Annotated in this window: 57 protein-coding genes, 3 pseudogenes and 1 riboswitch; of the genes and pseudogenes, 26 read left to right on the forward strand and 34 right to left on the reverse strand. The window is 45.1% G+C overall.

Annotated elements, in window-relative coordinates; all coding sequences use genetic code 11:
- Positions 1 to 504: 504 nt before the first annotated feature.
- The gene (locus tag KNP85_RS13900; RefSeq protein WP_029336155.1) at positions 505 to 783 is read right to left on the reverse strand and encodes a DUF1905 domain-containing protein; all 279 of its coding nucleotides are present in this window, start codon (positions 781 to 783) and stop codon (positions 505 to 507) included.
- Positions 784 to 1163: 380 nt separating this feature from the next.
- On the opposite strand from KNP85_RS13900, the gene KNP85_RS15935 reads away from it, so the two are divergent.
- Genes KNP85_RS15935 through KNP85_RS13915 form a run of 3 tightly spaced genes read left to right on the forward strand, consistent with a single transcriptional unit; the run spans position 1164 to position 1764 of the window.
- On the forward strand, positions 1164 to 1280 hold the full coding sequence (locus KNP85_RS15935; RefSeq protein WP_081828354.1) for a CAT RNA binding domain-containing protein: 117 nt from the start codon (positions 1164 to 1166) through the stop codon (positions 1278 to 1280).
- A complete protein-coding gene (locus tag KNP85_RS13910) occupies positions 1277 to 1582 on the forward strand; it encodes a PRD domain-containing protein (protein ID WP_214756954.1) in 306 nt (101 codons plus the stop codon). The genes KNP85_RS15935 and KNP85_RS13910 overlap by 4 nt, the downstream gene beginning before the upstream one ends.
- Positions 1579 to 1764 (forward strand): diguanylate cyclase, encoded by a 186-nt coding sequence (locus tag KNP85_RS13915; protein ID WP_029336154.1) that lies wholly within the window; start codon positions 1579 to 1581, stop codon positions 1762 to 1764. Before KNP85_RS13910 ends, KNP85_RS13915 begins: the two co-directional genes overlap by 4 nt.
- A 397-nt stretch (positions 1765 to 2161) precedes the next feature.
- Here KNP85_RS13915 and KNP85_RS13920 read toward each other — a convergent pair whose 3' ends face one another.
- From KNP85_RS13920 to zwf, 4 genes are all read right to left on the reverse strand, one after another.
- Positions 2162 to 2593 carry a hypothetical protein gene (locus KNP85_RS13920; RefSeq protein WP_131472559.1) on the reverse strand — a complete coding sequence of 144 codons (432 nt, stop codon included), beginning with the start codon at positions 2591 to 2593 and terminating at the stop codon, positions 2162 to 2164.
- Positions 2594 to 3149: 556 nt separating this feature from the next.
- Entirely contained in the window at positions 3150 to 4562 is a 1413-nt protein-coding gene (gene gndA / locus KNP85_RS13925) for an NADP-dependent phosphogluconate dehydrogenase (protein ID WP_214754979.1), read from the reverse strand.
- Positions 4559 to 5932 (reverse strand): glucose-6-phosphate isomerase, encoded by a 1374-nt coding sequence (locus KNP85_RS13930; protein WP_131472563.1) that lies wholly within the window; start codon positions 5930 to 5932, stop codon positions 4559 to 4561. The genes gndA and KNP85_RS13930 overlap by 4 nt, the downstream gene beginning before the upstream one ends.
- Before the next feature lie 31 nt (positions 5933 to 5963).
- Positions 5964 to 7481 carry a glucose-6-phosphate dehydrogenase gene (gene zwf / locus KNP85_RS13935; protein ID WP_207391698.1) on the reverse strand — a complete coding sequence of 506 codons (1518 nt, stop codon included), beginning with the start codon at positions 7479 to 7481 and terminating at the stop codon, positions 5964 to 5966.
- 611 nt (positions 7482 to 8092) lie between these two features.
- On the opposite strand from zwf, the gene hxlA reads away from it, so the two are divergent.
- The 4 genes from hxlA (at position 8093) to KNP85_RS13955 (ending at position 10990) form a co-directional block, all read left to right on the forward strand.
- Entirely contained in the window at positions 8093 to 8734 is a 642-nt protein-coding gene (hxlA, locus tag KNP85_RS13940) for a 3-hexulose-6-phosphate synthase (protein ID WP_101190293.1), read from the forward strand.
- Position 8735: 1 nt separating this feature from the next.
- Complete coding sequence (hxlB, locus tag KNP85_RS13945; protein ID WP_101190294.1) at positions 8736 to 9290, forward strand: 6-phospho-3-hexuloisomerase; 555 nt, start codon at positions 8736 to 8738, stop codon at positions 9288 to 9290.
- Between the two features lie 170 nt (positions 9291 to 9460).
- Positions 9461 to 10078: a cyclase family protein gene (locus tag KNP85_RS13950; protein ID WP_101801553.1), complete on the forward strand. Its 618-nt coding sequence runs from the start codon at positions 9461 to 9463 to the stop codon at positions 10076 to 10078.
- A 60-nt stretch (positions 10079 to 10138) separates the two neighbouring features.
- Complete coding sequence (locus KNP85_RS13955; protein WP_101190296.1) at positions 10139 to 10990, forward strand: Cof-type HAD-IIB family hydrolase; 852 nt, start codon at positions 10139 to 10141, stop codon at positions 10988 to 10990.
- A gap of 15 nt (positions 10991 to 11005) precedes the next feature.
- Here the strand turns inward: KNP85_RS13955 and KNP85_RS13960 are convergent.
- Positions 11006 to 11992, reverse strand: a pseudogene (locus KNP85_RS13960) (Gfo/Idh/MocA family protein).
- Between the two features lie 194 nt (positions 11993 to 12186).
- Between KNP85_RS13960 and KNP85_RS13965 the strand changes: the two are divergent.
- Positions 12187 to 12540 (forward strand): winged helix-turn-helix transcriptional regulator, encoded by a 354-nt coding sequence (locus tag KNP85_RS13965; RefSeq protein ID WP_101190298.1) that lies wholly within the window; start codon positions 12187 to 12189, stop codon positions 12538 to 12540.
- Between the two features lie 150 nt (positions 12541 to 12690).
- On the opposite strand, the gene KNP85_RS13970 is transcribed toward KNP85_RS13965, so the two are convergent.
- Both KNP85_RS13970 and KNP85_RS13975 read right to left on the reverse strand, forming a co-directional pair.
- Entirely contained in the window at positions 12691 to 14052 is a 1362-nt protein-coding gene (locus tag KNP85_RS13970; protein ID WP_131472566.1) for an IS1182 family transposase, read from the reverse strand.
- Positions 14053 to 14380: 328 nt separating this feature from the next.
- Positions 14381 to 14722: a YolD-like family protein gene (locus tag KNP85_RS13975; protein WP_029336188.1), complete on the reverse strand. Its 342-nt coding sequence runs from the start codon at positions 14720 to 14722 to the stop codon at positions 14381 to 14383.
- A gap of 371 nt (positions 14723 to 15093) precedes the next feature.
- Here KNP85_RS13975 and radC point away from each other — a divergent pair, with 371 nt between their 5' ends.
- The 6 genes from radC (at position 15094) to KNP85_RS14005 (ending at position 21111) form a co-directional block, all read left to right on the forward strand.
- Positions 15094 to 15549, forward strand: a complete 456-nt coding sequence (gene radC / locus KNP85_RS13980) for a RadC family protein (RefSeq protein ID WP_214803672.1) — start codon at positions 15094 to 15096, stop codon at positions 15547 to 15549.
- Between the two features lie 752 nt (positions 15550 to 16301).
- Positions 16302 to 16688: a hypothetical protein gene (locus KNP85_RS13985; RefSeq protein ID WP_214758538.1), complete on the forward strand. Its 387-nt coding sequence runs from the start codon at positions 16302 to 16304 to the stop codon at positions 16686 to 16688.
- A gap of 411 nt (positions 16689 to 17099) precedes the next feature.
- A complete protein-coding gene (locus KNP85_RS13990; RefSeq protein WP_114167311.1) occupies positions 17100 to 18539 on the forward strand; it encodes a caspase family protein in 1440 nt (479 codons plus the stop codon).
- 60 nt (positions 18540 to 18599) lie between these two features.
- Entirely contained in the window at positions 18600 to 19208 is a 609-nt protein-coding gene (locus KNP85_RS13995; protein ID WP_114167312.1) for a hypothetical protein, read from the forward strand.
- A 519-nt stretch (positions 19209 to 19727) separates the two neighbouring features.
- Positions 19728 to 20300 (forward strand): lecithin retinol acyltransferase family protein, encoded by a 573-nt coding sequence (locus tag KNP85_RS14000; protein WP_131472574.1) that lies wholly within the window; start codon positions 19728 to 19730, stop codon positions 20298 to 20300.
- Positions 20301 to 20472: 172 nt separating this feature from the next.
- On the forward strand, positions 20473 to 21111 hold the full coding sequence (locus KNP85_RS14005; RefSeq protein ID WP_131472576.1) for a helix-turn-helix domain-containing protein: 639 nt from the start codon (positions 20473 to 20475) through the stop codon (positions 21109 to 21111).
- Positions 21112 to 21446: 335 nt separating this feature from the next.
- On the opposite strand, the gene KNP85_RS14010 is transcribed toward KNP85_RS14005, so the two are convergent.
- The 3 genes from KNP85_RS14010 to KNP85_RS14020 all read right to left on the reverse strand — a co-directional run bounded on the left by KNP85_RS14010 (position 21447) and on the right by KNP85_RS14020 (position 25615).
- Entirely contained in the window at positions 21447 to 21749 is a 303-nt protein-coding gene (locus KNP85_RS14010; protein ID WP_012655943.1) for a putative quinol monooxygenase, read from the reverse strand.
- A gap of 136 nt (positions 21750 to 21885) precedes the next feature.
- On the reverse strand, positions 21886 to 23037 hold the full coding sequence (locus tag KNP85_RS14015; protein WP_131472577.1) for an alcohol dehydrogenase catalytic domain-containing protein: 1152 nt from the start codon (positions 23035 to 23037) through the stop codon (positions 21886 to 21888).
- A 322-nt stretch (positions 23038 to 23359) separates the two neighbouring features.
- Positions 23360 to 25615 carry an ATP-binding cassette domain-containing protein gene (locus tag KNP85_RS14020; protein WP_131472579.1) on the reverse strand — a complete coding sequence of 752 codons (2256 nt, stop codon included), beginning with the start codon at positions 25613 to 25615 and terminating at the stop codon, positions 23360 to 23362.
- Between the two features lie 286 nt (positions 25616 to 25901).
- Between KNP85_RS14020 and KNP85_RS15970 the strand changes: the two are divergent.
- Positions 25902 to 26381 (forward strand): annotated as a pseudogene (locus tag KNP85_RS15970) (IS30 family transposase); the annotation flags it as partial.
- Positions 26382 to 26566: 185 nt separating this feature from the next.
- Here KNP85_RS15970 and KNP85_RS14025 read toward each other — a convergent pair.
- Positions 26567 to 27686, reverse strand: a pseudogene (locus KNP85_RS14025) (IS3 family transposase).
- 105 nt (positions 27687 to 27791) lie between these two features.
- Between KNP85_RS14025 and KNP85_RS14030 the strand changes: the two are divergent.
- Positions 27792 to 28121, forward strand: a complete 330-nt coding sequence (locus KNP85_RS14030; protein ID WP_242686692.1) for a peptidase M42 family protein — start codon at positions 27792 to 27794, stop codon at positions 28119 to 28121.
- 77 nt (positions 28122 to 28198) lie between these two features.
- Here the strand turns inward: KNP85_RS14030 and KNP85_RS14035 are convergent, their stop codons facing one another.
- From KNP85_RS14035 to KNP85_RS14045, 3 genes are all read right to left on the reverse strand, one after another.
- Positions 28199 to 29140, reverse strand: coding sequence for a DNA/RNA non-specific endonuclease (locus KNP85_RS14035; RefSeq protein ID WP_114167509.1), 942 nt, complete (start codon positions 29138 to 29140; stop codon positions 28199 to 28201).
- A gap of 56 nt (positions 29141 to 29196) precedes the next feature.
- Complete coding sequence (locus KNP85_RS14040) at positions 29197 to 29577, reverse strand: hypothetical protein (protein WP_029596478.1); 381 nt, start codon at positions 29575 to 29577, stop codon at positions 29197 to 29199.
- Between the two features lie 124 nt (positions 29578 to 29701).
- A complete protein-coding gene (locus tag KNP85_RS14045) occupies positions 29702 to 29983 on the reverse strand; it encodes a hypothetical protein (protein ID WP_029596479.1) in 282 nt (93 codons plus the stop codon).
- 143 nt (positions 29984 to 30126) lie between these two features.
- Here KNP85_RS14045 and KNP85_RS14050 point away from each other — a divergent pair, with 143 nt between their 5' ends.
- From KNP85_RS14050 to mphN, 3 genes are all read left to right on the forward strand, one after another.
- Entirely contained in the window at positions 30127 to 30969 is an 843-nt protein-coding gene (locus tag KNP85_RS14050) for a ComEC/Rec2 family competence protein (protein WP_131472583.1), read from the forward strand.
- Positions 30966 to 31190, forward strand: coding sequence for a DUF3006 domain-containing protein (locus KNP85_RS14055; protein ID WP_024127775.1), 225 nt, complete (start codon positions 30966 to 30968; stop codon positions 31188 to 31190). Before KNP85_RS14050 ends, KNP85_RS14055 begins: the two co-directional genes overlap by 4 nt.
- A gap of 538 nt (positions 31191 to 31728) precedes the next feature.
- Entirely contained in the window at positions 31729 to 32619 is an 891-nt protein-coding gene (gene mphN / locus KNP85_RS14060; protein WP_131472585.1) for a macrolide 2'-phosphotransferase MphN, read from the forward strand.
- Positions 32620 to 32688: 69 nt separating this feature from the next.
- On the opposite strand, the gene KNP85_RS14065 is transcribed toward mphN, so the two are convergent.
- The 19 genes from KNP85_RS14065 to KNP85_RS14155 all read right to left on the reverse strand — a co-directional run bounded on the left by KNP85_RS14065 (position 32689) and on the right by KNP85_RS14155 (position 49349).
- Complete coding sequence (locus KNP85_RS14065; protein ID WP_138858530.1) at positions 32689 to 34125, reverse strand: ImmA/IrrE family metallo-endopeptidase; 1437 nt, start codon at positions 34123 to 34125, stop codon at positions 32689 to 32691.
- Between the two features lie 4 nt (positions 34126 to 34129).
- Complete coding sequence (locus KNP85_RS14070) at positions 34130 to 34417, reverse strand: hypothetical protein (RefSeq protein WP_214803675.1); 288 nt, start codon at positions 34415 to 34417, stop codon at positions 34130 to 34132.
- A gap of 14 nt (positions 34418 to 34431) precedes the next feature.
- On the reverse strand, positions 34432 to 34872 hold the full coding sequence (locus KNP85_RS14075) for a hypothetical protein (protein WP_214803678.1): 441 nt from the start codon (positions 34870 to 34872) through the stop codon (positions 34432 to 34434).
- Positions 34873 to 34881: 9 nt separating this feature from the next.
- Entirely contained in the window at positions 34882 to 36036 is a 1155-nt protein-coding gene (gene mobP2 / locus KNP85_RS14080) for a MobP2 family relaxase (RefSeq protein WP_214803680.1), read from the reverse strand.
- Complete coding sequence (locus KNP85_RS14085; RefSeq protein ID WP_214803683.1) at positions 36029 to 36280, reverse strand: hypothetical protein; 252 nt, start codon at positions 36278 to 36280, stop codon at positions 36029 to 36031. Before KNP85_RS14085 ends, mobP2 begins: the two co-directional genes overlap by 8 nt.
- Before the next feature lie 192 nt (positions 36281 to 36472).
- Positions 36473 to 37312 carry a hypothetical protein gene (locus tag KNP85_RS14090; RefSeq protein WP_214803686.1) on the reverse strand — a complete coding sequence of 280 codons (840 nt, stop codon included), beginning with the start codon at positions 37310 to 37312 and terminating at the stop codon, positions 36473 to 36475.
- On the reverse strand, positions 37313 to 37891 hold the full coding sequence (locus KNP85_RS14095) for a hypothetical protein (protein WP_214803690.1): 579 nt from the start codon (positions 37889 to 37891) through the stop codon (positions 37313 to 37315). It abuts the gene before it with no gap.
- A gap of 30 nt (positions 37892 to 37921) precedes the next feature.
- Entirely contained in the window at positions 37922 to 39028 is a 1107-nt protein-coding gene (locus KNP85_RS14100; RefSeq protein ID WP_214803693.1) for a lysozyme family protein, read from the reverse strand.
- Entirely contained in the window at positions 39028 to 40980 is a 1953-nt protein-coding gene (locus KNP85_RS14105) for a VirB4 family type IV secretion system protein (RefSeq protein ID WP_214803695.1), read from the reverse strand. Before KNP85_RS14105 ends, KNP85_RS14100 begins: the two co-directional genes overlap by 1 nt.
- Before the next feature lie 17 nt (positions 40981 to 40997).
- A complete protein-coding gene (locus KNP85_RS14110) occupies positions 40998 to 41618 on the reverse strand; it encodes a hypothetical protein (protein WP_214803698.1) in 621 nt (206 codons plus the stop codon).
- 1 nt (position 41619) lies between these two features.
- Entirely contained in the window at positions 41620 to 41919 is a 300-nt protein-coding gene (locus KNP85_RS14115) for a DUF5592 family protein (RefSeq protein ID WP_214803701.1), read from the reverse strand.
- A 6-nt stretch (positions 41920 to 41925) separates the two neighbouring features.
- Positions 41926 to 43890 carry a pLS20_p028 family conjugation system transmembrane protein gene (locus tag KNP85_RS14120; RefSeq protein ID WP_353048944.1) on the reverse strand — a complete coding sequence of 655 codons (1965 nt, stop codon included), beginning with the start codon at positions 43888 to 43890 and terminating at the stop codon, positions 41926 to 41928.
- 15 nt (positions 43891 to 43905) lie between these two features.
- Complete coding sequence (locus KNP85_RS14125; RefSeq protein WP_214803707.1) at positions 43906 to 44322, reverse strand: hypothetical protein; 417 nt, start codon at positions 44320 to 44322, stop codon at positions 43906 to 43908.
- Between the two features lie 16 nt (positions 44323 to 44338).
- Positions 44339 to 44581: a hypothetical protein gene (locus tag KNP85_RS14130; RefSeq protein WP_012390470.1), complete on the reverse strand. Its 243-nt coding sequence runs from the start codon at positions 44579 to 44581 to the stop codon at positions 44339 to 44341.
- A 16-nt stretch (positions 44582 to 44597) separates the two neighbouring features.
- Positions 44598 to 46961 carry a VirD4-like conjugal transfer protein, CD1115 family gene (locus KNP85_RS14135; protein ID WP_214803709.1) on the reverse strand — a complete coding sequence of 788 codons (2364 nt, stop codon included), beginning with the start codon at positions 46959 to 46961 and terminating at the stop codon, positions 44598 to 44600.
- A gap of 14 nt (positions 46962 to 46975) precedes the next feature.
- Complete coding sequence (locus KNP85_RS14140; RefSeq protein WP_214803711.1) at positions 46976 to 48076, reverse strand: hypothetical protein; 1101 nt, start codon at positions 48074 to 48076, stop codon at positions 46976 to 46978.
- 66 nt (positions 48077 to 48142) lie between these two features.
- Entirely contained in the window at positions 48143 to 48367 is a 225-nt protein-coding gene (locus KNP85_RS14145) for a hypothetical protein (protein WP_012390467.1), read from the reverse strand.
- A 12-nt stretch (positions 48368 to 48379) separates the two neighbouring features.
- Entirely contained in the window at positions 48380 to 48562 is a 183-nt protein-coding gene (locus KNP85_RS14150) for a hypothetical protein (protein ID WP_214803713.1), read from the reverse strand.
- A 298-nt stretch (positions 48563 to 48860) separates the two neighbouring features.
- Positions 48861 to 49349 (reverse strand): helix-turn-helix domain-containing protein, encoded by a 489-nt coding sequence (locus tag KNP85_RS14155; RefSeq protein WP_214803715.1) that lies wholly within the window; start codon positions 49347 to 49349, stop codon positions 48861 to 48863.
- 367 nt (positions 49350 to 49716) lie between these two features.
- Between KNP85_RS14155 and KNP85_RS15940 the strand changes: the two genes are divergently transcribed.
- The 7 genes from KNP85_RS15940 to KNP85_RS14190 all read left to right on the forward strand — a co-directional run bounded on the left by KNP85_RS15940 (position 49717) and on the right by KNP85_RS14190 (position 57499).
- The gene (locus tag KNP85_RS15940; protein WP_353048945.1) at positions 49717 to 49908 is read left to right on the forward strand and encodes a helix-turn-helix domain-containing protein; all 192 of its coding nucleotides are present in this window, start codon (positions 49717 to 49719) and stop codon (positions 49906 to 49908) included.
- Positions 49909 to 50210: 302 nt separating this feature from the next.
- Positions 50211 to 50705, forward strand: coding sequence for a hypothetical protein (locus KNP85_RS14165; protein ID WP_214803721.1), 495 nt, complete (start codon positions 50211 to 50213; stop codon positions 50703 to 50705).
- Positions 50678 to 51316 carry a hypothetical protein gene (locus tag KNP85_RS14170; protein WP_214803724.1) on the forward strand — a complete coding sequence of 213 codons (639 nt, stop codon included), beginning with the start codon at positions 50678 to 50680 and terminating at the stop codon, positions 51314 to 51316. Before KNP85_RS14165 ends, KNP85_RS14170 begins: the two co-directional genes overlap by 28 nt.
- A 10-nt stretch (positions 51317 to 51326) precedes the next feature.
- Positions 51327 to 52244 carry a hypothetical protein gene (locus KNP85_RS14175; protein WP_214803727.1) on the forward strand — a complete coding sequence of 306 codons (918 nt, stop codon included), beginning with the start codon at positions 51327 to 51329 and terminating at the stop codon, positions 52242 to 52244.
- Between the two features lie 267 nt (positions 52245 to 52511).
- Positions 52512 to 53537: a tyrosine-type recombinase/integrase gene (locus KNP85_RS14180; RefSeq protein WP_214803730.1), complete on the forward strand. Its 1026-nt coding sequence runs from the start codon at positions 52512 to 52514 to the stop codon at positions 53535 to 53537.
- 394 nt (positions 53538 to 53931) lie between these two features.
- On the forward strand, positions 53932 to 55086 hold the full coding sequence (locus KNP85_RS14185) for an ISL3 family transposase (RefSeq protein WP_214803732.1): 1155 nt from the start codon (positions 53932 to 53934) through the stop codon (positions 55084 to 55086).
- Positions 55087 to 55400: 314 nt separating this feature from the next.
- Positions 55401 to 55509: riboswitch (NiCo riboswitch) on the forward strand.
- Positions 55510 to 55639: 130 nt separating this feature from the next.
- Positions 55640 to 57499, forward strand: coding sequence for a heavy metal translocating P-type ATPase (locus KNP85_RS14190; protein ID WP_029336210.1), 1860 nt, complete (start codon positions 55640 to 55642; stop codon positions 57497 to 57499).
- Positions 57500 to 57671 lie beyond the last annotated feature (172 nt).

The raw sequence follows: 57671 nt of genomic DNA on the forward strand, positions 1-57671 counted from the left end.
GAAAAGTGCTGCCTCCCAAAAGTTGAATTTTCTTTAACCTTGGGGGCACAGTTTTGTATTAGGTTAAAGTCAAACGGAGGTTTGAAGACTTTGGATAATTAAATATATTTTTATAGTTAACATATGATAATTTATCAGAAGGTAATTGAATAAAAGAGGGAGAGAAGATGCTGAAAAAACAGCTCTTCTCTCCCTTTGGTTCGTAAAAGCGTACTTTTACGAACGGCTTTTATGAAGCTAGTGAAGAGCAGTTAAGGGTTTTAACGGCAGTGTTATAAACAAAAAGCACAACCAGCTGCAGATGTTCAATGAAAATCTTTAACGAGGTGCTGGAGAAATAAGCGTCCTCCAGGTTCTTTCCCCTAAATAAATGATGTCACGAAAGATTATATCGGTTCAGTAAACCCTATAAATAGGATAAAAACATAAGATTAACCGTCAGAGGAGAGATTTTCGGATTTTTTGTCTAACCTAGGAATTCAATCTACTTATCTGTTTAGTCAGCTAATCATGCAGATATAAAGTGACCATCACCATATCCCCACCGCTTTTACCAATCGCATCTCTGATTTCATGATTGATGGAGATAATCTTGTCTTCATTTTTTCTTGGAGCTAAATTAATGTTTTTTATTTCAAAATCATCAATGGTCCCAGATACTTTTAGGTATCCCCATTTCCCTTTAATACCGGCTGTTCCAGGAAGTCTAATGTGATATGTCCATGCTCCAAATCCCTTTTTGTATTGTAATTCGAGTTTCTGATTGTCAATTATTTTAATCATTATAAGTCATCTCATTTCTCATTAAGTTTATCAAGAATCAAGAGCTAGCGGTATCTGTCGCTGCTGAAAATCGCATTGTATCCTGAAAGATGGACATGGAAAGCAGAAGTTTCATTAGGTAGCCACATTCAAACGAGTGCTTAACATGCATGCTTAAACTGTGCATAAAACAGGGCTCAATTCAGATAAATTGATCAAAACGTCGAACTATGAAAAAAGTCGTTGATAGCGCTTTCGGTCACATGCTATCTTGTAGTCGATGGGACGTAACTGTTTATTCAGGCATAACCTAAGAGCTTGCACACGTTTTTCTGAGTGTACCGCTTTTTTTAGGTTATGCCTTTTTGTGTGGACAAGCACCTAAAAGAGAGGGACCTAATATGAAAGTTGTGAAAGTTTTTAACAATAATGTCGTTTTGATTGAAAATGATAATAATGTTGAAGAAATAGTGACTGGAAGTGGCATTGGCTCGGTATTCGAGAGGGAGACACCTTGAGAGATGTCAAAATCACACAAAAGTTTGTACTAGAACAACAGGCATCTGTGCATGAGCTGGAAGCACTTCTACAACGAATCGATGTGAAGGACATCGAATTGGCCGGCGATATTCTCCAACTTTATGAAACTGAAGTAGGGAATACGGTCAACAACATGGCTCTCCTTGGACTAGGTGATCACATTAATTTTGCGGTCGAACGTGCGCGAAAAGGGATGAACTTCCGTTGTGCGTTAGAGTGGGAAATTAAGCAGTTGTATGCGAAAGAGTACTCGGTCGCATCGGCGGAGATGAGTTCGTGATCCTTTCGCCTTATCCTTTGGACTTCAAGAAAGCGACATTTAAATACGAGCTCTCAATCGGAGATGTGCCGGTGACGCTCGATGCTTCAATTGGAGAAGCTGCTTATCCGACAGACGGGGACTCACTAGAGACACTGATTTTGGTCGCAGATGATGCGATGTACATACAAAAATATACATGATTGAGTCACGACATGCCATGACTCGACAACAAAAGAGAGTGTACACGTTTCGACGTCGAAATGTATACACTCTTTTATATATCCGTCAAAGTGGAGTCGAATCGATTGTCTGGAAAGCACTCTGTCCCTTTAGAAATATACACATCTCAAAGTATTGTCGTCGCTTTTGATTATATATGACCATATATCATTTTTTGTATACAAAAATCTAGATTGATCAGGAGAGGTAATTATCGAGATTAGGCGGTACGAGCGTAAGGTTAAGAAGGGCTCGATGAACGCCTCAAAGATTCTTCCAACAACCGGGACTCTTCTAACAGTTCTTTTAACGTATTGCTATATGGGTTCAATGAGATTTGAGTATGTCCGATACCTCCAAAACTGAACGAACATTGCATCAACACACCCAGGAATGTGTACTCGTGTAAAACAATACGAATTCCGGGTCGTCGCTTAGCCTCGCCAGGAGAGCAGCCTCCCGTTCTTGAGGGGGAAGTTGTTGAAAGACTGGATTACCGATTGATTGATAATAGGCGTCACAAGCGTAAAGTGGAGTAAATTTATGCTCGAGAGCAGCCGCGTGGTCATAGATGAGTTCAAAATGGCGAAGGTCGTTGTCATTCACTTGTGACAGAAGATGCAAGAAGAAAGCGGACTCACTACTTGCGGCGAGTTCTGGCCGGGCGAACACTTTCGCAGAGTAGATGGCCAATAGAGTGGTCGCCTGATAAGAGTGATTGGTCTCCGAAATCTCTTTGGCACGGGCGATGAACAGTTTGACGACATCATCGCGTGTCTTGAACTCTCCCATGAGCCAGGCGAATTTCAAATAGTCCGGTATTGCATAGAGCCCTCGGAAACTCCTACTGGAGTTCCCAAGGGCTCAAAAGTTTGATAGCACGTTATGAAACTTTGCGTCATATATCTTAATTGAACCGCCGTAGACCGAACGGTACGTACGGTGGTGTGAGAGGTCGGGAGTTAATCGCTCCCTCCTACTCGATCCGAATTTACCGGTTCGCTTGCTCTTGTAAGAATGCATCGAGCGAGTGCTATCATTTTAGATCTGCGGTAGTTTATCAACTTAAAAATAGTCAAAATAGCATACCCTTTAGCAGATTGGTTCTTTTAGGGATTCCGCCCCTTTTAACGGTAGAATTTTTTCATAGAGTTAAAGTTTCAAACATAAAAAGATGATTTTCCTGAAGGATCCAGATTCCAGATAATTGTTTATCGACAATTAAAATCTATTGAAGAAGGCGTCAATGAGCATGGAGGCTGCAATGTATTCAAAAAAGCCCGCTGGAAAACTTTCTTTTTCCAACAGGCCTTTCAGTCTGATTATGTGATGTTCTAACAAGCTTCTACATACTTATTGTTTCTGGTTATTTTACTTGCCACTCGGTGTGGAAGAAACCTTCTTTGTCTACACGCTGGTACGTATGGGCACCAAAGTAATCCCGCTGTGCCTGGATTAAATTGGCTGGCAATGTCTCAGAGCGATAGCTGTCATAGTAAGCCAATGCGCTTGAAAAAGCGGGCGCCGGAATTCCTTGCTGAATGGCCAGCGTCAGCACTTTTCGTAGAGAATGCTGATACTCCCCTATAATCTCCTGGAAATATGGATCAATTAATAAGTTAGGCAGTTCGGGATTGCCGTCAAATGCTTCTTTGATCTTTTGCAGGAATTGCGCCCGGATGATGCATCCTCCACGGAAGATCATGGCAACGTCCCCGTAAGGAATATTCCAGCCATACTCTTCAGATGCCGCACGCATTTGGGCAAAACCTTGGGCATACGAGCAAATCTTACTCATGTATAAGGCTTTGCGGATGGCTTCAATCATTTCTTGGGAGTCGCCTGCCTGTTTTTTCGGTTCAGGGCCTTGCAGAATTTTGCTTGCCGCGACCCGTTCTTCCTTGACCGAGGAAATAAACCTTGCGAAAACGGACTCTGTGACGATTGGAAGGGAAACACCTAAATCCAACGCGTTTTGGCTTGTCCATTTCCCAGTCCCTTTCTGTCCGGCCACATCCAAAATCTGATCAACAAGCGGCTTCCCGGTATCTTCATCCCGCTTGTTCAAAATATCGGCGGTAATTTCGACAAGGTAACTGTCAAGCTCCCCTTTGTTCCAATCCGAGAATATAGTGGACATTTCTAGGACAGAAAGGCCAAGCGCGTGTTTCATGATGAAATAGGCTTCGGATATCAATTGCATATCGCCGTATTCAATGCCATTATGAACCATTTTTACATAATGGCCAGCTCCATCAGGACCCATATAGGCACTGCAAGGAGTGTCATCTACTTTTGCCGAAATTGCTTCCAGAATAGGTTTGACTTGTTCATATGCTTCTTTCGGTCCACCGGGCATGATGGAAGGACCGTTGCGGGCACCTTCTTCTCCGCCGGAAATTCCGGCGCCTAGAAAGTGCAAGCCTGCTTCTTGTAATTTTGCTGTTCGCCTATTCGTGTCTTCAAAAAACGAATTTCCTCCGTCTAATAGAATGTCCCCTGATTGAAGGTGGGGAAGGAGGGATTCAATGACCGAATCCGTCGTGTCTCCAGATTTCACCATCAACAAGATTTTGCGGGGGGTTTCCAATGAAAGGACAAACTCTTCAACACTGTATGCTCCCAAAATCTTTTTTCCTTGTGCTTCTTTTTCAGCTAATTCGTCGATTCGGTCTGTCCAATAATCATAGACAGATACAGAATAACCTTTACTCTCCATGTTCAGGGCTAAGTTTTTTCCCATTACCCCTAAACCGATGACTCCAATTTGCTGCTTCATTGTATTTTCACCTCATCGTTTTGTGAGTTGCCAGACGGCAACAGCCGATTTTCCAGCTTTTCTCTTTCTTTTTCAAATCCTTCTTTGCCAAGCAATGCAAACATATTGGTTTTATATGCCTCTACTCCTGGTTGGTCAAATGGATTGACACCGAGTAAAGTGCCGCTGATCGCGCAGGCTTTTTCGAAGAAATAAATCATTTCGCCAAAGGTGAATTCATTGAGTTCGTCTAGCTCAATGACCAGATTCGGCACACCTCCATCGACATGAGCAAGGGAAGTTCCAAGTGCCGCTTTTTTGTTCACTTCATCCATTGTTTTTCCTGCTAAGAAGTTCAACCCATCTATATTGGCTGGATCTTCTTGTATGACAAGATCGAGGGAAGGTTTCTTCACTTGCAAAACTGTTTCAAAGAATAGACGGTGCCCTTCCTGCACATACTGCCCCATTGAATGTAAATCAGTGGAGAAATTGACAGAAGCGGGGAAGAGTCCTTTTTCATCTTTCCCTTCACTTTCCCCGAAAAGTTGTTTCCACCATTCTGCTGTAGAAAGCAGGCCAGGCTCGTAGCTTACAAACAGTTCAATCGATTTTCCTTTATTATAAAAAATATTCCTTACTGCAGCATATTGGTAGCTTTCGTTTGTAGCGAGTACGGGATTGTTGTATTTGTGGTAAGCAGCTTTTGCCCCCTGCATCACTTGGTCGATATTAAGCCCGGCTACAGCCATCGGAAGTAAACCGACTGGAGTCAAAACGGAGTATCGTCCTCCGATATTATCAGGAATGACAAATGTTTCGTATCCTTCTTCAACTGCAAGATTCCGAAGCGCACCTTTGCTCCGGTCGGTTGTGACATAAATTCGATTTCTAGCTTCTTCTTTTCCATACTTTTTTTCCAAAAGGGTACGGAAGATCCGGAAGGCTAAAGCGGGTTCAGTGGTTGTGCCGGACTTGGAGATCACATTGATGGAAATGTCTTTCCCTTCCAGTAGCTGAAGCAAATGTGTGATATAAGTTGGGCTAATGTTATGTCCAGCAAAATAAACTTCCGTATTCCCTTTAACTTGGTTATGGAATGTATGTGATAAGGCTTCTATTGCTGCCTTGGAGCCTAGATAAGAGCCGCCGATGCCAATCACAATCAGCGCATCTGACTGTTGCTGAATTCTTTCGGCAGCCAGTTTCACCTGGAGAAACTCTTCTTTATCATAGTTAATCGGCCAGTCGATCCACCCCAAGTAGTCAGAACCCGGTCCTGTCTGCTGGTGAAGTTGGTTATGCGCTTGTTTGACAAATTCGCTAATATTTTCAAACTCGCTATTCGTTATAAACGATAATACATTGGTGAAATCAAACGAAACGGGCATGCAATCTCTCTCCTTTTGAATGAACTATTTTTTACCACCACTTCGATTGATCCGTCAGCAATAACTCATTTGCCATTTCTGGACCTGTTGAACCGGCTGGATAAGAATATAAAGGCAATAACTCCTCTTGGTAAGCTTCTAATAGTGGTTGAATCCACTTCCATGATAGTTCCACTTCTCTCCAATCGGCAAAGAACGTTGAATCGCCGCGCAGTGCATCATAGAGCAGAAGTTCATATGCTTCCGGCTGATTTTCTGAGCTGGTTGAGAAATCAATCCAAACAGGTTTGTATCCAGTGCTGGATGGATCTTTTAAATTTACGCGCAACGAAATGCTTTCATTTGGACTAATTTCAAGAATCATTAAATTTGGAGAGCTTCCTAACTGTGTATTTAAATCCATCACCTTGTTCTCGAATTCAATGACAATTTGTGTCGACTTCTGATTCATCCGTTTCCCTGTTCGTATATAAAAGGGGATTCCATTCCATGAGGGGTGTTCGATAGAAAGGCGAGCTGCAAAAAAAGTATCATTCGTTGAGGAATCATTAACCCCCGGCTCCTCTTTGTAGCCAATGACGGGGTTGCCCTGAACCTCTCCCGGACCATACTGGCCGCGGACAACGCTTTGGTATGCTTTTTCTTTCCGGATGGGTTGGAGAGAGGCAATAATGTCTGTCTTTTTCACCCGGCCCTTATTTTTCATGAAGTTATCCGAAAGATAGACAGCTGTCATTGTGACCAACTGAAGAAGGTGGTTTTGAACCATATCCCGGATGGCTCCTGCCTTATCATAATAATCAGCCCGGTTTTCTACACCTACAGTCTCACTTGCTGTAATTTGGACATTTGAAATTTGTTTATGATTCAACAAAGATTCCAAGATCGGATTCGCCAAGATCAAGGTTCTTAGTTTTTGTACCATAGGTTTCCCTAGGTAGTGATCAATTCGGTAGATCTCCTCTTCACGGAACACGTTGCTCAAATTCTCATTTAATTTTCTGGCTGTTTTTAGGCTGTTTCCAAACGGTTTTTCAACAATGAGGCGTTTCCACCCGTTGTTTTGACTGATTCCGCTTTTACTAAGGTGGGACGTGATAATATCAATTAAGCTGGGGGCCACAGACAAGTAAAACAGCCGATTTTGAGGAATACCCAACTCGTTTTCCCTGTTTTCAATAAGTTCGCGCAGTTTGTAGTAAGACTCTTTTTCTGTCGCATCAAAGCTGCAATACCGAAATTTCTCTAAAAAAGCTGGCAAAGATGAAGCGTGAATGGACCTTCTGGAATATGCGTAAAGTGCTTTTTCCACTTTAGACTGAAATATTTCATCTGAACAATAGTTTCTCCCCAAACCAACGATCGAGATGGTTTCGGGTAACTTCCCGTCCAGGTATAGATTGTACAGAGCAGGAAATAACTTGCGTTGTGCTAAATCTCCTGTTGCTCCGAACAAGACAAATGTCATGTTTTGCAGGGGCCGTTCTTGTTTAAATTCAAATAAATCATTTTGAAAATTAAATTCTTCAAGCAGATTCTCGGTGTGCATATGTTAAAACCTCCTACTCTTAAAATCATGTGTCTCTGGCATGACTGATAATCGCAACAGGTTTTAGTATAATGACTCAAAGTTTTTTATGTAAGTACGCACTTTATAAACATATACTTACAAAAAGTATACTGTAGCAAGGGAAAGAGGAGGAAATTCACCAGGGATCCGGTTCTTAAAAACTTATCTGATATACAAAATATCTCTATCATGAAATATTTTTTAGAAGTTAAGGAATTTAGGATTTTTTGAGGGAGAAATAACAAAGGTTAAATCCCATTATCGAAAGTAATCTATTGCAAAAAAGTTACAATAGCTCATTCGGATAAGAAACAAGTAATTGATTTTCAAACTGGATAAGTCGTGTTGAGTGTTTAGTGAAAAGGAAAAAGTAATTGGATTATCTTAAAGCGGTCTTAATAAAACATAAAGTTAATCAGATACATTAAGAAATAAATGCATATATATGAAATTAAACAGATTACCATTGTGATAGCCGCCGACAGTATACTTTTTGTCAGTATGTGAAATTAAAGTGCGTACTTCACAACAATGCTTGTAGGTTTTACACTAAGTCAGAATCAAAAATACGACAACAAGGAGAATGACACATGAAATTACAATTAGCTTTAGACTTAGTAAACATTCCACAAGCAATCGAAGTGGTTAAAGAAGTAGAGGCGTTTATCGACATCGTTGAAATCGGAACGCCAGTCATCAATAAAGAAGGTCTTAAAGCTGTCGCAGAAATAAAAGCAGCTTTCCCTAACCTGGAAGTTCTTGCAGATGTGAAAATTATGGACGCTGCAGCTTATGAAGTATCAAATGCTGCTGCTGCAGGAGCAGATATTGTTACGATTCTTGCTCAGGCAGAAGACTCATCCATCAAGGGCGCAGTTGAAGAAGCGAAAAAACAAGGTAAGAAAATCCTGGTGGATATGATCGCCGTAAAAGATATCAAAACACGGGCCGCAGAGCTTGATGAACTTGGCGCGGATTATATCTGTGTCCACACAGGCTACGATCTGCAAGCGGAAGGGAAAGATTCGTTCGAAGATCTTCGTACAATCAAAAGCGTCGTAAAAAATGCCAAAACTGCTATTGCAGGCGGCATCAAACTGGAGACATTGCCGGAAGTCATTAAAGCACAACCGGATTTAATCATTGTCGGCGGTGGAATTACAAGCAAAGAGAACAAGGGCGCGGAAGCGGAAAAAATTCAAAAGATGATGAAAGAAAGTGTCACGGCGTAATATGAACACGGCGGGCTATACAGACGAAATACTGGCTGAATTGAAGCGGACCACTGCTCTCATTGATGATGAGGAAGCCGAAAAGGCAGTGGACGGCATCCTGCGTGCAAAGAAAATATTTGTGGCAGGCGGGGGCCGATCCGGCTTTATGGCTAAGGCATTTGTGATGCGTATGATGCACGTAGGCCTGGATGCGTATGTGGTTGGAGAAACGGTGACACCGAACCTGGAAGTCGATGATATTTTCATTGTCGGTTCTGGTTCCGGGGAGACCCAAAGCCTCGCAGCCATGACGAAGAAAGCCAAAAGCATCGGTGCAACCATAGTGGCTGTTACTACAAACCCTGAGTCTACAATAGGCAAACTGGCGGATATTCGAATTGAAATACCGGCACAAGCAAAAGGGGAGGGCACTAGTGGCAAATCGATTCAACCGATGGGATCATTGTTTGAACAGTCGCTTCTTGTGTTTTATGACGCGGTGATTTTGAGATTCATGGATAAAAAGGGACTCAAATCCGATGTCATGTATGGCAGACATGCGAATTTAGAATAGAACAACGAATAAGCTTGAGTTTAAGATTTTTTAAGCTCAAGCTTATTTCTAATTGTTTATCAAGCTTGAACTTTTTTGCACCAAAGTATTTTCATTGGACAACTGTATAAATGGCATGCGAAGGTGAAGGTATCATTGAAGACAATATTACTAATGGAGGGTTGGATTACATGAAAATGTATGATGTAACAGGGGCGATCTATGAAGGCATGACCGTTTACAAGGACAAACCGGAAAAACAGCCGAAAATCAATCAGCAGACAAACGGCTATGTTACGGAAACGCGGCTGGATCTGGATGTGCACACCGGAACGCATATCGATGCGCCGCTTCATATGAATGTGGATGGAGAGACATTCGAATCGCTTTCGCTGGACAGTCTTGTAGGGCCTTGTCAAGTTCTCGATTTGACGGCAGTAAAGAACGGAATTTCAAAAACGGACTTAGAAGGATTCAAGCTTCAAAAAGGAGATTTTATTTTATTAAAAACGAAAAACTCGTTTGAGGAAAAGTTTAATTTTGATTTTGTCTATCTGGCAAAAGATGGAGCAAGCTATCTTGCTGAGTTAGGGATTCGCGGGGTTGGAATAGATGCGCTTGGAATTGAAAGAAGCCAAGAAGGGCATCCGACGCATAAAACCTTATTTGCAAATGACATCATCATCATAGAGGGCCTGAGATTGAAGGAAGTGGAGCAAGGACAATACTTTATGGTTGCCGCGCCTTTGAAATTAGTAGGTACGGAGGCTTCACCTGCGCGAGTATTGTTGTTTGAAGGATTAAGTTGAATTTTTCTGTTTCAATCATTTTTCCATGAAAGATAAAACGTAATTGTAAGGAGAGGGCCTATGTATAAATTGGTCGCGATCGATCTCGATGGGACATTGCTCACAGACGATTTAATGATTTCACCAAATACAGTAACCGCTATTAAAAAAGCGGTGGAAGCGGGGACAATTGTTACGATTGCTACGGGCCGCATGTTTTCCTCTGCGAAACTCATTGCCCTGCAGTTGGGTATAAATGTACCGCTCATCACTTATCAAGGTGCATTGATCAAGGATGTTAATGAAAAAGAAGTAATATATGAGCGCACTGTTCCTCCCGATATTGCACAAAAGTTAATCGAAATTTCTCGTGAGAAAAAATTACATCTACAAATATACCAAGATGATATTCTCTACAGTGCCGTAGAAAATGACAAGCTGATTGCTTATTCTGAAGCAGTTAAAGTGCCCTATCGGATAGAGCCCAATCTCATCAAGCTTGCCCAAAAAGGCGTAACAAAACTACTTTTTATCGAAGAACCAATCGTCCTCGATTACTTACAAAATGAATTGCAAACCTTATTCGGCAAGTATGCTCACATCGCAAAATCAAAAAAACACTACCTTGAAATCACCCATCCCGAGGCAAACAAAGGTAGTGCCCTATTATGCTTAGCGAAAAAACTTGGTATAGACCGTTCAGAAATAATCGGTATTGGTGACAACTATAATGACATCGAACTTATTGAGACAGCCGGTCTCGGTATAGCAATGGGAAATGCCGTAAAGGAAGTGAAAGCTATGGCTGATTATACGACCTTTACGAACAATGAAGAAGGGGTGCTTCACGTATTAGAAAAGTTTATTTTAGAGCCAGTGAATACTTCCAATTATATAGAAGAAAAAAATTCTGATTCGCTTCCGACGGCCTGATCAATTGAAGACCGTTTACTTGGAATCACTTGGATAGGACAGGCCGATTTCTTGGCGGACTTTATCCATTACGCACATGGTGGTATAGGAGTTTTCAAACGAATTAACAAGTGACTCCGTTTTCTTTTGGCTGATTAAATCGATAAACTCTTTCACTTCATAATACATAGCGGGCTGAGGTTGTCCTACTGTCACTGATTCAACAGTGCCATCGTTGTAATGAATGTCCACTTTTTCGGCTGAATGTATTTTATCAATCACCATAATTCCTTTTTCCCCTTGGATTTCGCTTGGTAAAGTGGAATTTGTGATTTTTGAATAAATGATAACCGCATCTTTGTCATCATATTTCAATAGGACACTTCCTTCGCCATCTATACCGCAATCCAGGATAAGACCTGTGGCCTTTATTTCTTTTGGCTCGCCGAACAGTAAAATGAGCGGGTATAAACAGTAGGTGCCCAGATCCATCAATGAACCGTTCGCAAAATTTGGATTAAATACATTTAATACTGTTCCTTTTTTGTATGCATCATAACGCGATGAGTACTGGCAATAGCTAGCAAAGTATCTGCGGATAGGGCCGATTTTGTGCAGATTATTTTGAATGGCCTTAAAGTTTGGAAGTAACGTAGATTTCATCGCTTCCATAAGCAGCACATTATGATCTTTCGCTTCTTGAATCATTTTCGCTGCTTCTGCTGCATTGGCAGCCATCGGTTTTTCACATAATACATGTTTGGAGTTTTTTAAAAACAAGACGACTTGGTCAGCATGGAATGAGTTGGGTGTGGCAATATAAACCGCATCGATTTCATCGCTGACTGCCATTTCTTCCAAGTCAGTAAAAATTTTAGTTATTCCTTATTGACTGGCAAATTCCTCTGCTCTTTCCAACGTTCGGGAATAAACGGCTGCTAATTTAAAATTCTCAATCTCTTTTGCCGCTTCAAGCAATCTTTCTGTAATCCAATTAGTACCCACTATGCCGATTCGTATCATTTTTTATCCTCTTTTCTGTTTTTATTGCATTATCGCCCACAATTGCAAAGACATTATTCCAATGCTAAAAAAATTTACTAACCATTCTATATCTAGTACAATTAGTAAGTTACATTAATTATAGTACTGACTTTTTTATCACATAGTATCGAAAAGTATACGATAGAAATATAACAAGGAAGGAAAGAAAATAGATGCCTAATTTAGGAGAGAAAGTTTTTAATTGTGAAAAAGAGCTGACACTTTCCATCATCGGAGGAAAGTGGAAAATGCTAGTGCTATGGCATTTAGGAAAAGAAGGAACTAAACGTTTTGGGGAATTAAAAAGTCTTATGCCAGGCATCACGCAACGGATGCTCGTGAATCAATTGCGTGAACTTGAAGATCATTTGATTGTCCACCGGGAAGTATACCCTGTGGTTCCGCCGAAAGTGGAGTACTCACTTACCGAACAAGGAAGAAGCCTTATTCCAATTCTTGATTCCATGTACGAATGGGGCAAAGAATACATCGAGCAAAACTTGGATCAGCAAATAGAAAACAACTAAGTTAGTAGGTATTTAAAAATAGCTGAATAAAATAAAGCGGATTTCAGTAAAATGAAATCCGCTCAGATTGTAGACAAAGTCACGTTTCAGGCGAACTGAAACGTGACTTTGTCGTTTTCGGGCCTTTAGGCGCTCTGCCCGCGCCCCTTTTCAGGCGGGCTGGGCGTTCTTCCATGCCCAGCCCGCCATCTTCTTGAGATTGAGGGCAGCAAAAGTAAGCATCGCCTGCATTGAAACTTTTTCAAGTCCCCGATAACGGGTCCAACGCATGCCATGCTTCTCTTTTGCGTCCGCGAACACGCGCTCGACCGTCTGTTTACGACGGTCATAGATGTTGCGGTTCAATTCCGTGTGGCGGAGGTCTTCGACCTCGTCCATATAGGGTTGCCAGAGGTGTCGCTCGATTATCCGCTGGTGCTTCTGGCTCTTCGTGCACTGCTCGAGCAGCGGGCAGTTCACACAAACCGCGGGATTCGAGACGTACTTGCGTTTCCCCTCGCGCATCGTCGTACTGTACGTTAATAACTCGTTGTTTGGGCAGATGTAGACGTCACGGTGCTCGTCGTAGATGAAATCCTTGGTCTTGAAGGCGCCCTTCTTACCCTTCGGGCGAGTGTATGGGAAGACCGGCAGGATCCCACGGTCAATCAGCAGCTTGGCAATGGCCGGATTTTTATAGGCGGAGTCGGCGGCGAACGGTTGAATCAGGCGGTCGGAGACCTTGTCGAGCAGATCGGGGAACGCTACACTATCGTGCACGTTACCCGGTGTGACGATAGCACCGAGCACGAACCCATGGGCGTCGCTCGCCGCATGGACAGAGTAAGCGAACTGCTTCTCACGCTCACCTTTTACGTAATATCCACTCTCAGGGTCTGTCGTGCTGACCTTGATTTCCTTCGTCTCCTCCGCCTGATTCTTTTTTGGCCCTAAGGGCTTCTTTCCACTTTCTTCGCGGTCTCGCTCGACCTCGGCATCGAGTTGTTCCTGATAGTGTTTCACCTCTTGCCGGACGGTCTTCTTGACGAGCTTCCGCTTGTTTGCGTTCGCTTTGACGTGTGTCGAGTCTACGAATAGGACGGCGCGATCGATGAACCCTGCGTCCGCAGCCTGTTCAAGGATATGATAGAAGATGTCATCGAATAAGCTCGTGTACTGGAACCGACGCACATAGTTCTTCCCGAACGTCGAGAAATGTGGCACCTTGTCCGTGAATCCGAACCCGAGAAACCAACGGTATGCGACGTTCGTCTCGATCTCACGAATTGTCTGTCGCATGGATCGGATACCGAACAGGTACTGAAGGAAGGCCATCTTGATCAGAACGACAGGGTCGACGCTTGGCCGGCCACGGTCCTCAGAATATAAGTTCTCCACGAGCGGATAGATGAACTCAAAGTCGATCACCGCCTCGATTTTTCGGACCAGATGGTCTGCTGGCACAAGCTCGTCGAGCGTGACCATCTCCAGTTGTGTCCGATTGGTTTCCGATTCTGTTGATTTCCTGATCATCCGATTCGCCTCCATAATTGTTTCTATATCTCTCATTATAAAAAAGCGACGACGGTACGAAAAGAGGGATTGATGCGTGGGCCGACTGCGGGCACGGCGAGACTTCCAGGGGATTAGCAAGCAAAGGGAGACCCAGCAGCGACAAAGTCGCGATGCGGCTCCCTGCTTGCCCCCAGAAAAGCGAGCTGTGCCCGGTCGGGCAAATAAAAAAGACTGCAGACAATGTTTTGTCTACAGTCTGGGAAGAGTATAATTACTCTTCCTTTTTTGAAAAGTCGAGGAGCGAAACTTCGTTTCGTGACGCAGACTTCGAACAACCGCTAGGGCGTTAGTCCATTGATTGTTCCACGTGAATGATTGCCTCGAACGGCACATGGATGATCCCGTCCCGCTGATTGGCCAGCTCGACGGTCCGCTCCATATAGTTCGTCCGGTGCACAAAACCCTTGAATCGTTTCATCTCCCGCTTCTCCACATATTTTACCTCTACCAAATCTCCGCTGAAGATCGCGTCGTTCAGCACATTCTCATAGACCGATAGGACCTGTTCATCGATATCTGGCATCTCAATTTTTTGAATCTCTTTATAGTATTTCGTCAGTAGCGCCTTGTGCTCGGGCATGAGGAATGGGATCCATTTCAATTCGCCCCGATCGCGATACATCGTCATAATAATTACCCCTCTCCATAAAACGAACGTTTGTTCTTATTTTATACCCGATTTACCTCGCTTGAACAGCCTTTTTCGTGATTGGTAATCCGTTCGTCCTGTTTCCGTACTCTAGCTCGCTGGTCGTCGGTGCAAGGGACGTCAAAAAAATGACGCGCCCTCCGGCCCGTCTTCCTTCGCTTTAGGCTCAAAGCGAGGCTTTTCGCTCGTTGGCTACGGAAGCCTGGACCTATGTGCGCTCTACGCATTTTTTTGAGGCTCTCCCTGCGGTCGCCCTTGCACCGTCTCCCGACGCTCGCTGCGTTTCCGTCAACAGGACGCACAACGGTGTTCGTTCTGAGGACAGCTTATCCGAAAGGGGACAAACCATCATGGAACTATCCGCCATCATCGAGGTCATCCGTATCAAACAAGAGGTTCGCGAGGAAATGGTCGCCCTCGAGCACGCCATCATCCATTCGCCGGACAGCGCCCGACAAATCGGGTCATCATTCATCGGGGACGACGACCGTGAAGTTTTCCTTGTCATTATGCTCAACACGAAGAACCGGGTCATCGGTGTCCACCGGGCGCACGTCGGGAGCGTCAACTCGAGCATCGTCCACCCAAGAGAGGTCTTCAAATGCGCCATCTTGAACAACGCCTCGTGCCTCATCGTCTGTCATCAGCATCCGAGCGGGGACCCGACCCCGAGCCGGGAGGACATCCTCGTCTCCGAACGGTTACATGAAGCGGGGGACCTCATCGGCATCCCGGTGCTCGACCATCTCATCCTCGGGTCGGACGAGTCGTACGTCAGCATGAAACAGCGAGGTTACATGGGTTGAACGGAATGGAGTGGGGCCGGGGGACCGGTCCCGGTCCGTCCGGTAAGGGCACGGACGAAAAACGTACGTTTTTCTTTGACGGGATGGGCGACTCGCGTTGCTCTCGCCTGGATCCGTGGGGCGGGATCCGGGAAAAGGTCCGTTTTCGTATAACGAAAACGAGATGGTTCGTGTGTGAAAATTGGACGTTGTTTTGGTCTGTCTCATAAGAAGATTGTTTGATGAAATGGTAGAAGTGAAAACACGGTTTGTTTATTGAAAATGATTATGTTTTCTAAACAAGCCCTAGGGCTTGTTTGAAACAACACCAGGGCTTATGTGAAACTAGGTGAGATGTTGCTTGCGTAAATGCGAGATATCATGAGGCTATCAAATGGAGAGGACGATTCAGATGGATAAATTCCAACTAGACCAACAGACGATGGACGAAATGACGGAGGTATTGCTACGCCGCCTCCCGGATCGGTTAAACGTTAAGAACGGGGAATTTAAACTTGTGAGTATGGATATCCTATGTGATGTGAAAGAAGGGGAGTTATTGACAAGAAGCACAGTTTTTTTCACCACCAATACGCTTCGAACATATGGTCGACCGTAAGAATTTTCTAGATGTATACATGTAGATTTGTATACGTGTATACATGTATACGCGTATACATTTTTGAATGGGAATCGTTTCTACTAGTGTATGGATGAGGACTGAACTGTCTTTTTACGGGGAATCGTTTTAGAGAGAACCGGAAGGGGGAGGCGTGACGGACGAGGGGCTGCTTGATGACTATGCGTTCGAAGGATTGGATCCGTTCGTCCGGACCGTGTTCTCGGAACTGATGGAACATCCCGAGTGGATGCGTGTCGTCGACAGGCAACATGGCGTCGAGAAGGTCGTCCGGTTCGATGAAGGACGGAACTCGCCTTACTTCCGCATGGTGATCTATCTGGATGTAGAAGAACGTCCGATCAAGATCGTGTATCTATATGGGACATGGGTGGTGGCGGATGGGGACGTCCGCTTCGTCGTCTCAGAGCTATCCAAGGGTATATTCGAGTATGAACTCATGCATGTCCATTGGCTCATCAAGTATCGCTTCGAGGATTGGGGCGTGTCTGAAGACGGGGCATGGGAGAAGGAATGGTGATCCGGGCTCATGCGTGAGCGTCTAACGCCTTGTGGCGAAGTCGCTCATCGCACCGCTGCCTCCCTGACGGCCCGATAACAAGAGCTGCTGGTTCACCGCCGCATCTCTATGTTCCTGGCCCTTTCTGACGGGAGGCACGGAGCGTAAGAACAACACTAAAAGCAAGAACGTGGGCTTGTCTATCGACAAGCGAGGGAAACCATTCAGTCGAATGGTTTTTTGTTTTTACCTAGAGGCACTTTACTTTTCAAATCAGCTGTTTATCAATGGCTCTTAGAATAAGGATTGAGAATGAAAGAGTCTGCGTCGACATGTCTTCTGAATCGAGTGATTGATTTTCTATTCAAGTTTGGAGCATGTGTACATTGTATAATACAATATATGTAAATGATGAGAAGGTAGGGATTTACATTGTACAAAGCTCTATTAATTGCAGTCAATGAGCAACGTGACCATGAGATATCTGCTCTTCCGAATACGTTAAACGACGTAAGAGAAATCAATCGATTATTGACAGAAGAGCCCGCCGTATTCGGTAAATCTGACGTCCAGATTTTATATGGGAATTTGACCACCAAGTCAATGTTAGACCATGCATTACATAGTTTTTTTGGAGATGCGTCTCCAAATGATGTCTTATTTCTCTACTGGGCAGGCCACGGGGGGTTCAGTCAAACCAATGCGTATTTCATTCCATATGATGCAGGTATTCATGCTATAGGTGACACCAGCATCAACATGTCCGATGTCAGAGACCATATCGATCAAACAAAGGCCCGCACAGTCTTGAGCTTTTTTGATACGTGTCATAGCGGTGCGCTCATGCGATCAATCGACAATCTGATGGAGAGAGGGCTTGAAATTAAAGGGTCCGGTAAGTTCGTCATCGCAGCGTGCACGGAAAATCAGTTGGCTTGGGATCGAAACGGGCATGGAGCCTTCACAGATCATTTGATCCGTGGCCTAGAAGGTGGGGCGACGAACCTGAGCGGGGAGATTGATATCTACACGCTCTATGCTTACGTCAGCCGGGCTCTCTCGAAAGAATTCGAGAATCAACATCCTGTCTTAAACAGCACGCTCTCCGGTCCACCTGTCATCATCAAGAATGTAAAGACGAGACAGGCCGAGTCGAATTTGTCACCACTCTTTGACGGTGGACAACGGGTGATCGACAATTCTGGAGACTGGTTTCTATTGGGAAGTTCGAGCGCACGTTACTTCTCCTATCGCTACAACAGTTCTGACAAGGCATACAGCTTGATCTTGAAGGCCGAAGACAACTCGAGAGGGGTCGAGGAGGTGCTCAAGCAGATGTGGAAAACTGAGCAACCTTTCGCGATTGAAGATACGGCTGAATATGTCCGCGTGGCCGAGGTGAATGTGGAAGTGGTCGGGGGTGAAAAAACAATCAACCTCAAGCTGGTCTCGAGTGAAGACAGACATGGCAGTCATATGTTTAGTGAAATGACAGTCAATGGTATTAAACCCGATGAAATCGCTAAGCTGAGAATCGATCACTATCTATTCAACAAAGAAGTTCCAAGACATGTCAGAATGGATCATTCGGAAACACTCATTTACGGGAATCCATCCGACTATGAGGTGTCCAATCGGTTAATCCCGGATTTGCTTGATCAGCATGTCACCCTGGAATGTATCAGACTACACCTCATAGCGGTCCTTGTATTCAAATCAATTGTGTCTGAAGTGAGCTCATTGCATTTATTTGTCGAACGCGGTGCCATCACGAGGATTACCATCGAAGGTAGGCGGCCCCGCGTCTACTCGAACGTCAATCCGTCAATAGTGTCAGTGGACGAACCGGTACATTTTTCATTGGACTATTGATACGATCCGCGTACATGAGTAAGCGAAAGACCATCAAATCAGAGAAGGCGGAGAGGCCAGATGAAACATGCCTTACCGGACACACGTTGGCTATATGAACAACTTTTGAACCATGGGCAACAGACCGCTGTCGATGACTTTGCGGCTAAATGCCCTATGCACGGGCAAGCGGAATTCGTAGCACAGTTATGGGAGACGGACGCGGAAATCGGAGGGATCGGCGGATACCAGCTTCCTAAAAACCCGATACAAAATCCGTTTCCCGGCGGAATGGAACGAACTTTATATAGGCCGTTGCAGTATGCGGCGAGCGAACTAGAGCGGGACGTAGCGCATGGGGCGCGATACATCGTTCAATATGCAGGCATGCACCTGGAGGCCGTGACACGTCAATATTTGATGCGATCGCAAAAGCTCGGGTCGCTTCGACACTCCCAGTCCACCTTAGGAAAAGCGGTCCATCAAATCGCCAAGCTACGAACGATAGATGAAAAGACGATTCAGAGCCTACTTGTATTCGTACGTTTGTACAACATGTCGAAACATGAGGTGAACCAAGACGAATCGAGAGACCGTCTATTCAGTGCGGAGGACGCACTGATCGCTTATCTGTCTGCTCGTATCCTAGGCTTCCGGTTGTTGACCGAGATCGGTTTGGTTCCATCATAAGCATGGTCATGAAACAACTGATGTCCTGACACCTCTTGATCAATGGTCAAGATGTCTAGATTTTTAAACGTGAAAGATATCAATCTTTTTAATCGAACAGGCCATGAAAGAATGAATCAGACCATCTTAAACGAGCATGTATATATTTCGATGTCGAAACGTATACATACTCGTTTTACCCACTATTCCAAAAGTGTTTAAGCAGGACACTCCTGTCTCTCGACATGAAAGAGGCAAAACGAATATCTATTACGAACAACTTCACAAAACGTGAAATGGTGGCGAATCATCTGTTGGCTATACCAGTATCGGAGAATAAAGTCATTCATCTACCAAATTAACAAATGATAATAATCCCCTTACAATTTTATTCATAGGTAATACGATAAAAATATAGTATAATTTTTCCTGTTAATTAATCTTAGTTTTTTATCTTTATACTTTTATTTTGTAAAGAATTCGACATCTTAATTTTTGAATGATATTTGATACAAAGAAAAAAAGATTGGAGATATACAGTTGAAAAATAGATTTTTAGACAAAATTAAAGTCACGCCATCTAACAAAAAAGTACTAAAAAATATCGTTACTCCCATGTTATGGGCACGAGAAAAAACTTCAATTCATAGGCATTCCTCACTTTTGAATAAATCATACAATTTTATGCAAGAGCCTGCTATTGGTGCATTGATTTATTGCCAATTAGGTACAGCAGAACATTCGGGTGTATACATAGGAAATAAAAATGTTATCGACTTAAATCGAAAAGGAGAAATTAAAAAAGTTAGTCTGAAAGAATTCACTGGTAACATCCTTAGTACAGATAAAGACATTTTTATTCCAGTAATGAAGCATGCAATGTGGCCATTAGGAGATGAAAACATAGCAAAAGAAGCGTTTAAAAATCTGTCAGAAAGAAGAAAATACAATCTTCTTGATGATAACTGTCATCAATTTGTAGCAGGCTGTATCATAGGGAACCTTGAAAATGATTGTAATTTTTTGTTTATGGTCAAAGAAGAGTTTTCAAAATTCTTGAGTGTAGAGGAATCTAACATTGTTTGGGTTCGCTGGAAGTGGTATTTAAATTAGGATGGCCAAATCTTCAATCGACTACATCGATAGATAGATAACATAGGGTTATGGAGTGATCATCTACCTATGAATCGAGTGTATTCGTTTTATGAAGGATTTCTCTCGCTTTTAATACAATGAACATGGTATTATTTAATGAGAACATCATTGTGTTAAAAGGAGGTCCGTCATGTATACAATTGATGAAGCATTTGAGATTCTATCGAAGACCAAGCTCACGACCCACAAGGAAACCGTCCGGAACTGGGTACGAAAAGGCGTGATACAGGCGGAACCGCTCGAGTCCCGTAAAAAAGGCTATCGAATCAGCGAGGAGGCTCTCGAGCAGTTCATCAAAAAACGGATGCCTGAAGGATGGGAGATGTATCCAAAGTCGGTGACAGGAGATGCTCGGGAGGTCGTCAAGAGTGAGGACGTGGCCCCATATCACGTCGAAATCGACGTGGAAGCAATCAAAGAGCAGGGGCGGATTGAAATGTGGCATCAAGTGGCCGGCCGCTGGCTGTGGGAAGGCGATTTTGAGATCAGTCGTAGGATGGTGCGGAACGCGGTCGCGCATAGACGTTATTCAAAAGAATTTGAACAGCTGGTTTGGGAAAGGTGTCTTAAGAACAGTGCCCCACGAAAAAAACCACGTGTCCTTTATTTGGTTGATGCGTTCTTATTTGAAGAAGAGCGGGTGCCATTTCACAAGGGTTTTGATATCAAAGAAGATCAAATCATGCAGGCATTGATTGAACACGTTCGTATGAATGCAAAGTCCGGAAAATATACAAATGAATCTAGTGTAAATAAATTCAAGATTTAGACGCTTCTAATGAAAAGGTGTACTCTCTTTAACATTGAGAATACACCTTTTGCAATTGTTGTTGTATTAAATGAAAGATTGCACCTATATTTCTAAAGATTAGACTTCACTCTTAAGAAAATCGTCAGCACGACACAGAGTGGTGACTAAAGTGGACCCCATTGTCAAGACACTAATTTTATAATAATAAGGTGAAAACAGTCATTCTTCTTGTCCTTGTCCCATCTTGCAGACCCAGCCTTTCCTATGCCAGGTTCTGTCAAGGGCGTATTTTCCCTTGACAGGGCCTGGGATGGGAAAGATAATTGCTCCGAGATGGCAACGATAATATGACTTTATTTAGGAAGCTTGGAAGCAAGGACATCAATATTTTCAATCACTGGTGGCTCTACGAAAAGTTCAGGAGCTTTCTCCATCAATGCCGCAGCCACTTGACCAGAAAGGTGTGCTTGACGACCTGTGTCGTCCGGGAATGCGTCAAAGATTCCGAATGTCGTAGGTCCAAGTCGGATTGCAAACCATGCAATCGTTTCTGACTCCTCCTGAACCACAGGTAGGGCCCCACGTAGGAAGCTTTCAACTTCCGCTTCTTTTCCAGGTTTTGCTTCAAGTCGAACCAATAGCGCTACATTAACCATTTTTCTATCTCCTCCTCAAATTAGAAATTTCATCCATATGTGAGAACTATAATTCTATTTTACCTTTAATATATACACATTAAAAATATATTGTTCAGTTATATCAAACTACTTAAACGTTTAATTTTATGAATAATTACTCCGGTTTAAATACGACTTTAATATTATTATCTCGTTTTTCATCAAATACTTTATAAGCCTCATCGGCTTTTTCTAAAGGAAAAGTATGTGTGATAATTTCAGTAGGATCAAATACTTCATCTTTAATCATTTCATATAATTTAGGCATTAAATGAATAACTGGTGCCTGACCAGTTGTTAAACGAACATTTCTATTAAATATTAAATCAAGTGGAAAGTTATCAGCTGGTGTACCATAAATTCCAGTCAGTTGAATTGTACCAAATTTACGGACTGATTCAGCGGCTGTAATAATCGGACTAATTGTTCCTCTTTGTTGAGATGTTTTTGAAAGTTTTGGTTCTGGACTTGATTGTGCGCCATCAAAACCAACACAGTCAATAACTACATCAGCACCACCACTAGTTTTTTCTTTCAATAACTTACCAATTTCTTTTTCTTTATCGAAATTATAAACTTCAACACCATTGTATTTTTTAGCATGCTCTAGTCTATGTTCGACATTATCTATTGCTATAACACGTTCGGCACCTTTTAGTTTCGCAAATTTTTGTGCCATTAAACCTATAGGACCACATCCTAATACAATAACAGTATCCCCAGCCTTCACACCTGCATGTTCGACACTCCAATAAGCTGTAGGTACTACATCAGATAAAAATAATACTTGTTCATCTTTTAAATCACTATCTGGCACAACAAAAGAAGAAAAATCAGCATATGGAACTCTTAAATATTCAGCTTGACCACCCCAAAAATTCCCATGCATTTTTCCAAATCCAAATAACGCACCGTTATCCATCTTCCAGTTTGCAGGTTCTTCATTAGATTGATCACATTGTGATTCCATTTGGTTATTACAGTAAAAACAATCGCCACAACCAATATTAAAAGGAATAACGACACGATCACCTTTTTTTAGATTCTTAACTTCTTTACCAACTTCTTCAACAATCCCCATTGGTTCATGTCCGATAACAAAATCTTTATCCATAAACATATCGCCTTGATGATATAAATGTAAATCTGATCCACAAATACCTGAAGCAGTAATCTTAATAATTGCGTCAGTTGGTTCAATAATCTTTGGATCTGCAACTTTTTTTACTTTCATTTTCTTTTTACCTTGAAATGTTACAGCCTTCATACACATTACTCCTTTATTATATAATATCTGTATAACACATTATTAATACCCCTAATTTTAAATGATAAAACCTTTATACATATATTATTACCTTTACACAAGATTAAATATTCAACAAACTATTTATTTAATTTTACTTCTTAATTATCGAAAGATTTATCAGCTATGTGAATACCTATTAATTCACTATCTTTATTAAGGATAGGGGCTCATATTGCCCAAATGAAGTATCAGCTTAGTATATCTTCTTATTACATATACTTGCTTTTACTTTACCATCACTAAAAATATCTTACTTTTTTCACCACTAAATACACTCCTCTTATTTTTGAATGTAATTAGATAAATGTTTCCCAGTTACGCTATCTTGTATGCTAAGGACACCTTCTGGGTAACCACTGTATAATAATCTTCCTCCTTGTTGACCAGCAGCTGGTCCCATATCAATTAACCAGTCTGATTCTGTCATCATTGACAAGTTATGCTCGATTAGAACGACGGTATTACCTTCATCCACTAATTGATTAAATAATTCGATCAGCACATGGATATCCCTTTCATGTAACCCTGTTGTTGGTTCATCAAAAATAAAGATGTGGTCAGTCACTTGATTGATTAAATACTCACTGAGCTTTACACGTTGAATTTCTCCACCTGAAAGTGTGTCCAATGATTGTCCAAGTGTCATATAGCCTAGACCAGTGGCAGCGAGGGATTTTAATATCTCCAGAATTTTATGATGTGTATTGAAGTAATTTATTCCTTCTTCCACCGTTAATTGTAAGACATCTGCAATAGAGTAACCATCTACTTTAGCATCTAGAACTTCCTGTCTATAACGTGTTCCATGACATACTTCACAAACTTGTGAAAAATCAGGCATAAACGCAAGTTCTGTTTTAAGAATTCCTTTTCCTTTACAGTTTGGACAAGCACCTTCAGAATTATAGCTGAACATACTTTTCTTTAGCCCTGTCTCCTTACTGAAAAATGCTCGTAATTCATCAAATGTATTGGTATAAGTTAATATATTTGAACGATTTGAAACATTAATAGCTTTTTGATCGATGAATATAACATTTTTAATCTGTTTAAACCCAGTTTTTATGAGCGTACTCTTACCAGAACCAGCAACCCCTGTAATAACAGAAATAGCATTTTTAGGGAGATACACTTCAACATTTTTGACGTTATTTTTTGTAACTGGACCGATATGAATCATTTCTTGAGATGACCTTGGAACTTTTAGTTGATGTTTTTCTTTGAGTTCTTGTCCAGTCGCAGTGTGGGAGTCGAGAAGTTGATCGTATGTTCCTTCAAATGTAATTCTACCCCCATTTTTACCGGCACCTGGTCCTACGTCAACAATGTGATCTGCAATCTTAATAATATCAGGATCGTGTTCAACCACAATAACTGTATTTCCTTTATCCCGAATAGACATAATTATGCGATTGATATTTTCAATATCTTCAGGATGCAGTCCAACACTCGGTTCATCGATAATGTATACGAGATCGGTCAGTGGGCTACTTAAATGACGAATAAGCTTAATACGCTGAGATTCACCACCTGATAATGTAGGTGTTTCTCGACCAAGTGTCAAATAACCAAGTCCAATATCAACTAGAGATTGAAGTTGCTGTTTAAGCGGCTTTACAATATATGCAGCTGTTTTATCAGTAAGATAGTCTAAAAACAGGATATTTTCTACGATACTTTGATTTGTAAAATCAGCAATATCTGCACCGTTAATTTTGCAGCTTAAAATACGTTGATTTAAACGTTTTCCGTGACAGTTAGGACAAACCATTGTCGTTACAACACGCTCATATTCATCCGGCCACCTGCTTTTTTCATAGCCATCATTAATAATAAACAGTCGCCTGAATCGATAGACGACCCCTTCATATTTTGCAGTACGGGGCCATTCTTCAGGAGGATTGGTCAGTTTGGTCGGCTCTAAATAAAGTAATTGATGCATCTCTTCCTTCGAATACTCTTTCAGCTTCTTATCATTATCAAATAGACCCGAATGCGTATAGCTTTTACCACGCCAGTGATCTGGTCCGAATGTAGGAAAATTAATTCCATGTTCGTTTAAAGATTTGTCATAATCCAGCAATTCATCGATATCAATTTCCTCGACATATCCTAAGCCTTGGCATCTCTCACACATTCCTGCCGAATTATTGAATGAAAATTCATTTGAATATCCGACAAATGGTTGACCAATACGAGACCATAGTAGACGAACAGCAGAATAAATGTCGGAAATTGTACCTACTGTAGAGCGCGAGTTACCACCAAGTCTTTTCTGACCAATGACCATTGAAACAGGAAGATTTTGAATGGAATCTACATCAGGTTTCTCATAATGAGTTAATTGATTCTGTATATATGTAGAATAAGTTTCATTGAGTAGACGCTCAGATTCAGCTGCAATCGTACTAAATACTAATGAAGATTTTCCAGATCCTGATTTTCCTGTAAAAACGGTCAATTGATGCTTTGGAAGACTTAACGAAACATTTTTTAAATTATTTTGTCGTGCACCTTTGATGATGATATTTTTCATCCCAAACTTCCTCTCCATAATTAAATATATTTATATTTTTTACCTTTTTAACGAGAAATAAGTTTATAAGTATCAATTTTAAAGTTCCAAATTTTTAGCTGAATTTCCGATTATATTCTATTAAAAAATTTAGGGAAATTCTATAATCAAGTTAGCCACCTACGGTGTGCTTTAAAAAATTTAAATGTACGCAGATTGTAAAATTAAGCTAGACAACTAAAAAAGCCTTCTGTGCTAAACTTAATATGTATTTCCGACCAAAGAAAACATTAAGGAGTTAGCACAAATGGCCTATACACACCTTACCACGGATGAACTTGCGTCCATAGAATTATATTACCACCAGAAAATTTCGGTCAGTGAGATCTGCCGGAGAATTAAGCGTTAAAGAGAGATCGTCTATAATGTAATTAATGCACTCAAAGCAGGTATATCTGTACTGGAATTCTATCAGAACGATAAGAAAAGAAAATCTCTTTGCAGAAGACGTAGAATCGTCCTTCCTAAGCATCAGATCAGTTATATTCAAAAAAGGATAGCCGACGGCTGGACACCTGACACCATCATAGGCAGAAATGAAGAATCTATCAGCTGTTCTGTTAAAATTCTGTACAGAATGTTCAGAGAAGATATTCTTCCTGTTCACTCACTTCCGATGAAAGGGAAAAGAAAACCTAACAGTCATCATGAGAAAAGAGGTCGTCAGACTTTCAAACGTCACATTTCAGAAAGAACAGTTGAATTTCCTGACTTTGATAAAGCGTTCTAAAGTGGATCCCATTGTCAAAACACTAATTTTATAATAATAAGGTGAAAACAGTCATTCTTCTTGTCCTTGTCCCATCTTGCAGACCCAGCCTTTCCTATGCCAGGTTCTGTCAAGGGCGTATTTTCCCTTGACAGGTCCTGGGATGGGAAAGATAATTGCTCCGAGATGGCAAGGACAGTAACCTACTGAAAATAGATGGATGCCGGTGTCCTATAACCCAATGACTGGTGGGGACGTTCCCAGTTATAGAATTCCATGTAGTCACGGATGTTCTGTCTCGCTTCTCTTGGTGTCCCGTAGTCCTTCAGATAGACCTCTTCGTACTTGAGGCTCCGCCAGAAACGTTCGATCATGATGTTATCCAGTGCCCGACCCTTGCTGTCCATGCTGATTTGGACGGCAGGCTGTTCCTTCAGGAGGTGGATATATTTGGAACTGGTGAAGTGGCTACCCTGGTCACTGTTGAAGATGTCCGGCTGCCCGATCGTGAAAGCCCGCCGGACGGCATCCAGGACAAAACCTATTTCCAGTGTCTGGTCCAGTTCCCAGCTGATGATATACCGGGAGTGCCAATCGATGATGGCTGCCAAATACATCCAGCTATCCTGCAGGCGGATATACGTGATATCAATGCCCCAAGCCTGGTTGGGACGGGTAATGTTCACCCCTTTCAGTAGGTATGGATAAATGCGATGCTGCAGGTTGCGTTTACTCAGATTGGGGCCTGGATAGAGAGCCTGTATGCCCATCTCGCGCATGTGACGCTGGACTCTCTTGCGGTTGATATTCACCTCTTCATTTTTCAATACTTCGGCAATCCTGCGTGACCCTTAGAACGGATATTTGGTGTAGATCTCATCAATCCTATGCTTGATGGCAACCTCTTCAGGCGAAGGGGCAACCGGCCTGTAATAAAGGCTGGAACGATTGAGCCCAAGCAGATCGGCCTGTTGGGAAACAGGAAGTTTACTGTTTCCCCATTCCATCATCTCTACCCGTTCCTGTCTAATCGTGGTAGATGCCAGATTTTTTTTTGATCCACGACAGCTGCGTGGTTAACTTTCCGACTTCTGCATAGAGATTTTCCAGTTTCTCTTCATAGTCGGCTCTCATCTTCTCTTGGTCCTTGTTCTGTTTCTTGAACACTTGTGGCATCTCTGACAGGAAATGTGTTTTCCACTTATGCAGCTGGTTCACATGGATGCCATGTTCGGAAGCAATCTGGCTCATTGTTTTTTCTTCCTTCAAGATTTCCAACACAACTTGAGTTTTGAATTCGGGTGTATATCTTTTTCGTTTCATATACCTACCTTAACATCTCCTTTTTCGTGTCTGAAATCTTGGGTCCATTATAAAGAGACAGGGTTATGTGGTGCGCGTGGCATCGATCAAGAATTTATCCATGACGTGGATGCAACCATCGTGTTGGACCGTCGGGGCACACGCGACATTGTCACCGGATGTCGAGGCATGTTCGATTTTTGTGAAGCGTCTTATGGAGAACTGTTCGAAAGAGCGGGGCGATTGGTCGGAATGAACGACTGGAAGGCGACGCGCAACGGGGGATCAAGTGATGCAAAAGTATTTGCGGAATTCGGTATTCCGTCTGTGAATCTATCCATCGGTTACCGTGACGAGCATACAGACTTCGAGGAAGTTGACTATTGTGCAACATTTGAGACGGTGGTACTTGTCGAAACAGTCCTTAGTCATCGTCTGATTCAACAAAATAGCTGAAAAAATAGGAAGGCAGCACTTGAAAAAAATGCTGCCTTCCTATTTGCAATTTTCCTTGTATTAAAATGATTCTATTTTTATTCCCCTACCATTCCGTCATTATCGTTATCACGCATATAGGGGTAGAGCCAATGGTCGCTCATGATCGGCATCGTGAAACCGGCGTCTTTCGCTTCCTGGATCGTCACCTGACCGTTGCCATTCGTATCTACGCTCGAGACATCGCCTGTGGCCTCAGGTGCAGCTGCGGGTTCCGGTTCACCTTCTGTTAGGCCGAGTGCTGCATTCACTTCATCCGGGTTAACGTTGTCGAAGGAATCGGTGACGACATTTCCTTTGACCGTATAGGTGTATTGGTAGTGTGACGGAATATAAGTTTTCGTATCCGGATAGGTAATGATCGCCTCGAAGTCGGTCGCGCCGCCGGCCATACGGATGACGTCCTCCATATAGGCCTGGTCCCCGTAGCGGTTGAGCGTGCTATCTTGTGGTGTGATGTTGTAGGCGTTCGAGACGCCCCCGAGCGAGTCAGCGATGACGTGGCCTTCATCGAGATCACTGTTTTCGACGCCTGAGACCTTCGCCTCGTCATGATAGTAACGGCCATCCGAGGTCACATCCTCCGAATCATCATCCTGCAAGATGATCTGATCGGCGATGACACGAATCAATTGACCATGTTCGTTCGTGAACGCCCAATACTCGCGATCTCCATATCCGATATCGACGACGACGTTCGCCTCACGGTACCCGGACAAGTCCCCACCATCAACATTGATCAGTTTATAGCCGGAGAATTGATTGTTATCCGAATTTGTGACCGTTTCTTCGGCTGTTGCAGGTTCTTCTGCGGTCGTCTCCGTATTTGCGTCGTCTGTGCTCGTTTCGGTCGTCTCGACGACTTCTTCTGTTTGAGTAGCAGGCTCCTCTGCTTTCTCATTTGTAGAAGGGGTGTTTTCACTGGTACAACCGGCCATCAGCAGGATGGCCAAAGGCAAGGCTAAGTAGGTAAATTTCATTTTGTTCTCCTTATAGCATGTATATATGTAGATGAGTCAATACGATCTATGTTCAATTATATCCTCCGCATGTTTACGATGCGCCAATCCTTCACGTTTTGTTCGTCCATATGTTGAGTGACGCGTTCGATCATTCTAAATCGTTCGCGCTGACAAAAGTTGTAGGCTTCTTCCGGTAATGGCAGTTCGACCTCAATCGTGACTTTCACTTTTTTTCTTCGTTTGTTGAATCGATTCAGCAAATGATGTTCCAGCTTCGTGATGAACGCGTCGTCACCAATACCCTCTTCTGACTTCAGTACGCCGGTTATCTCAGGACTGATTCCATCAAGGTGGTGTTTGATTTCAAACGGTGTCGCATCTAAGTACTCGCAGAGGTGATCAAAGCGCAGTAACTCTGTACCGTGATATTGCTGGATCCATTCTTGAAGTCGCATGAGGAGAACCCCTTTTTAGTTCAAGTGTACCTCGTAGGGTTTTAACAAACAGTGACGAAGTCGTGTACAGCGTATGTAAGGTGCCGCACATGAGACTTGTTCGATTTCGTAATTCTGTCCTTCCTTAAAAACGGACTTTGTTCTGAGCCTCCATCTCTGCCAGCTTTGCCTTTTTCACATCAGGATCAGTGGTGAACCGATAGCTGCTTCCCTCATGGATCCAGGTCTCATCAAGGATAATGCCATTCATAATGTGGCGATACGGCATGGCGGTACATAACGTGTATCCCTTCAGATAGTGTGCAGCTTCCTGAATGGAGACACACTCCTTTACTTCTACCCCGTCTTTAAAAATCAGGACCGGTTTATACGTCTTGTTTATTGCGATTGGTTTTCGTAAATCCATTTCTCTCACTCCTCCTATCATCACACCTTACCTATTTATGTATGTGGTCAACCGCAGGAATTAGAAGCTATTTAACAAATAGCGGATTATAATAAAGGTGTGTTGGATAATTTTACAATAATTTTAAAGTGGAGTGATAGAAGATGAATAAATTGATCAAGATTGGGAGTGCCGTTCTATTTAGTGGAGCGCTATTGGTGTCACCATACGGGGAAGCATCAGCCGCTACGAGCATTAAAGTCCATTACATCGATGTCGGACAGGGAGACGCCATCTACATCAAGATGCCGAGCGGTGAGGACGTCATCATCGACGGGGGTAACAAAGGAAAGGGCGATGCCATCGTCGCCTACCTCAAAAAGCAAAAAGTTGACGATATCGAGGTATTGATCTCGACGCATCCGGATGCGGATCATATTGGTGGATTAGACGAAATCCTAGATGCCTATCGTGTCGAGAACGTCTACGCGCCGAAAGTGAAGCACACGACCCAGGCTTACAAAGATTTTCTGCAAGCCGTCAAACGGGAAGGGAAGACCATCAAAACGGCACAGGCCGGCGTGAAGCTACCGATCAAAGGCGTCAGTGCGAAGTTTGTGGGTCCGGTCAAATCCTACTCGAACAGTGACTTGAACAACTGGAGTGCAGTCCTTCATGTAACGTACAAGAAGAACACGTTCTTGTTCACGGGAGACGCGGAACACGTTTCTGAGAAGGACATGATGGCGAAGAAGCAGACGCTCCGTGCAGATGTCTTAAAGGTGGGACATCACGGTGCCAAGACGTCGACAAGCAGTACGTTCCTGAACACGGTCAAACCGAAGCATGCTATCATCAGTGTCGGGAAGAACAGCTACGGCCATCCGACTTCCGAAGTGGTGACGAACTTGAAGCGTCAAAAAACGAACACGCTTCGCACAGATAAGAATGGCACGATCATCATTACAGGGAACGGTTCAAGTTATGCCGTAAAGAAATCAAGATGAAGCGACGGAGAGGTATCATCGATCGATTTGAAGGGGACTTGGCTGTCGTCGAATTCGGAGAAGTGATGGAGGATATTCCAAAGTCACGACTTCCAGACACGGTTCAACCTGGTGACGTGCTTTGGTTTTATGAAGATGGGAAAGTTGAAGTGGACGCCAAGGAACGCAAACGATTATCGAGTGATATCGATGAGTTGATGGATGAGCTTTGGGAAGATTAAAAACGAGTATCAATTATTCATGATTGTATTTTTAAAACTTACAAATCAGTATTTTTTAATAAAGACAAATCGGCAAATAATTTTTATCTAAATATAAAGCTCGATTGACATTGAATAAAAACTGATATAAAGTCAACAGCATAATATTCACTAGGAGGATTGTTAAGAATGATGCACGCCGGGAGATTACGCCACCACACTTTGAACAATGGCTAATTGAATATGTTCAAAGGCTCTGTTTTCATAAAACAGAGTAAATGGGAGTAGTCTGCACATTTTTATCAATCTTTGACGAAGAAACCACACACTTACAAACATAGCAGATTTACAACTCTTTTTGTCGTGTCCTTTTATTTTTGATAATGGACGCTTCTTGGTTGTAGCTCATTTACTCTTGATCACAGACACCATTTTGTCTGTGATTTTTTTATGACTTCATTTAGTTAAGTCTAATTAGAAAAGATTGAAATGAAAAAGTATTAAAAATGCATACATTTCACTTGCTTATCGCACAACATAAAAATTGGAGGAACAAATCATGAACGAATTTAAACGGCTTGCAAAAAATAAAGGATTAGATGTGTTAGAGAATAGCATTGTGGTAAATGAATCGGGTGTTGATTTTCAAGTTGCTTATGCAAAAGATACGCTTGGTAGCAAGTGGATACTAAGAATTCCTCGAAGATTAGATTCGATGAGGAGCGCCTTGAAAGAAAAGGGGGCACTAGAAATTATGGAAGAACATGTGAGTTTTCAAGTTCCAAATTGGTCAATTTTTGATGATGAACTAATTGCGTATAAGCAATTAGATGGTGTTCCGGTTGCAACAATTGATGTAGAGCAACAAGATTACATCTGGAGTTTTGACAAAGAGAATACACCACAATCTTACTATCAGTCATTAGGTAAAGTGTTGGCAGAACTACACACATTACCACATCGACACTTCAAAGAAATCGGTATCAAAACTCTATATGCTAGAGATTTAAACAGTTCAATGAAGATACGGATGGAGAAGGTGAGACAGAAGTATCATGTGAATTCAGAGCTATGGGAGCGTTGGCAAGAATGGTTGGCGAATGATTCGCTATGGCCATCGCATGTAGGTGTAAGCCACGGGGATTTACACCCTGGCCACATATTAATAAATAAGAATTTTGAGGTCTCTGGTTTGATAGATTGGACAGAAATTAGTATTGCGGACACATCTGTGGATTTTCTATCACATCTATTACTGTTTGGTAAGGATGGTTTGACAAAGTTACTCGATGCTTACGACAATGCAGGCGGAAGAACATGGCCAAGAATGGATGAGCATATAATTGAGTTGTTAACAACCAGCGCAATAACTGTAGCTGAATTCGCAGAGATATCTGACCTACAAGATATGCGTGAAACAGCTGCTCATATGCTTACACAAAATGTATGAGGTAAAAGCAATGGCAGCGCTCTGAAATTGAAAAGGGTATGATTTTTTAAATCATCATACCCACGAATGTCACCAGAGTCTTTCGATGTTAAACAATGAAATTCTTGAAAGGGACTTTTGTTCTTCATCTAACAACACGTCATGCCAGTGATTTTCAAGCGATTTCAGGACCGGTCTCTCCAAACGATTGGTTTTTTCAAGATGGTGTAAAGGATGTACGGCACTTTCCGGGACGAAGTGACCACTGACCAATGGTTGATTCGGTAATGCGATTGTATAAGCCACAAGCTGATCTTCACTGAAGTCATGATTATTGGCGATGCCGAACTGCTGAAACCCGAGACCCCTACCATGAATATACATGAGCGGCTCATCGACGCGATCCATCTTCAGGTTCGTCTCGAGGGCCGCTTTTGCGTTCAGATAGGGCTCCACCTCCTCGGGGAACACACTTTGTACGGCATGCACCCGTTCATAAAGACTGAGGTCAGCGTCTTTCCATCCCATTCGCCGCTCCAGCTGTTCAAGGTAATCAAGAGGGCTCTGTTCTTTCTCCTGTTGTAAGGTGTGTACTTTTTCTAAGTGTGACTCGATATGGTCAAGAAAGGTCGCGGACGTCTGATGGACTTCCTGCAACAATTGTTCCTTGTCTAAAAGTTCCTTGTCTTTCGTCCAACCGGCCAGATAGGAGAGCGAGAAGTCGTCCGTCGGGAACCCGAGTTGATGCGAGACGACATAGGCGACCATCTCGGCTTGGAACTCCTTCTCGGGTGCCGTGAGCGGTTGGTCTCGTTCAAAATTCCGCTCCTGGTTGTGCAGCTCCGCATGGGCGAGCTCGTGGATCAGGACGCTGATGTCCTCGATCGACGTGTTTCGTGGGTTCAAGGCGATTGCATGTAGCTCCGGATAGTAACAGCCCTTCGCCGTCCCGATCTCGTCGAGGGGTTCCTCCAATAGTGTCACATTCCGGGCATCCGCGAGCGTCGTCAAGGCGTCACGGATGTCTTGTTCGTTCTCGAGCCCGCCGTCCCGGTGATACCGTTTGAAGATGTCCGAGACCTCGATTCCTTTTTCACGCGCATCGGTCTGCGTGTACTCGAACACGTGACCAATCTTGAAGTACATCATCTTGCGTGACGGGATGCGTCCTTGTTTCACACCGTCCTTGATCGGCTTCGGTGCCTTACTGAGCGGTACCCATTCGTCCTTATGCAGGGCGTACGTCACTGGACTTGGGACGAACACCTTGATGCCACGTTCGCCTTTTTGCACCTGTGCGCCTTGCTTCTCCCAGAACGGATAAGAGCCGACCGCGACCGCACCAGGAAATTGGGACTCGATCAAGACCGCGTTCCGCATCGAGTATTGATGGAACTTACCGAGGAACTGTAGATGTTCTCGAATCTTTTCTGGGCTCTCGAAGTAGCTGTCGATCTGTTTTTCCATCTGTTCCGTCAAAGCCTCGAGCTCGGCTTTCCGTTCTTCGTTCGTCTTCATCTTGGCCATCGTGTCAGACTCCTTCCTTCAACAAGTCGGTGACAGATTCATCACTATCCGCAAATTCGTTCAGTTCACGTTCAAGTTGTGACGACGTTTCCGGGATGTCGAGTAACAGCTGTGTCCGCTCGAAATTGACGGGAAGCAAAACAATCTCGTCTCGCGCGATGGCGGTTAAAAGTTGGTGCTCGGAAACGGACACCGGGATGTCGTACTGGTTCCCATAAATGAGGACCGTGACGGTATCGGATTGAAGCGTCAACAGTTGTCCCATCGTAAAGTGACGGTCAAGTGGTCGCATAAGGTTCATCCTCTCTAGAAAGTTAGTGTGTCCTTCTTCTGTTTTTGATGCTCGATGCGTTCCTGGACGATACATTCTGCCGTCGTGAGGAACGTCGGCTTGAACTGGTCCGTCGTCATAATGTCCTCGATTCCCTCGGTCTGCATCAGCGCCTGCAGGAGCTCTGTCAGGATTTGTCCGTGACGGTCAGAACGGTTCGCGGCGAGCCGAATCCGCTCGAGTTCCGTTGACACCTGCTCGTTCATCAACTCCTCGAAATGACATGTAACCTGCGTGCTGATCGAGCGGGTGAGGAACTGCATGTCCCACTTCTCGTCAGCCAATTGTTTATGTTCTTCTGCGATATGATCGATGACCTGGCCGAGATGGCCGAAGCGTTTGTCGTCGGCGAACTCTTCTAAATACGCGATTGTCTCCGGTTTCAAGCGAAGACGGATTTGTCTCAACTCTTTCATCGTCCTCCCTCACTTTCCATATTCGATGTCCCGTTCCAGCTGTTCGAAAGCACGTTGGTTCTTCAAATGTTCGAATTCGTCGTTCATGTGCCGCTCGATCCGGTAGAGTGATTCGTTGAATATCTTTTGTTGTTTGAATGCGCGTCGGACCGGATGTTTGATAGGTTCACTCTTCTCATTCACGTGTTGCTCTTTCGCCAGTTCTCGCATCTCGGAGAGGATGGCATTCCCCATTCGGGTGTAGAGGTCCTGTCGCTTCGTCGTCCGGTACTGCTCGGCTTTCTTCGTGTCGCCGTAGCTGCGACGATGGAACGACACCTCCTGCTCGAGCTTCTCGTTGAAGGCCAGAAACTCTGATTTGAAGTGAATGTCGATATAGCGGTCGGTCAGACGGTCAAGTGATTCACGGAGCGGCTGCATCCCGTTCATGTTGTAGCGCCATTGACGTTTGTCTTCCGGCAAGCGTTCATAGATGTCCTTGAATTGACGGACGAGGTCGGGATGCAGGACACGGTTCTGGAGCGTTGGAATCTTCCGGTTCCGTTTATGCGCGACCAGTTCGTCTCTTATGAACGCGTTCAGCTTCTCCTGTTCTTTCGTCCGGTCGGCGAGGGAATGGATGACCTTCGACTTCATCAGCTCAATCGATTTCGGTTTTCGTTTGCCACGCTCACGCATGTGGCTCGTCTCGACGATGGCGACATGCACGTGGATATTGTCGGTGTTGTAATGCACGGCACCGGTCCAGTAGGCATGGACCATCTTCTCTTTTTGAAGCATCGAATCGACCGCGTTTCGTGTCGCCTGGATCAATCGTTTCTCGTCGACGAGGTCATTGTGGAGCACACCAGTCTCACGTAGCCAGGTGTTGTCGAACGAGATGACGTCCTGCCAGAGGATGCTCCCGTTCTCTTGCGCGTGCTTGAAGATGTCGCGGACGACGCGACGCTTTTCGTCATCCAACAGGTCGTCCTCGCGTGTGAACAGACCGCTCGATTTCATCTCGTCCCCCATGTAATCATGGTACGTCTCGAACTGTTCGCGGCTGTCTTTGGCGTCCGGTCGATTGATGTAGTCGAGGTACGTCGTGTAACGACGTGACTTCTTTTTCGTGCCCGGCACCTTGAACTTCGACTTGATGACAACGCCCGGCGTCTCACGCATCCTGCATCACCTCGTTCAACAACCGGGTCAACTCGGCGAGCTCGTCCGCGCTCCGTTTCAGGTGGAGCGTGTTCGCCTCAAGCTGTCGTTCGAGTCGCTCGACCTGCGTCGATTGGATGCCGTTCGCGCACCAGGAGGCGAGTAGTTCTTTCAAATATTGTTGCCGTGAGTGGTTATGTTCCTTGGCCCATTCATCGATTTGCTTTACGATGACGGGGTCGATGTCGCGGAGTAATAGATCCATCTGTCTGACCACCTTCCTAGAGGCTGTATATTGCCGAGGTCCTAAAAGTTCGTTCAAAGAGCATAAGGGGAAACTGCTATCACTTGTCGTGATAGCCCAGGCAGAGCCTGGGGTTTCCGTGATATCACCAAAAGTCCGAAAACGGCACGAAATGTGCCGGTGAAACCAGCGATTTGGCACGAAATGTGCCACTTAAATCGACAGTTCCCGGAGCCGGACGCGCAATTTGTCGTGCTTTTCTTCGAGCGCTACGACCGACTGTTCGAGCTTCTCGAGTTCAAGTGTTAGCTCGTCACGCTTCCGGCCGATGTCAAAAATCTCGTTCTCCTGTTCGACCTGTTCGTCGAGCGAGAGATAGGGGAGTTCGCTTTCGAGCTCCTCTTTGTCACGGTCGATCCGTGTGATCTGTTGCCGCTGCGCTTCGACTGACTGCTGCGCTTTTTCTAACTGGCGTTCGGTCTCCGCGAGCTCGTCCTCGACGAATAGTCTCGTGAAAGTTGTCTCGTCAGATGAGGTGTGGCTCGCCTTTTGGATGGTCCGATGGTCGGCATAGAGGGACGTCAAAAGACCGTTCTCCCGTTCCTCGGGTGTGAGTTCCTCGATTGATTGCGACTTATCCAATCCGTAGATCCGGACGGCGAGTTGGTCGAAGTCGTTCGGCACGTCCTTCAATTCGAGAACGTATTGGTCGTTCCGTTCATAAAGCAAATCAACTTCCTTCTCCGAATCCGGACGCGCTTTATAGACATAGCGGAAGAGATGATCGTTCGTGTTACCTGGTGTTTCATCGAGTGAGAGTCGGACGCGCATCGTTCGTTTTTCCGTGTCATAACTCCAGGCATGGAGCGTCACGGTCTCCCCGTTCGAGAGCCGGATTACCTCATTGATCGGCGTCTCATTGACCGGTGCCTCTTCAGCAAAGAAAAACGACGAGGTGCCGAAGAAGAGGAAGCCGATGACAAAGAATACCCCGAGTCCGAGATAGAAACGGGAGACGTTCTGGGTGAGACGGCGTCGCGTTTGTCGTCGCATCTAGATCCCTCCTTCCGATGTCAGGTCTTCCATCTCGGTGACAACTAAACGCCCGTTGATGGACTCGAACGTCAGGGCCAACAGCTCTTGCGTCGTCTCTTCATAACCCGTCTCGGTGATCAACAGGTCCTGTTCGAACCGGACTAGACAATCTTCTCCGGAGACAGAAGGGAACACCTCGATATCGCGGACGGTCGTCTCGAACGTGCCGACATCACTCCCGTCCGCGGCGAATAACGTGGCCGCGAGATCTTCCGACATGACCTCTTTCGCCTGTCGTTTCTGGGTCGTGTAACTGTCCTTCGTGATGGTGAAGGCATACTCGATGAAGCGTGTCGCGCGTGTCACCAGCTCTTCCATTCGTTCCATCTCCGTCGAAGCGACGACTGGTGAAGTGTCTGACGGCGTATCCTCGGAGGTTTCCGATTCAGAGGGAGTGACGCTCTCATGTTTCGTCTCACTAGGGTCTGAAGTACTCGTGACAGCCGTCACTTGTTGATAGAAAAAGGCGTTCGCCGCGAGTGAAATCAGAAGCAGTACCCCGAACAGATACGCGAGGTGACGTGCGGTGAAGTTCATTCCTCCTCCTCCTTTCCATACATCCATGACTCAAAATCCGAAGACCGGTGCGGGGTCGATATGTCCGGACCATTCGCTCGTCTTGATTTCGAAATGCAAGTGGTTCCCGCTCGATCGGCCGGTCGTGCCGCAGTACCCGAGCGCTTGCCCAGCGTTGATCTGTTGCCCGGTCTGGACGCCGAGACGACTCAGGTGCGCGTACGCCGTGATGTAGTTGTCGTGCCGGACCTGGACGAGATTGCCGTACGGTCCACGGTCCCCACTATAGATGACGGTGCCACTCTTGACCGCGTGGATCGTGTCGGACGGGGTGCAACTGAAGTCGATCCCGGTGTGGTTGTCCCGTTGTCCGAAGACGACGCGCCATCCGAAACGCGATGTCACGTTGAGCGGGATGGCGAGCGGGGAACGTAACCCCGACAACAGTTCTTTCGTGATGACCCGGTCGGCGACGGCGACCGGCGCGAGATATTTCAACACCGCGTCGACATACTCGATGTCCCCGTAACAGGCACCGTGCTGGACCGCGCTCGGGCGATGACAACGATAGATACCGGTGTGTTTCACACGCTGATACATCATCTGCGAAAACGAAATGGCGAGCTCTTTCGAGTAACGTCCGCCGTTCTCCTGGACATACTCGATAAACCCGCCGCCGAAGTTGTAACTCTGTAACGTGAGCTGCACGTCACGGTTCGCCCGTTCGAAGACGGAGGCGAAGTGTTCGACGCCGTAGACGATGCTCTCCTCGGGGGAGGTGATGCATCCGATTCGTCCGCACTTCGATTCGCTCGCTTGCATCGGGTCACTGCCACGGCCGCCACTCTCCTGCATCATGAGCGCGAGTACGAGGTTCGTCTGTTCGGTCAGTCCGTGCTTCGTCAGTTCCGATTCGACCAAGCCACGATATTGGAGCACCTGGTCGCTTACCTGTAGACCTCCTGCGGTATTGAACGTGACGTCGGTCGGTTGTTCATTCTGGACACCCGTGAGCGTGTCGAGGATTCCGACAACGAGGATGACCAGGAACAACACGAGTGTCGCAATGCCGAGCAGGATGAGCCGCCACTTGAGCGTCGCGAGCTGCCATTTGGCTGTGACGGCGAAGCGGGCCGTCCGTTTCGTGGCCGCCCACATCAGGCACCTCCACCGAACAGGGCGAGCTCTTCGGGCGCGACATCGACGTCAAAAATGAGGTTCTGCACACCCGAGATACTGAGGACGACACGCCCCGTCTCAAGTGAGGGGATGATCCGCATCTCGGAGTTCGAGAGTTGGCCATCAAACACTGTTTGGATGATTGGGATGCTCTCCGCGTCCTGTTCGCCGATAATCTTGTATTGCGTCAATTGGAAGAGTGACTTGACGTTCTCCGCGTTCTCGGACTTCGATCCGGCCGGCACGAAGTCGGTGATCAGATGCGACACGAAAAAGATGCCGCCGAAATACTTGCGCGCCTCGCGCATGCAACGTTGCAGATACAGGATGGCCGGTTGGGCGATGTCGCGCGTGTTGATCAAGTGGTGCGCCTCATCGATGACGATGAGGTACTTGCATGCTTCTTCGGTCCGGAGCACGCCCTGGTTATAGGCCTTCAGTTGACTCGAGCCGTTGGCAATCATCCCGTCCCACAGCATGTTCATCAAAGAGAACACCTGCGCTTGGAATACCTCGTCGCGCAGGCTTGTCAGGTTCCGGAGCGGGAACGAGACGATGAGCTCCTCGTCGAACCGGTCGATCGAGGAGTGGCCGTCGAAGATGTTGCCGTAGTTATGGACGAGGTTCGTGACGGCGAGCTCGATGTTCTCGAGACGCCGCACCCGATTCGGGCTGATTGCTTCCTTGATCGACGTGCGCGTGTCGTCCGTGTAGAGCTCACGACGCACGAGATGTAAGAAATCGGAGAACGTCGGGTATCGATTCGCCGGATGCGTCGTGATCGGCAGTTCACCCTGTTCGTCCCAGAGCCCGTGCCGGACGTACAAATCCCGGAGCAGGATCTCGAACTCGTTCGTCTCTTCCTGCGTCGCCGCCGGGTTGATGTAGTGATAGAACACGGCCATCTTCGAGAGATGCTGCATGAACGAGAGCGCCTCGTTGGCGCTGCCATCGTTATTCGTCACCGTCTTATAGACATGGAGCGGGTTGATGAGCCCGGCCGACCCGTCGAGCGCGATTTCTTTCCCGCCGAGCTGGCGTACGAGGTCCGAGAACTCGCCGGTGACGTCGAGGATGCGGATCTTATTGCCCTTGATCGCCTGATCGAGCACGGTCTTCTTGAGGAGCGTCGACTTGCCGGACCCCATCTTGCCGATCATGAGCGCGTTATAGAACTTGCGCTGTTTGTCCTTATGGAACAGGTCGAAGATGACGCTACCGTTCGTGTCGGTCGTCCCGTAATACGTGCCGGTCGCGTCCTGGAGCGACGTGAAGTGGAACGGATAGCCGCCGGCGATGGAGAGGGACGGGATCTCTTTCCCACGGCGCCGGTTCGGGAGCTTTTGTTGCTGATCATAGCTCGTGAACAGGCTCTGCCATTCCCACTCCTGTTCGTTCAGGAAGATTGTCGAGCGGAAATTCCGGGCCTCGAGTTCCTCCATCACTTCCTGCACTTTTACCTCGAGTGCATCGAGCGTTTTCGCCTTCACATAGAGGCGCAGATGCAGATATTTCATCGTCTCGCCCTGGGTGATTTGTTCGTAAAGCTCGTTCAGTTCCTTGTACGTCTCCCGGGCGTCGATGCGGTCGATGTTGTCCTTCGCGTTCTCGAAGCGTGTGTTCTGTTCGGCCATCGACTTGTTGATGGTCTGGATGATCTCGCGCTTGTCGGCCGTCCCGATGTCGAGCGTCGTCAAAACGCCCGGCATGTTCAGGATCGGTTCGAGCCAGTAGTCATAGACAAGCGACTGATATTTATAGACATGGAGGCACGACAGATAGCCGTCACCGAGCCGGACGAAGTTGGCCTCAAACCGGATGCCACCTTGTGGCTGAATCTTGGCGATGACGTCAGGGTTATAGCCTTTCTCAATCTTGACGGTCTCCGGGTCCTGTTGTTTGGATAACTTGGCACGTAGGCGCTGCCACATGCGCGTCACTCCTTTCTTCAGGCGTCGAGTTGCGGTTTCGTGTTCGGGTTGTTCAATTGATAGAGCACATGGATTTTCTGGTCGAGCGTCAGCTCGCGCATCGGGTTCGAGCGGCGAAGCAGTTTATAGAGGTGCGTCTTCCGCTCACGTAGCGTCCGCTCGTCGTCGGCATAAAAAAAGAGGAGATAATCGCGATTGGTGCGATGCTCCTCGAGGTATTCGAGCTCCTGCTTCTTTTTGAGTAAAAAGGGCAGGTAGGCCGGAGTCTGATTTTGTCGAATCTGTCGTTCGATGCTGAGCTTCTGCCGCTCGAGACTGAGCGGTGTGTTCAGTGGCACGACCTTGAGCGGGTTCGTGTACGCTTGCAGAAGATAGGCGAGCGAGAACACGTCATGGTCTTTTTCCTCCTCATTCAAGGAGTAGATGTCCTTTGAGGTGAGCTGGATCATGTCGAGATAGGTCCCGTCGCGCATCTCGAACGCCTCGGTCCCAGTGATGTCGACGACCGGTATCAGTTCGGCGACCGTCGATTTGACGACGACCCTGTCTTTGACTTTCCGTTTCTCGACTACGTCCTGTTCGTCGAGCCAGGTGCCTGTGCGTCTCGGTTCCCTTAGTGTGTCTTCAATGAGAGCCATCTCAATCACGTCCTTTCGCCTGCGCATCGAGCGCGAGATAGGTGTCTTTGCGTTTGATGAGCGCGTAGTAGAGCGCGTGGACCATCCGTTTTTGCGGATTAGTCGCCGGCCGGAGCACCATGAACAGCCCGAAGACGACGAGGAAGACCGTGAACGGGATGTGCAGCACGGACGGGATGAACGGGAGCGTCACGAGCCGGAGCACGATGAGCCCGACAAGGAACAGGAAGTCATGCAGATAGAGCATCTTATTGATCTTCAGTTCGGTCGTGACTTCGTTCGGGATCCGGTATTTACGCATGGGTCATCACTCCTTCTTCTCAATATTGTCAGGACGCGGTGGCGAGGTAGGGTAGATCCGTCGCGTCTCTTCCTGGTGCTGGCTATGACGATGCGTCTGATTCTCACGCACCTGTTCGATGACCTCGGTCTCGACGTCGAGCACGGTGTCCTGATGGATGGTCCGTCGGGCGCGGCCTTGGCGTTTCTCTGTTGACGCATCATTCGAATCCATCGTAGAGGACGAAGACGAGGATGAGTCGCCTGAAGGTGGTACCTCATGAGATGTCGGTGTCGTCACGTCATTTCTGTCTACTGATTCATCGTGACGATGGCCTGGTCCGGATGTAGTATCGGTGGACCCGGTGACCGATTCGAGAGTCGACGAATCCGGGATTGGAGAATGAACAGAACTTGAATGATCGTGAATCGACTCCGGTCTTGATGTCTCCGATGATGTTGTTTGATGGTCGGGTCTAGTTTCTGTATTTGATTCAGGGTTCGTCGCATGAATCGATTCGGGAGACGAAGTACGCTCCGACGCTTCGTTCACGTGTGGAGAGCCTTGCGCTTCAAGTTCTGATTCTTGACCACTGATTGATTGCGCAACGTCTTGCGGACTTGTCCGTTTGTCTTGATCAGGTTGAGTACGACTTGCGGTTTGATTCGTCTGAGCAACACCATCTGGATCGGTTTGTCTATCGGCGTCCGTCCGCTGTGGAGCTTGGGCCGCCACACTAAGCGGTGAACCGTTCTTGGGCACGGCGGTTGGATCCATCCGGGTCGTCGCGGCCTCATGAAGCGATGGCATCTTTTGTGCGCTTTGTGTGGCACGCGCGACCTTCGAGACCGCATGGGCACCGGCCGAGGTCACGCCTTTCCCGGCAGCATAGGCGCCGAGCGCGACACCCCAGCCCCGTTTGAGTCCGGCATCGATCCCAAACAGCCGCTCGACCATGTTCGGTCCATCAATCAAGGCGACCGAGAAGGCGATGAGGGCGATCAGGTAGGCGAACCCGTCCAACGTCTCCGCGAGATAGGCGGTCCCAATCGTGTACAACTTGATGGAGACGAAGATCAGGATGATCACGAGGAACGTGTTCAAAATGCTCTGGATGACCTTCTTCGTCTTTTGACCACTGTGCAGGTCGGCCGGTGCGACGAGGATCGCCAAGACATAGTTGAAGGCGAGCTCGAACGACAGGCGCGCCAGTTTGTAGGCGATCGAGAACAGCGTGAAGCCCATGATCCCGAGCGTGACGAAGATGGTCAACCAATTCGGCTGATAGCGGTAGTAATACTGGTTGTTCCACTCGACGCCACCTTGATCGAGTTTACCGAGACTTGTCTCTTTTCCGTTCCATAGAATATAGGACTCGGCCAATTTGTTTCCGGTTGCCGATAAGTCATAGTTGTTCTTGTCGAAAATCTCATTGATTCGGATATTATCAATTAACTCAGTCGGAATGGCATTTAATGATTCGCCGGTAGCAGCATCAAAATTCTTCGAATCGTGCTCAATCAAATCATGTACATTCCGTTTTAAGATACTCTCAGATAATGAGGCTTCTCCGTCATAGAGCGAATCTGTTCCGATTTCTGCGATTGCTTCATCAGAGAATTCCTGAATTCGACTCATAGTTGGTGAAAGTAAACCTAAGATCAATAGTGTGATGAATAGATTGATCAAAAAACTCTCACGTTCAAATTTCTTTTGGAAAATCAACAAGTACCCAGTGAACAAGAAGCTTCCTGCTAAAAGAACATACAAAAAAGGTTGAATCGTAAGAACGAATTCAACCACTTGGTCATTATTGAAAAATGTATTGGTTAATAGGATTTGATCCGTGATTGATTCAAGGCCGTCAATCAAGACTGATAGTCCTCTGACAAGAATCCATCCCATTGAACGCAGTGCGTCATTGACCATACTACTTATTTGGAGTACGTCTTCGTATTCCTGTAATTTGTTGATTAAATCGGAATCAGCCATTGAAAGACCCCCAATCTACTGAGTCCTAGTAAAGAAGTCCGCTAACTGTTGTTCGTAATTGTCCGCCGTCAACATTCCAACATTGATTTCATCTGTGACGTTTCCATCTTGAATGGAGTATAGAACGGCACCTTTTAGTTCGTCAGTGTAGTCAAAGTTACCACGATCGACAAGTGTCTCGCCATCTGGCTGAAACGTATTATAGAGCGTGACTTGTTGGCTCTCTTCGTTCGCTACCTCTTTTACGAATTCGACGAACTCTTCGAATTCACCATCTTCTTCTTTTACAATCAGCAAATAATCATCCTCTTCGGCTGTCATGACCTTCTCAACGTGTTCAATATCACGTTGAACCAAAGACTCATTGGAATTTGAGCAAGCTCCAAGTAAAAACAAGCTGATTCCTAAAGTACCCGCAAGTAGTTTCCTCATAACGTTTACCCCTCCGTCAGACGATTTTCCCCTTCAATAGATCCGCGACTTTTAAATTGACGCGGAAGTCGAACTTATCTATTAGTGTAACAGTTTTCGGGGTGTCTGAGGTGTCGTCCTGATAGACGGTCAGAAAGCCATCGGTCGTCTGGATATTGAGCACATCGCCCCGTTCGAGGCGGACGCGCTGCGTCTCGATGATCCTCGCGACGACACGCAATTCGTTCTGGATTCGCTTCTCTCTCGCACTCTCGGCCATGGGTTCGTCCCCCTCTCTACAGTGTGCCTTGCTTCAGTTTCTCGAGTCGCTTCGCAATCATCGTGCTCAGAAAGCTCTTTTGGCTGTCAGTGACGTCGTAAACTCCTAAGTTCAGGTTCGTTTCGAACTCAGGGAGGGGCATCCCACCGATGTCATGTCCTTCGAACATCGAGCGGAGGATGCTGTCCTGAAGCACATCGCATACCGTCAAGGACTTGTCTTCCTGATTCGATGGAGCGTTGATTTCCGTTTCGTCCTCTTTCTTCGCGAAACGGACGCGGATCTGTTCGAAGTCGAGACCGGCGTGACGGCAGGGGATATCGATGTCATGCAGGGAACGGTCCGTGTCGAAGTCGTCCGCCAGATATTCGTAGCGGTACTTCATCGCCGTCCTACCGCTCAGGAAGATCGGATACGACTGGATGCGCCGTTTCTTCGTGTCCTGGCGCTTGATGACGCGGATGATAAGCATCTCGCCTTCTTTTAATCCCATGACTTCGGTCGCTGTCATGAGCCGACGGCCGTCCACGTTCTCCGTCTTCGATTTCTTGAGCGAGAACGTCTGCCCGGACCGGGATTTCGTGACGATGGTCGCCTCACCGAGCTTCTTCGAGATCAGTTCGGCGGTCGACTCGTCCGCGGTCAACAGATAGTGCGTGTTCCCACAGTTGCCGTCGATCGTCTTCCAATCCTCCCCGTATAGGTTCTCGAGTTGGGAATAGGCCTGGATGACGAGGTTGAAGCGCATGTTCCGACCGAGACAGACCGTGATGATGTTGGCCATGCCCTCGATCGGCGGCATGTTGCCGAACTCGTCGAGAAGGAAGACGACCTGACGCTCGCATTTACCTTGTTTCGTCTGCGAGGCGACTCGAGCGAGCGCCGTGTATACCTGCTTGATGTAGAGCGACGCGATGACGTTGAATGTCGGGTCATAGTCCGGGACGATGAGGAACACCGCCACGGGACTCATCTGGTGCATCACCTCACGGATCTGTATCGTCCCGTCGATTGCGTAGTGGAAGCGACCGCTCTTCTCGTTATGCGCTTCCAGCTGGATTGTCGCAGTGCTTGAGTCGGTCGAGATATGAACGGCGTCTCCAATTTGGAGTGACGACGTATGGTATACGATGAAGCTGCCATCGTCATCGGTCGTGAGCGCATGGGTCGTCCCGTCGGGGAATCTGAACGTGAGCCGGGTCAGTGGCTCGGCCCGTCCGCTGATCCAACGGTTGAATCCGATGCGTCGCATGTCGAGCGAATTCATCGACGTCAGTTTCCCGGTCCCGTTCAACGTGAAGATCCCAAGCTTCGCGTTCGTATTGGCCAGGATACTTGCCCGCGTCTGCCCACCGGAGAAGTGGAGCGTCGCGAATTGGAGCCGGGCCGGATGGTTCTCCGGGAACTGTTGAAAGAACTCGTCGAGTGCTGAGATTTCCTGTCCTTGCCGCGTCACTACCGTCCTTGAGCCCAAATCCGAGAGCATGAGGGCGACGTTGTACATGTTGATCTTCTCCGGCGTGTCCTTCGCCTCCTCACAGAGTCCGAGGATGAGCGCCGTGCACAGGTCGATCGACGAGTTGGCCCAGAACGGGTCCCGTGCCTTTGGGTCATGGTACAACATGAAGGCGACCGAGCGTGCATACTGTTGGGCGAGCGAGTAGTTCTCCTCGAGGAATGCGTCGATTGTCAGCTGCAACAGATTGTATGACATCGATTGGAGCGGGTTCATCAGGTTCAACACCTCGACCTGATAACCGCGTTGCTCGAGCGACTCCTTCGAGGCGGCGAAGAGCTCACCTTTCGGGTCGTTGATGATCAGGCTCGCTTGGTCACGCGCCCGGCTGTATAGGTCAATCGTCGAGAAGACGAACGTCTCGCCCTTCCCGGACCGGGTCGTCCCGATGACCAGGTTGTTGACGGGCGAGTCATCGATGAACAGCTCGTTTTTGACCCGTCCTACGGGGACACCACCTGATCCGTCATACCGTTTCTTCCGGTCCGGTACGCGGCGGTACTGTTGTTTCAGTTCATCGAATGAGGTGAAGCGGGCACTCCCTTTCTGATTCTTCCGCAGATCCCGGAAGTTCAGCCATACCTTGCCGAACACGACAAGACCGATGAACAGACTGAACGCGATTAGTACGAGCAAGACAGTCGAAGAGGGAAGACTCACCTCCAAGAACAAAGAGGGTGAGAGCGTCGGAATCGCCGCTCCGGCCAAAAGCCCTTCCTTTAGAATTGGGGTCATGATGTGTCGAATGATGTTGTAGACCCCGTTCAACAGATAAAAAATCCCGACCGGCAGCACCATTAGGCAGAACAGGGCGGGGAAGATCAGACGTATCGGGAATCGTGGTGACAGAGACTGAGTTCTCAATTATTTCACCTACCTTAATCTGAATAAAGAATTGTATCTAGGTTAACTTCTTCTGCAGCGATAGTGGCTTGAATCTTCTCACGAGCCGAAGTGTCCTTGCTAGAGGTCTTCTTCAGTTTCTCGTTCAGTCCGTTGATAGTGGCCGTGATATCTTGGTATTTATCAATCTTTACTTGTGCGGCAGGGTCGTTCGTCTTGGACGCCCATTCGTTTGCAGATTCGATGTCCCCGAGAAAGAGATAGGTGATCACTTTCGCGGAGACGCGGGGAGCAGTCCACTCCACGTTATCCGCCTTGGCCACGGTCTCATGGTCCCGTTCCAGTACAGCGATATCGAACGCGCCCTCATCGGTGGGATGTGACGCTTGGAAGTCCTGGAGCCGTTCCAATCTCTCCTTATCGGATAGATCGAGTCCGGCTAACTTCGTTTCGATCAGGATGGGGTCATCCGTGAGCTCGAGCGCTTTCTGGTCTTCTCGTTCTGCGAGATAGAGGTCGACCAATAGGGAATCCTCTTCCTCGGACCGGTCTTTTCGTTCCAGTAAATCGATTAGTGAGGATTCCTGACCTTGGAGCGCCTGGTCGTAAGCATCTAGCCACACCTGTTCGCCCCCGGTTACTTGCTCAGCGTGCGCCTCTTTATCGATGAACCATTGGGTGGCAGTGAACAACGATGTGAAGAGGATTCCAGCCGTGGCCGCCCCGTAGATGAGGCGGCGTTGCAGGCGGGTCAGCCGTGACTGATAGGTCGACGAGACAGTTGTGATTGGTTTAACGGACTGGCGCTTATAGTCGTCCGGTGTCTCGGCCTCGATCTCGTCGAGGAGCCACATCTTCTTCGCGTTATCCTCTTTCTTCGTCCGAATCCGTTGTACCCGGTCCTTCACTTGATGATACAGGTTCGGATAGGTCCCTCCGGTCCCGAACGTGAACGTCCCTCGATAGAGCAGTTCATCTTTCTGGTCGAACAGCCGGAAGTCACCGGAACAGTTCGTCCCTTCCTCGGTACGCGCCTGGTGCAGCTCATGGGTCGCGATGACCGCCTCGGCGAAGGTGAGCCGTTCATAGTTCTGGATCCGTGTGTCAGGCACGTCGGTGAATCGTACAAACAGCATCTCGTTCCTCCTCTCGTTTCAAGCAACAAAAAAAGCCTTCCGATTGGAACGCTACGTAAGTGTTCATTAGAATTTGATATTCTGGTCGACCATCTCGGCAAGCGTGAACGCACCCATGACGATGATCAGGCCGACGGCGCCCCCGACGAGCCAACCGACGGCCTTCGAGCGACCACGATCACCGCCGAAGATGAAATAGAAGCCCCCGATGGCGAAGGCGATGGCAGCGGCGATGACGGCGAGTCCCTGAAAGAACTGAAGCAAGCTGAGCCCTGTCTCATTAAGTCCCATGTCGTTCCCTCCTTAGTCCTGGTGCGCCGACGACTTGAAGCTGAGCTTCGCCTCGAGCGCCTCTAAAATGAGTTCCTGGTTGTCCTGGATAACCTGTTGGTGCTGTTCGTCGAGCCATTCCTCGTAGTCCTTCCCACGGATGCGTAAGAGTTTCTCGGCGAAGCTACGGTTCTGTTTCTGTTCTTTTGATGCCACAGTACACACTTCCTTCCCTTGATTTCGTGATGTGCAGCAGCACATCATTAAGGACAGTCGGATTCGGTGCGGTGGGTTTCTAGCCGTTCCCCCACGAACTCCGCTCCTCGTTGTGATGAGGAACTGTACAGGGTTTTTCGATGACCCGGAACGATGCGGTGACCTTGTGGCGAGTTTTAGGCGACTCTCGCCGAACCATCTGTGCGTAGATCCCGCCCACCCGGTCACTGGTGAGGGACACGCCGGTATGTGATTGGAGGAGACCATCCTTAAGGATGTGCTGCTGCGTCGATGTCGGTTACTGTCGGACTCTTTTCCGTTTCTTGACGTGGATGAGCTCGTCATCCGGGTTCTTGCGCTTGGCGAGCACGTGCGCGTCACAGACGACCGTACGGATTCGATAGTAGAGTTGCGTCAACTGGATCGTCTCGCCGCTCCCTTTATCGATGCCGATGAAGCCATGCAGCTCATACGTCTTCCCGTCGAACGTACGGACCGAGTCGGCTTGTGGCAGTTCCTTTAGGTCGAACCGGCGTCGCTCGAGCTTGGTGACGGACCGCTTCGCCCCGTAGCCGAAGTCGATGGCGTCCCATGGCACCGTCGCGAGCGTGTGCCCGAACGCGCGGGCCAGGTGATTGATGTCCGCGATCGACGGCACCGAGCGGTTCTGTTCATATTGGCTGATGGCGGGCTGTGAGATTTCTCCGAGTGTCTTCTCTGACAGTTCGACCTGTGACCAGCCCGAGAGCCGGCGGTTCTCCTTCAACCACTCCCCGAATCGATACATAAGCCTTCCCCTTTCTGTAAACCAGAGCGGCGACCAAACAGATGTTTCCTTTTGTTGGTTCCAATATAGCAGGATTAAGTTTAAAAATCATCAGTTTTCTGATATGTCAGAAATTTTACAATTGACGATTCTTGTCGAATCCGCTCTACGTGAGGGTTTATGGGCAACAGAAACTCAATATTATTTGAGTTGTCGCACAACTGTAAAAAAATAACGCTTTGAGTATAGAAAATAATGACAAGTATTTTGATTTCAAGAGATTGTGGTAGGGTAGAGGAGTAGAAGGGTTCGTAAAGAATAAGGAGATAAGAGAGTACTTAGATCGTGGGGTGAGCAAGTGGAGTTGAACGAGGCAATCATCGAGCGTATGAAGGAGCTCGCGGCGGAACATAATATGACCATTCACCAAGTCGTTAAAAAGGGCGGATTGAACCAAGCAACGATTTCAGAGTTGATGAGTGGACGTACAAAACATCCGAAGGTGAGCACCATACAAAAATTTTGTAATGGCTTAAATATCTCATTGAATGATTTTTTTAATAGCAATAAATTTGATTAGTCTATTAAAAATATTTTCTAAATTTATATAAAGGGCTAATGAGTACTTATTTAAATTATAAGAATGGGCACAAACCATCTGCTTTAATCTAATTCTCAAAAGAATTTATTGAGATTTTTTTTATGAGCCATTAATTAACTAGCTGAGTTGGAAATTCGTTATATAAAAAACAGTACAAACTTAACTTTCATTGAAACTTTTTGAGATACAGATTTTAAACTAATTATTTTAATGGTATTATTATCCTTACTGACTATCATTTATCAATATATTGTAAAATAAAAAGCGAAAAGGATTATATTATGAATTATATAGACTATAAATTATTCATTAATTTTGCTGATAACTGTATAGAACTAAAAGAAGTACCGATTAACTATGATTACTATAGCTTCATAAAAGATAACATTAATGAAAACAGTGAACAGATAGCGATTCCTTCTAACATCATGATTTCTTTTTTAAAACATAACTTTTCAAAGAAGAGAGCAGAAATTGTACATTTAGATTTTATGGATGACGATGAAGATTACCATGCTCATCTTGACCAGTTAATTAATCAGATTAATAAAAATAGAGAAGACTTTTTTATTTTAAGTGATGAATTATCTTTTTTATCTGACAGTAAAACAGTTGAAATAAGAAGTTTAAGGTTAAGATTTATTACAAACAATCAACCTGTCGACATTACTATTTTTATTAATGGAAAAGTTTCAGCTTCAAGTAATGAAGTAACTTCTGATGAGCTATCAGAAATGACTGATTGGTTATGGGAGCAAGTCAAAGAATGGATATAAAAAAAATATTAACCTTTATTGACCTAGTGTTACCTTTTTTTGTAGTAATCGGATCTATATTTTTCAATGCTGTATGTTTAATAGAGCCACCTTTCATTCCGGATAAGTTTCATTGGTCAGTTAGTCTGGCAATTTATGCTGCTCTTTTGAACGTTATAAGCAAGGTCACATTAATTCATTTCCAAGATAAACTATCTGAAATTCGTTTGGTTTACTCAATTGATCCGGATGAATATCTCGAAAATCAAAGTGCTAGAGTTAATTTTTCAGAAGATGGTGCTGTTGTATTTATAAATATAATAGTAAGTGGTTCTCCAAAACGTATCCTTGCCTCTAAAATAAATTTAGTGTTTCCAATCGGTGTTACTATTCAAAAAACCCAAGAATCTCATTTGAAATACCAAATTAATAAGAAAGACAACTCAATAATTATTGAACTTAATCAGGTCTTTAATCATAACCTTAAAAAAAGTCTTAACAATCACTCTGCAGAAATAAGTTTTAGATTAATGAAAAAAGATAGAGTAATTAATTCTCCTGTTGAAACGCGTTTAGAGTCGAAGTCTTGGAATACTGAATTAAATTGTAACGAATTATATCTACTGAAATGAGGATCAGCTTATGGCGTGGACAAGATGGATAGATAACGAAACGGATAGTCTCAATCAATCTATACAGAAATTTTTGAGTGACAACGAAGAATTAAATAAAAATTCGACAGTACGTTATGAAAATCTTAAAAAGACTAAAGTCTATAGTAGTGACCAATTATTTTCATTTAATGGTCAATCCATTAACTATAACGTTGTAACTTTCTCACTTAATTCAGTTGTTGGTGACAACATTACCCAAGTCAAAGGTACTATTATAATTTATTCTATCGCCGAGAGAATCCACTATATAATTAATCGAAACTCGGATGCAAAAAAATTTTTACGATTACTTTTGAATTACAAGGTTAATAATGCAATTTTAGAGCATAATCCCAATTTCAATAACGATATATTCCTTTGGTGTGTAAAACGTGTATTTGAAAGAAAAAATATTTTCACATTAAATACATCAACAAAACCTGACAAAAAATTAGTTATAAATTCAATACTAGGTATGAAGGGACAAACATCCGATTTAAATAAACTTACTGCTACAGGTAGTTCAGTTTTAAATTTAGTAAGTACCCTTGCACTTCTACTGGAAAGTCACTTGATTGAACAGACCAAAATTCGCCTTGAATATACAAACCACAATAATCTTGAAATTGGTTTAAACAATAAAGGCGTAATTGATATTGATTTTAGAAGCTATATTGGTCAACACAATGATAACAATGAGGTCGAAAAGACCGCTAAAATTGTATTACTTGCTTATTTAGAAGTGATACCAGCTCTAATCGATCAACTTGAAAAAGATCAACGTTTAAACAAGTGGAATCATCTAGAGAAAAGTACGTTTTTGACAAACATTGAAAAAGAAATCGGAGAAAGAATTAATAAGATGAAAAAAACATTTTTAGAAGAGCAAGGTAAACTGAATATTTAATAAGAGTTTATTTGGTTCTTAAACTTAACGTGATTTAAATAATCACGTTAAGTTTTTTATTTATTAACTTGTGATAATATAAGATTATCGCAAGTTAATTATTTTTATTTGATATACAATTAAATGATGTATTACTTTATAATCACTAAAATATACTGTAAAACATCTGTATACAATGAAGAATACATATGTATTACATAAAAAACATTAGATACTAAGGGTATGTTTTTATTATTGATGAAAATTGATTAGAAAAGAGGAAGAGACATGGAAATCGAGAAAAAGCAGCAGGCGTTCGAAGTGGCATTGCGAGAATTGACCGGGGCGAATCCGAAATTAGCCGAGGCGCTGAAAAAGGACCATATCGATCTCGATACGTTAACTGACATCGAAGTAATTGAATTGTTCTGGGCAACGGAATTATTCCCAATCTACGCTGATAAGAGTCCGCACACGCGTCGTGCCTATAAGCAAGATCTCGAGTTCGTTCTCAGTTTTGTGATGACCAATACCGAAGGTCTAAAGCGCTTAACCGTTCTAGATATTCATCGTTATTTGTTTGACGTAAACGAGCAATATTCACCTCGCACGGCACAACGCAAGAACAATATGTTAAAGCGTCTCTTAACTTACCTTCATATTAATCAATATCATCAACACAACTTAGCTTTCCATGTGAAAAATCAGAAACGACCAGAGCCCCTTCGTCGAGAAGTTGATTTTGAAGAGATTGAACGCATTGCTGAATCGTTTCGTTATACTGTTCAACGAGCACAAAAAAAGGAGCTCATGGAGCTCCGGAACGAGACGATCGGTTATTTGTTATTGACGACCGGAATGCGTGCTTCAGAACTTCTTTCCGTAAAATTCAATGACGTGAAACGAAATCAACATACATTCTACATCGAAGTAAAAGGGAAACGTGATAAATGGCGTCGAATCCCACTCACCGAAAAAGCGAGTCTTCTAATCAATCGATTGCAGACACTTATGATGATTGAAGAAGTAGATTCTTCTTACATCGCTTTTAGCACGAAGAAGACAGGGAACGCAATGACTTATGAAGCACTCCGCTTAATGACTCATAAAGCTGTGGAGTTCATAGCAGCGGAGACCAATAGTCCCCCACATTGGTTCCGTCGTGCTTATATCACGAAACTTCTTAGTAATGGGAGCCCACTCATTAGGGTCATGGAGTGGGTCGGACACGAGTCGATTAATACTACGAATGAATACCTCCAGTCTGTTAACCAACTCTCAAATTTGACTAAATCTGACTTACCGTTCGAATAATTCTATACTCAATCTATTAAAATTCTATTAATGAATAACAAGTGATTCGATTGTTTAGAATTTGGCCCTCCATAATCTATTAAAAGAATTTACTTCTATCGAACCAATCACTGTATTATTACAAATTTTCAACTGATAATAAAAAAACTTATGCTGATAAACTGATAAAACGAGACAAGAGGAGCATCATTTCTTTCTGGGATGATGCTCCTCTTTTTCATCTATTAAAATACTCATATTTTAAAAATAAGGGGTTAAATGTTTATATATGGCTCATCACCATAAGGTGTGGTTGACACATAAAATCCATCGGATTTGAATCGAACATAGAAAAAAAGCGAAAACTCCGGTATCGTAATTGTTGCTTAGACAAACCACGATTGGAGTTTTCGCCTTGTCCCAACAGTTTATCAAATTACTTCTTCCACTTCCAGACCTTTTTCAGATTCAGATGTCTTCAGACGAAGAACCAAACGTTTTCCCGGTCATCCCGGATCGACATGACATCCCTTGCCCGCTTTGCCAGAGAAAGACAGTCCTGCATTCGAAAAGGCGACGTCGCTTCCGACACGGTTATGCGTGGAACGTCGGTGTACTCTGGATTGAGCTGGATGTCCCACGTCAAAGATGCATCTCTTGTGATTTGACGTTCGTGTATGACTACGGTCTTGGGCTCGTCCGCACCTCCACCGAGGTGTTCCGGAAAGGCATCGCAGAACGTTGTCACGGACGGACGATCTCAGATGTCGCACGTGAATACGGATTACCTTACACGACGGTGGAACGATGGTTTTATCGGTACGCCTCAGTAGAGACAGAAAAGCATACGACAGACGTCCTCGTCGACGAGTTCGCCACACGAAAAGGACATCACTATGCGACGATTACCCTCGATGCCGAGAGTGGTCGACTCCTGTCCATTGTCCCGGGAAGGGACGTCACGGCCATCACGGCTGCACTCCAAGGCATAGCCGGAGACATCCGTTCTGTCGTCAGTGACTTTGCACCGGCGATGGCGAAGGCCGTCGTACATGTTTTCCCGGATGCGAAACATGTGCTGGATCGTTTCCATCTCATCCAGTTCTTCACGGACGCCCTTCGCCGCCGGCGTCGTTTTTTGAACGAGGCTCGACGTCACCATCATGTCCGTGTGATTGACCGTGCTCTCGCCTGTCGTCCGGAGACGCTGTCCCCCGAAGACCGGGAGGTCGCCGATTCTTGCCTTCGGGAAGATCCGTTCATCCGGGACCTCTATCAAGGACTTCAACATATCCGATATGTGCTGAAGGCCACGTGCTATGGACAGGCGAAACGTCGACTGACCAATTGGTTGGACCGTTACCAGTTCCATCCGTGCGGACCTCTCGCAAAAATCGCGAAAGCGATCCGGGGGCGTGAGGAAGCGATGCGTCAGAGCATTGTATCAAGGCTATCAAATGGGAAAATGGAAGGAACGAACAACAAAATCAAGCTCATCAAACGCCGTGGTTATGGCTATCGAAACCTTGAACTGTTCTTTTTAAGATTGTATCTAGAAATCGGTCGTTAAAATAGCAACCACGAGTTATGGTGATGAGCCCAATTATTAGAAATTTACCAAAAAATGGGAGAAGAATATCAAAAATTATTTGAAAAAGTGGAAATAAAACTTTATGAACTAACTAAGGAAGCATACATTTCCTAGACTTCGATCCGCCACAAAGCTTATGGCTGCGATTGCTATTCTACCCTGTTCAAATAATGGAAAAGCGATTTGAAATTCAAAAAAAATTTGTTATAATAGTCACATGAGAATCAATGAAGCATATTAAAACTAAATAATGAAAGCTTTGGAATATAACAGATTTTGTTTGTTGGTTATATTCATTGTGATCTGAACAGGCGGTGGACATATAAAAGGTCCATGCAGCCGGGCTGCAATTTTTGCGGCAGCAGAGTATGTAAATAATAAGGGCATACCTGTGGGACAGTTAATTTTGTTCTATAGGTGTGCCCTTTTTTATATATATATTTCTAAATAAAGGGGAATGAAAAGATGAGATGAAATGGATTTGTAATAATTGGTAAGCAAAAAAACAAAAAATAAGAAAGAGGTTTTAGAAATGGTTGAGTATCTAACAAAAAGTAGGCAAGGACAATTTTTAGTTGTCGGTGTTTTATTTACAATCTTAGGGTTTATCTTTATCCCACTAAATGATGCATACAGTTCCATACTATTTTATATTTCAATTTTCTTTTTAGGCTTCTATGCGGCAAAACATGCTGTTGTTGAAACGATTAAAGATCGCTCACCAAATGTCGACCTATTAATGGTTTTGGCAGCAGTTGGTGCAGTAATCATTGATTTTGAGTCTGAAGGAGCGGCGTTGCTATTGATTTTTGCTGCTGCAGAAGTTTTGGAAGATTATGCAACGAACAAATCCACCAGCGCGATTTCAGAATTAATGGCGCAAGTACCCGACACAGCCCAAGTGCTAAAAGAAAATGGGGATGTAGTGGTTACCCCTACGAAAGAGTTAGTTATTGGGGACATTGTCGTGGTATCGAAAGGTGGTAAAATCCCTATTGATGGCTTGATCGACCGAAATGCAATCGTGAATGAAGCGGCTTTAACGGGTGAGTCTGTCCCAGTAGAAAAAGAGTTAAAGGAGGAAGTTTTTGCCGGAACGATTAATGAAGGAAATGTTTTTCATATAGAAGTAAACAAGACACTGAATCAAACCATGTTTTCCAATATTATCCGGATGGTTGAAGAAGCACAAAACAAACCTTCTCGAATCGCAAAGTTTATAGACCGTATTGAAAGTAAGTACGTGATTGGCGTTTTAATTATCGTACCTATTTTCATCTTCTTTCTATATTATTTCCTAAGCCTACCATTAGAAGAAGCATTTTATCGTGGAATGGTACTTTTAACAGTGGCTAGTCCATGTGCATTGGTGGCATCAGCTACACCGGCTACGTTAAGCGCGATAAGTAATGGAGCCAAAAACGGTATCTTATTTAAAGGTGGAGCCGCAATGGAAGCGTTAAGTACAATGAATATTTTGTATACAGATAAGACCGGAACATTGACGTATGGCGACTTCCAAGTGGTCGATTATCATTTGGACCAAGAGCTGTTAAAAGAAGTCATTTATATGGAGCAACAATCCAGTCACCCAATCGGAAGAGCAATTGTTTCTGCCTTTAAAGAGATTAACTTAGCACAAGTGAATCAAGCAGAATCGATTGAAGAAATTGCTGGTTCGGGAATTAAAAAAGGGGCAATCCTAGTTGGAAAACCGGATGCATTTAAGCAATATGATAAATTTGATCAGTTTGAAAAGCTACTGGAAAAAGGCGATACGACCATATTTGTAGCGAAGGGAAATGAAGTCGTCGGTTACTTCTCACTCCGGGATCGAATTCGTCCGCAGTCAGCGAGTACGGTTGCGGATTTCCAAAAAGAGGGCATCAAGGTTTATCTTTTAACGGGAGATAACGAAAAGGTTGCGGCACAGGTTGCAAAGGAAGTAAAGGTAGATGACTATATTTCTTCCATGTTACCGGAAGATAAAATAGATTTTGTCTTAAAAAGCCAAGGAAAAGAAGAAGTTGTTGGGATGATTGGCGATGGGATCAATGATGCACCCGCGCTAGCGAATGCAGATATCGGAATTGCGATGGGAAGTGGCTCGTCAGTCGCAATGGAATCCTCTGATGTCGTTGTAGTGAAGAATGATTTGTCTAAATTGTTTTATAGCTATCAGCTAAGCAAGAAATTAAATAAAATCATTATTCAAAATGTCATTTTCTCCATCGCTGTTATTGTCAGCTTGATTACTTTAAATATGTTCGGCGTTCTGGGACTTCCTTTAGCAGTACTATTCCATGAGGGCTCCACAATCCTCGTCATCTTAAACGGCTTGCGGTTGTTAGGGTCCGAAAAAACAAAAGCGGAATTAAGTGGTGCTTATTAGACTGCATCATGATATTAGCTGAAAGGGTGAGCGAATATCTACAGCTTTTTAAATTTGTATCTGTAGGGAATGAAGCTTACCCTTGGCGAAAGCCTAAATCGTCAAAAAAGCTGATAATTTCTGAACAGAAATTATCAGCTTTATCTATTTTAAATACATGCTAAAAATCGTT

Origin of the sequence: Exiguobacterium sp. s194 (assembly GCF_018618275.1) — a bacterium.
GTDB lineage: Bacteria > Bacillota > Bacilli > Exiguobacteriales > Exiguobacteriaceae > Exiguobacterium > Exiguobacterium chiriqhucha.

Excerpts from the sequence above, each read along its gene's own strand:
- gndA (WP_214754979.1), bottom strand. The coding sequence starts at position 4,562 with ATGAAGCAGCAAATTGGAGTCATCGGTTTAGGGGTAATGGGAAAAAAC.
- KNP85_RS14070 (WP_214803675.1), bottom strand. The coding sequence starts at position 34,417 with ATGCGACCACTTGACCGTCACTTTACGATGGGACAACTGTTGACGCTT.
- KNP85_RS13965 (WP_101190298.1), top strand. The coding sequence starts at position 12,187 with ATGCCTAATTTAGGAGAGAAAGTTTTTAATTGTGAAAAAGAGCTGACA.
- KNP85_RS14075 (WP_214803678.1), bottom strand. The coding sequence starts at position 34,872 with ATGAAAGAGTTGAGACAAATCCGTCTTCGCTTGAAACCGGAGACAATC.
- KNP85_RS14045 (WP_029596479.1), bottom strand. The coding sequence starts at position 29,983 with ATGGATTTACGAAAACCAATCGCAATAAACAAGACGTATAAACCGGTC.
- mphN (WP_131472585.1), top strand. The coding sequence starts at position 31,729 with ATGAACGAATTTAAACGGCTTGCAAAAAATAAAGGATTAGATGTGTTA.
- zwf (WP_207391698.1), bottom strand. The coding sequence starts at position 7,481 with ATGCACACCGAGAATCTGCTTGAAGAATTTAATTTTCAAAATGATTTA.
- KNP85_RS13995 (WP_114167312.1), top strand. The coding sequence starts at position 18,600 with ATGAAACATGCCTTACCGGACACACGTTGGCTATATGAACAACTTTTG.
- KNP85_RS14090 (WP_214803686.1), bottom strand. The coding sequence starts at position 37,312 with ATGCGACGACAAACGCGACGCCGTCTCACCCAGAACGTCTCCCGTTTC.
- KNP85_RS14145 (WP_012390467.1), bottom strand. The coding sequence starts at position 48,367 with ATGGGACTTAATGAGACAGGGCTCAGCTTGCTTCAGTTCTTTCAGGGA.
- hxlB (WP_101190294.1), top strand. The coding sequence starts at position 8,736 with ATGAACACGGCGGGCTATACAGACGAAATACTGGCTGAATTGAAGCGG.
- KNP85_RS14130 (WP_012390470.1), bottom strand. The coding sequence starts at position 44,581 with ATGGCCGAGAGTGCGAGAGAGAAGCGAATCCAGAACGAATTGCGTGTC.
- hxlA (WP_101190293.1), top strand. The coding sequence starts at position 8,093 with ATGAAATTACAATTAGCTTTAGACTTAGTAAACATTCCACAAGCAATC.
- KNP85_RS14055 (WP_024127775.1), top strand. The coding sequence starts at position 30,966 with ATGAAGCGACGGAGAGGTATCATCGATCGATTTGAAGGGGACTTGGCT.
- KNP85_RS13955 (WP_101190296.1), top strand. The coding sequence starts at position 10,139 with ATGTATAAATTGGTCGCGATCGATCTCGATGGGACATTGCTCACAGAC.
- KNP85_RS14120 (WP_353048944.1), bottom strand. The coding sequence starts at position 43,890 with ATGGCTGATTCCGATTTAATCAACAAATTACAGGAATACGAAGACGTA.
- KNP85_RS15935 (WP_081828354.1), top strand. The coding sequence starts at position 1,164 with ATGAAAGTTGTGAAAGTTTTTAACAATAATGTCGTTTTGATTGAAAAT.
- mobP2 (WP_214803680.1), bottom strand. The coding sequence starts at position 36,036 with ATGCGTGAGACGCCGGGCGTTGTCATCAAGTCGAAGTTCAAGGTGCCG.
- KNP85_RS14140 (WP_214803711.1), bottom strand. The coding sequence starts at position 48,076 with ATGCTGTTTGTACGATTCACCGACGTGCCTGACACACGGATCCAGAAC.
- KNP85_RS14035 (WP_114167509.1), bottom strand. The coding sequence starts at position 29,140 with ATGAAATTTACCTACTTAGCCTTGCCTTTGGCCATCCTGCTGATGGCC.
- KNP85_RS14020 (WP_131472579.1), bottom strand. The coding sequence starts at position 25,615 with ATGAAAAATATCATCATCAAAGGTGCACGACAAAATAATTTAAAAAAT.
- KNP85_RS14005 (WP_131472576.1), top strand. The coding sequence starts at position 20,473 with ATGTATACAATTGATGAAGCATTTGAGATTCTATCGAAGACCAAGCTC.
- KNP85_RS14165 (WP_214803721.1), top strand. The coding sequence starts at position 50,211 with ATGAATTATATAGACTATAAATTATTCATTAATTTTGCTGATAACTGT.
- KNP85_RS14050 (WP_131472583.1), top strand. The coding sequence starts at position 30,127 with ATGAATAAATTGATCAAGATTGGGAGTGCCGTTCTATTTAGTGGAGCG.
- KNP85_RS14125 (WP_214803707.1), bottom strand. The coding sequence starts at position 44,322 with ATGAGGAAACTACTTGCGGGTACTTTAGGAATCAGCTTGTTTTTACTT.
- KNP85_RS14175 (WP_214803727.1), top strand. The coding sequence starts at position 51,327 with ATGGCGTGGACAAGATGGATAGATAACGAAACGGATAGTCTCAATCAA.
- radC (WP_214803672.1), top strand. The coding sequence starts at position 15,094 with ATGGAACTATCCGCCATCATCGAGGTCATCCGTATCAAACAAGAGGTT.
- KNP85_RS14170 (WP_214803724.1), top strand. The coding sequence starts at position 50,678 with ATGGGAGCAAGTCAAAGAATGGATATAAAAAAAATATTAACCTTTATT.
- KNP85_RS15940 (WP_353048945.1), top strand. The coding sequence starts at position 49,717 with ATGAAGGAGCTCGCGGCGGAACATAATATGACCATTCACCAAGTCGTT.
- KNP85_RS14015 (WP_131472577.1), bottom strand. The coding sequence starts at position 23,037 with ATGAAGGCTGTAACATTTCAAGGTAAAAAGAAAATGAAAGTAAAAAAA.
- KNP85_RS14110 (WP_214803698.1), bottom strand. The coding sequence starts at position 41,618 with ATGGCTCTCATTGAAGACACACTAAGGGAACCGAGACGCACAGGCACC.
- KNP85_RS14085 (WP_214803683.1), bottom strand. The coding sequence starts at position 36,280 with ATGGATCTATTACTCCGCGACATCGACCCCGTCATCGTAAAGCAAATC.
- KNP85_RS14180 (WP_214803730.1), top strand. The coding sequence starts at position 52,512 with ATGGAAATCGAGAAAAAGCAGCAGGCGTTCGAAGTGGCATTGCGAGAA.
- KNP85_RS13975 (WP_029336188.1), bottom strand. The coding sequence starts at position 14,722 with ATGACGATGTATCGCGATCGGGGCGAATTGAAATGGATCCCATTCCTC.
- KNP85_RS14190 (WP_029336210.1), top strand. The coding sequence starts at position 55,640 with ATGGTTGAGTATCTAACAAAAAGTAGGCAAGGACAATTTTTAGTTGTC.
- KNP85_RS13900 (WP_029336155.1), bottom strand. The coding sequence starts at position 783 with ATGATTAAAATAATTGACAATCAGAAACTCGAATTACAATACAAAAAG.
- KNP85_RS14100 (WP_214803693.1), bottom strand. The coding sequence starts at position 39,028 with ATGTGGGCGGCCACGAAACGGACGGCCCGCTTCGCCGTCACAGCCAAA.
- KNP85_RS13970 (WP_131472566.1), bottom strand. The coding sequence starts at position 14,052 with ATGATCAGGAAATCAACAGAATCGGAAACCAATCGGACACAACTGGAG.
- KNP85_RS13950 (WP_101801553.1), top strand. The coding sequence starts at position 9,461 with ATGAAAATGTATGATGTAACAGGGGCGATCTATGAAGGCATGACCGTT.
- KNP85_RS14105 (WP_214803695.1), bottom strand. The coding sequence starts at position 40,980 with ATGTGGCAGCGCCTACGTGCCAAGTTATCCAAACAACAGGACCCGGAG.
- KNP85_RS13930 (WP_131472563.1), bottom strand. The coding sequence starts at position 5,932 with ATGCCCGTTTCGTTTGATTTCACCAATGTATTATCGTTTATAACGAAT.
- KNP85_RS14010 (WP_012655943.1), bottom strand. The coding sequence starts at position 21,749 with ATGGTTAATGTAGCGCTATTGGTTCGACTTGAAGCAAAACCTGGAAAA.
- KNP85_RS14040 (WP_029596478.1), bottom strand. The coding sequence starts at position 29,577 with ATGCGACTTCAAGAATGGATCCAGCAATATCACGGTACAGAGTTACTG.
- KNP85_RS14065 (WP_138858530.1), bottom strand. The coding sequence starts at position 34,125 with ATGGCCAAGATGAAGACGAACGAAGAACGGAAAGCCGAGCTCGAGGCT.
- KNP85_RS14095 (WP_214803690.1), bottom strand. The coding sequence starts at position 37,891 with ATGAACTTCACCGCACGTCACCTCGCGTATCTGTTCGGGGTACTGCTT.
- KNP85_RS14115 (WP_214803701.1), bottom strand. The coding sequence starts at position 41,919 with ATGCGTAAATACCGGATCCCGAACGAAGTCACGACCGAACTGAAGATC.
- KNP85_RS14155 (WP_214803715.1), bottom strand. The coding sequence starts at position 49,349 with ATGTATCGATTCGGGGAGTGGTTGAAGGAGAACCGCCGGCTCTCGGGC.